We start from the raw sequence: 57671 nt of genomic DNA, 5'->3' as shown, positions 1-57671 counted from the left end.
GGCGCACTGTGGCGAGGACGTGTGGATCGCCTGGCAAGCCCTGCAGCGCGGTGACGCGCGCTGGCCATGCCGACATGGCCGAAGGCGGGTTCACATGCAGAATCCGCGACGCTGCACCGTCGATCATGCTCAACATGTTGTCGATGAAGGCAACCAGCCCGGCCTCCGCACCTACGACGATGACGGCGTCGGGACGAACCTGCTGAATGATTTCCTGCAGACTGACCAGGTCGGCAGGCGCCACACCGACCGGCTGGCCCAGCCATCTGACCTCGCGCTGCAAGGCGCATTCAGCGTATACCGATTGCAAATGGGCTTGCGCACCCTCGTCGAAATGCAGGGCCAGCTGCCCGGACCGAACCTGTTCGGTGATACCCAGGTGCATCGGCAACAGTGTGCGCTGCCGCACGCCGGTGGCGAATTCCGATGGCATGCGGCCGCGAAAGCTCAGGCGGGAACGGTGCACGCCGGCAAAGTCTTCGCCGCGAAGCGCGCGATAGGCGTTGGCATACGCGCGCACGCGTGAATCCTTCTCGGCGTCGTCCACATTGGTGGTGGTGCCGCCATGGAACTGGTGGAAGCTTGCTTCACCCAGCAGCGAAACCAGCGGGCCGTTGGTGGCATCACTGGCGCGTCGCCACAGATCGAGGTTGGCGAAGCCACCACCGGCCTGGTCGAATGCCTCGTCGAAGCCACCGATGCGATCGTAGAGCGCGGTCGGCAGCATCAGGCAATTGCTTTCGCTGAGACCGTCGAACCAGGGTTCGGGATTTTCGCCAATCGGAGCACCGATGCGGAACAGCTCGTAGCCGTTGGCCGGCCAGCGGATCCGCTCGAATAGCCGGTCCTCCTGCTCGCGGGTGTAGCCGGCCATGGCCAGCCAGCGCTGGTCGCCACCGATGAACCAGTGCCGTACGGCGACCACCGCGTCAGGATGTTCCTGCCATGCGCGCCGTGCTTCGTGGAACACGCCGGGGGTGAGCAGGTGGGCGCCGTCGATCATCAGCGCCAGATACTTGCCGCGTGCTTGCAGCGCCGCCTCATTCAGCGCGGCGCATGGCGAGGTCAGCTGACGGCTGGGGCGCACCAGCCGGAACTGGGGGCCGAAGCTGGCGATCCAGCCCGGGTCCAGCGGCGGATTGGAGCCGTTGTCGATGCACAGCACCTCGTAACTGAGATCACCAGCATCGTGCTGATAATCCCGACTGAGTGAGGTCAGTGTGCGTTCCGCCTCGCGCCGCATATTGTAGAAGTTGACGATTACCGAAAGGTCCACCGTGTCGGCCACCGCTTTACGCTGCAACGGCGAGACACCACGTGTTCGCGGTGCAGTGAGTGCTGCTGCCCCGCGGATACGGAACGGGGATTGCAGCACTGCCACACCGCTATCTGCCATGCGAAGCTCCAGCACATGCAGCAGACCGTCGCCGAGTGCTTCCGGCAACGGCAGGTCGAACCCACAGCAACCGTCATCCTGCTGCAGTTCGGCGATGTCGGCACGCCATTGATTGGCTTCGAAGCGCAGCAGCTCGCGATCACCTTCATGCAGGGACAGGGTCGGTGACCGACCGGTCCCATCGAGCCAGCGGACCCATCCGCGGATACGAGTGGGTCCGCATTGATCCAGTGAGCCATGCAGGCGCGGGGTGCCAATCGGCAAGGGCAGGACATCGGTGACCTGGTCTGCGCAACCCGGCACCAGCGGTGCGGGAACCGTGAACGGACTGCCCGTGAGTTCCCGTCCCATGCCTCCGCCGGCGGCGGCAACCGTGAGGACGGTGCCCGGTGCAGGCAGTGGGTCGAGTGCGATGGCGAAGGCACAGTGGCCGTTACGTTTGCCGGCCATGGCCAGGTCGGCGCGGAATATTGCCGCGTCAGTGCTTCCAAGCAGCACGCCATCTGCACGAACCTCGATCCGCAAATGCGGCTGCTCCGCTCGGGTATCCCATGCCCAGCCGTGCAGTTGGTTGCCCCTCAAACCGTCCACGACACCTTCTATTGCGGTGGATGGTATGGGATTGCGCTGGGTAGGGCTCATGAACATATCTCGCTGGTCGACAGCCGGGCTGACAGAGTGCCGTGGGCATGTCGCGCGCACTGCGGGAAGCGCTAAAGATCGCGTTTTCGGATGTGATGTGCAATACGCCAGCGCATGTACGGGGTAGATCGCGCGGCGCGATGTGTGCGAAATGCTGCAGTTTCAGGCCTGAAGGGTGTGCCTGAATGAATGGATGCACTGGCCGCGGTTCAGCAAAGGCATGCATGGCTAGTAAGATAGGCGCTTTGCCCCCGCGCCCCCTTTCACCGGATGCCATGACAGCCATGAAAAACCGCAGCAAGCCTGATGCACTCGGTCTGGGCACCCGCGCCATCCACGCCGGCCAGCACCCTGACCCCAGCACTGGCGCGATCATGACGCCGATCTATGCCACCTCGACCTATGTGCAGGAGAGTCCGGGCAAGCACAAGGGTTATGAGTACTCACGCACGCAGAATCCCACCCGGATGGCATATGAACGCTGCGTGGCGGATCTGGAGGGAGGTGCAGCCGGTTTTGCGTTTGCCTCCGGCCTGGCCGCCGCCGCGACCGTGCTGGATCTGCTTGATTCGGGTAGCCACGTGATCGCGATGGACGACCTGTATGGCGGCACCTATCGCCTGTTCGAAAAGGTGCGCCGGCGTTCGGCAGGGCTCGACTTCAGCTTCATCGACTTGAACGATGGTGCAGCGCTCAAGGCGGCATTGAAGCCGAACACGCGGATGATCTGGGCGGAGACGCCAACCAACCCCATGCTCAAGCTGGTCGATCTGGCCAAGGTCGCGGCGTTCGCCAAGAAACATGGCCTGATCCTGGTGGTCGACAACACGTTCTGCTCGCCGATGATCCAGCGCCCGCTGGAATACGGTGCGGATCTGGTACTGCATTCGGCGACCAAGTACCTCAACGGCCATTCCGACATGGTCGGTGGCATCGTGGTTGCCGGTGGCAAGGAGCTCGCCGAGCAGATGGGTTTCCTGCAGAACTCGGTCGGCGCGGTGGCGGGTCCGTTCGATTCGTTCCTCGCCATGCGTGGCCTGAAGACCCTGCATCTGCGCATGAAAGCGCATTGCGAGAGCGCGTTGGAACTGGCGAAATGGCTGGAGAAGCATGCGGCCGTGGAACGTGTGATCTACCCGGGCCTCAAGAGCCATCCACAACATGCGCTGGCCAGGCGTCAGATGGACGGTTTCGGCGGCATCATCACCATCGAGGTGAAAGGCGGTCTGAAAAAGGCCCGACGCATGCTGGAGCGCTGCGAGCTGTTCGCGCTGGCCGAGTCGCTCGGTGGTGTCGAGAGCCTGATCGAGCACCCGGCGATCATGACCCATGCCTCGGTGCCGGCGGCCAATCGCAAGCGACTGGGCATCAGCGACGGTTTGATCCGGCTGTCAGTAGGCGTGGAAGATGTGGCTGATCTGCGCAGCGAACTGGCCGAGGCACTGCACTGAGGGAGTTCCAGTAGCGTTGCTTTTGTCGTTCGTCAAAAAAGGTCACCCTGTTCGGGTGCCAGCCCCAACGCGATGTTGCCCGGGGTAATTAATTGCAAAAAATGTTGGAGCAATCATGATTTCAGCCTATCGGCTTGCTGATCCCTTGGTGCCTTATCGGGCATTGCGGCGTCATTTCGCGCTGATCCAGCAAATGACGCGTCGGGATGTCGTTGGCCGCTATCGGGGGTCGTTCATCGGCTTGCTATGGTCGTTCTTCAACCCGTTGCTGATGTTGGCCATCTACACATTTGTTTTCGGCGTGATTTTCAAATCACACTGGACCGGCCAAGGTGCGGAGCATGTGAGCTTTGCGGTGATCATGTTTGCCGGTCTTAATATCAACTCGATGTTCAGCGAATGTGCCAATCGGGCGCCCGCATTGATCATCGACAACACGAACTTTGTGAAAAAGGTCGTATTCCCGCTGGAGACCTTGTCGTGGAGCACGCTTGGATCCGCACTGTTTCATCTGCTGGTCTCGACCGTCGTGTTGCTGGTATTCGCGCTGATCGTACAAAAAAGCATACCGTGGACAGTTGTGTTGTTCCCAGTTGTCGTCGCCGTGTTTCTTCCATTCGTGGCAGGTACGGTTTGGCTGCTGGCCTCGCTCGGAGTATTTCTGCGCGATCTCAAGCAAGTCATCGGCGTGATTACCGTGGCGCTGATGTTCCTGGCGCCCATCTTCTATCCGTTGGAGCAGATTCCGATGCCATATCGTGATCTGCTTTACCTCAATCCACTTACGGTGATCGTCGAAGAGTCACGGAATGTGCTCGTCTGGGGGCTAATGCCAAACTGGCTGGCTCTGGGCGCGTATGCGCTGGCGTCATGTCTGTTTGCATGGTTCGCCTTCGTCTGGTTTGAGCGCTCACGCAAGGGATTTGCCGATGTCCTCTGAGCATGACGAATTGTCGAGCGATGTCGCCATTGCTGTAGAGGGCCTGACGAAGCGCTATGAAATCTATGCGCAGCCGCAGGATCGCCTGAAACAAATGTTTCTGCCGAAGCTGCGGAGCCTCATTGGCGACAAGTCTGCCCGTTACTACAGGGATTTCTGGGCGCTGCGCGATGTCACTTTCAGTGTGAAACGTGGCGAAGCTGTCGGAATCATTGGCCGTAACGGGTCAGGAAAATCGACGCTGTTGCAAATGATTTGCGGCATTTTGACGCCAACGACGGGGAGTGTGCGATCGCCTGGGCGTATCGCCGCATTGCTCGAGCTGGGCGCCGGGTTCAATCCGGAGTTCACGGGCAAGGAAAATATCTTCCTCAGTGGATTGGTCTATGGCATTCCTGAGGACGTATTGAAAAGCCGTTATCAGGATATCGTTGATTTTGCTGAAATAGGCGATCACATTGATCAGCCTGTCAAGACCTACTCAAGCGGCATGTATGTGCGACTGGCATTTGCCGTCGCCTCATTCAGCGACCCTGAAATACTGGTGGTCGACGAAGCCTTGTCGGTTGGGGATGTCTATTTTCAGCGCAAATGCTTTCGCCGGATTGATGAATTGCGTGAGTCGGGTTGCACGCTTCTGTTTGTAACTCACTCTTCCGATACCCTGCTCCAGCTTTGTGACCGTGGCATTGTGCTGGACGCGGGCAGGCTGGTATTCGATGGGCCGACCAAGCCGGCAGTGGCAGAATATCTGCGACGCGTTTTCGGTACGCGCATCAATATCATCGACGATTCGGCGCCGAGTGGGGCAGGCATCCATCGGGTCGAGGGTGCGGCGGAGGAGGATGATCATTTGCATCTCGCTGCCGGTGGGCGGCAGGAGCTATTCGCTTCACGCCCCGGTTACAACCGAGGTGAGGTGCGACTTGGAGATGGCACCGCCACGGTGCTTGATTTTCTCGTCAAGGGCCAGCGGGGTGATTCGCCAATCGTAAATTCGGGCGATAAATTCTGCTTGATGATGAAATACGTATTCAACAGGCCGGCAGAGCGCGTTATCTTTGGAATTCAGATACGCACGCGCGAGGGCCTGGTCGTCTACAGCGCGAATACCTTCACCGTCGAAAACAAGCTGTATGGCTATGCGGCTGGAGACGTCGTTATCAGCGAGTTCAATATGAGGAATTCGCTGCTTCCGGGACAATATTTCATCACCGTAGGCGTCTCCCAATTCGATGAAAGCGGGGTAGATATCGGTGCGTTCGATCGACGGGTTGATTCGATCATCATGACAGTCATTGGGGATATGCGGCACACCAACGGCTTGGCGGATATGGAAATGGATTCGAAAATCACCTTGGAAACTGACGTTGTTTCGGGTAACTAATTCAAGTGAATATATTGCCTGATCAGCTGCTCGTTTCCTCGCCCAACAAGGGCGGCCTGTTCGCGTTTGCTGATGGCAGGTTGATTCAACTTTCGTTTTCGGACGGTACCGGCCTTGTGCAGGCCTCGGGCAAGGTCTTACGCGCGCTGCAGGCGGATGGCGCCAGTTCCATTGGCATATTTGGCGAGCATGGCTTCGACCGTATCCAATTGGCCATTGAGTCGTTGGACATTCATGACCTTCTGTACCTGGATGGAAAGATTTTTGTCGCCTGCACGGAGTTGAACGGCGTCATTGAACTGGATGACGACTTCAACGAGACAAATCGCTGGATCTTTCCTGGCGAACCAGACTCTATTCATCTGAACTGTCTGTGCATCTACAAGGGGAGGCTGCTCGCTTCGACGTTCGGAGACTTCTCCGTTCATCGCGGCTACAAGGGTAATTCAGCCGGGCGTGGCGAAGTGCGTGATGTCATCACGGGACAGGTGATCATTTCCGGATTGTCGCAGCCGCATACGTTATGCGTCGTTGGCGATGACCTGATGCTGTGCAATTCCGCGTCCGGTGAAGTCCTCGTCTACAGAGATGCCGTCTGTATCCGTCGCATTGAAATCGGCGGATATGTTCGGGGCTTGGCGATTGGTAGGGATCATTTCTACGTGGGAGTCAGTATCTCGCGCAATGTCGATGCGGGAGCCGGTGACGGCGTTGAAGCTGCAGAGGTTGTTGTAGTTGATAGAGATAGCGGCCGCATTGCGGCGCGCTATCCTGTGCCTGCCAGGGAAATTTACGATATCCGTATCCTTGGTGCAGATTTCCGGCACGGACTGCTTGCCACAGCGTTTTGTGAGGAAATGGCGATCGCGGCGAAGTCGCTCGATACCGAGCTGACTGAGCGCAATCTCGCATTGGCCTCGTTGCAGCGTGAGCATGGAGAGGTGGCTGCCTGGGGGAAATCGCTAGACGGTGAGTTGACCGAGCGTAATGACATGCTGGGTTCGTTGCAGCGGGAACACGAGGAAGTGGCCACGTGGGCAAGATCGCTGGAATGCGAATTGGCCGACCGCAATACCCTGCTGGCGTCATTGCAGAAGGAGCAGGCGAAGCTCGGCGCGCGCGTGGAAATGCTGAATAGAGAGCTCGCGACGCTGCGCGATCAGCATGAACAGGTATTGAGCTCGAGCTCCTGGAAACTGACGCGACCATTGCGTGCAATGAAACTGTTTCTGCGCGGTGATCTGGATGCGATGCGCGCGATGGCTCCTGCGCGTGGAAGGCGAACAGTCACCCCATTGCCACAACCTGGCGCGGCTTCGGATATCTCATCGCGTCCGCTCGTCGACCGTTCGTCGGGGCCGTCTGCATCGGCTTTGCAAAGCATTGCTGAATTGACTCTCCCGTCCTACCACGAGCCAGTGGTCAGCATCTTGATTGCGGCCTATGGCAATCTCGATATCACCTTGGCGTGCCTGTGCTCGATCGCTGCCCACCCGCCTAAAGTACCCTTTGAAGTGCTTGTGGCTGAGGATGCTTCAGGCGATGCCGATATTCATCTGCTGGCAGGTGTGTCCGGTCTGCGTTTTGTGGTCAATCCGCAGAACCTCGGCTTTCTGAAATCGTGCAATCAAGTCGCCGCCTTGGCCCGCGGGCAATATCTGTATTTTCTCAACAACGATACCGAGGTTACCGAAGGCTGGCTGGACGCCATGCTGGAAATATTCGAACGGTTTCCCGATTGCGGCATGGTCGGCTCCAAACTGGTCTATCCGGACGGCCGTCTGCAAGAAGCCGGCGGTATCCTGTGGAAGGACGGCAGTGCCTGGAACTACGGGCGTATGGACGATCCTTCGCGGAGCATCTACAACTATGTGCGCGAGACCGATTACTGTTCCGGTGCCTCGCTGCTGATTTCCACCGAGCTGTTTGAGCGCCTAGGCCGTTTCGATGAACGCTATGTACCTGCCTACTGCGAGGACTCGGATCTTGCCTTCAAGGTTCGCGAGGCCGGCTTGAAGGTGTACTACCAGCCGCGCTCGGTTGTGATCCACCACGAAGGTATCTCGCACGGCACCGATGTGAATGCCGGTATCAAGGCCTACCAGGTCGAGAATCAGCGACACTTTTTCGAGCGCTGGCGCGACGTGCTGGAGCGTGAACACTTCTCCAACGGCGAGAACGTGTTTCGTGCACGGGGCCGGACCGGCTCGGCGAAGACGCTGCTCATCATCGACCATTACGTTCCCCAACCCGACCGCGACGCGGGTTCGCGTACGATGTGGCAATTCATCCGCATGTTCGTGCACCGCGGCTTCTCGGTGAAATTCTGGTCGGACAACCTGCATAACGATCCCGTCTATGCGCCGTTGCTGCAGCAGTTCGGTGTCGAGGTCATCTACGGCGTCGAGTATCACAAGGGTTTCGAGAAGTGGGTGCGACAACACGGGATAGATCTCGACTGCGTGCTGTTGAGTCGGCCGCATATCTCCATTGGCTTCATCGATGCACTGCGCAAGTACACGCAGGCGCCTTTGCTTTACTACGGTCATGATGTGCACTATTTGCGCCTTGAGGACCAGCTGCGCCTGCAGCCGACGGACAAGACGTTGCGTGCATCATGCGAGATGCAAAGAAAGCTAGAGCACAAAATATGGAAGCTCGTGGATGCGGTGTATTACCCGTCTGAAAGCGAGACCCGGCATGTGCGCGAATGGCTCGATCGATACGCCCCGACGGTCAGGTCATATACCGTGCCGGCCTACGCCTACGAAGAATTCCCGCAACATCCCGACGAAAATCTGTTCGGGCGACATGACCTGATCTTCGTCGCAGGCTTTGCCCACTCACCGAATGCAGACGCGGCGGCGTGGTTTGTGCATGATGTGTTCCCGCTGATCCGCGAGCGATATCCGCATATCCATCTCGATCTGGTGGGTTCCAGTCCGTCCGACGCAGTCAAGGCGTTGCACGGTGGCAGCGTCACCGTCACGGGCTTCGTCACCGATGAAGAACTGGCCGTACGTTACGCGACTGCCCGGGTTGTCGTTGCGCCATTGCGCTACGGTGCTGGCGTGAAAGGCAAGGTGATAGAGGCGATGTACTTCGGCGTACCCTGCGTGACGACATCTGCCGGTGCGCAGGGGCTCGCACAGATCGATGAATTTCTCGCCACGGCGGATGATCCAGCAACGTTTGCTGAACACGTGCTTGCTTATCTCGATGATGATGCCGCTTGGCGCAAAGTGTCCGCTGCCGGCCAGGCCTATGTACGTGCCCATTTCACCGAGGAGGCGCAATGGCGTGCATTCATGCCCGAGGTTGATGCGTCGAACAAGGTCGGCGGCTTGGAGCACAGGTCATGATCGTGCGCGCGCGCGCGCCGCTGAGGCTCGGTCTAGCCGGCGGCGGCACTGACGTATCACCCTATTGCGACGTCTATGGCGGCCATGTCATGAACGTCACCATCGATCGCTATGCGTATGCGATCGTCGGACCAGGCGAAGGGCGGGAATCCTGCTTTCATGCGCTTGACGTTGGCCACAAGGAAAGCCATTCGTGTAATGCCGCTGTTGATTGCAGCGGCCCGCTGCAATTGCTCAAGGGCGTATATGCGCGGGTGTCGCGCGATTTTCTTGATGGCGCGAGTCCGGCGCTTACGGTAAAAACCTTTTCCGATGCGCCGCCGGGTTCAGGTCTGGGTTCGTCCTCGGCGATGGTCGTGGCACTGGTGCAGGCGTTCGTCGAATATTTCTCGCTGCCGCTGGGCGAGTACGAAGTGGCCCAGCTTGCCTATGACATCGAGCGCAAGGATTTGAAGCTGGCCGGTGGCAAGCAGGACCAGTACGCCGCGACCTTTGGCGGCTTCAACTTCATGGAGTTCTATGCGGATGATCGCGTGATCGTCAATCCGCTGCGTATCAAGGACTGGGTGTGGGCCGAACTGGAGGCCTCGCTGGTGTTGTATTTCACGGGGGTATCACGTGCTTCGGCAGATATCATCGACCAGCAGTCGCGCAATATCGGCGACAAGAATCAGGCTTCCATCGATGCCATGCACCAGTTGCGGCAGGAAGCGGTTCAGATGAAGGAATGCATCCTCAAGGGTGATCTTCGTGGGCTCGAGTCGACGCTGCAGGCTGGCTGGGAGGCAAAGAAGAAAACCGCCACCAGTATCAGTAATCCGCTGATCGAGCAGGTTGAACGGACGGCATTCGCTCATGGCGCGCGCGCGGCCAAGGTGTCAGGTGCAGGTGGCGGCGGCTTCATGATGTTTCTCTGCAGTCCAGAAGACCGCATCGGCCTGATTCGTGCATTGCTTGAAAACGGCGGAAGCATCCTGGATTTTCATTTTACCCAACAAGGAGCGACCTCATGGCGCATCACCTGACGTCGTACATGGACAGCGAATTCGACAAGTCCATCAAGCTACTCAACACCATGTCGGTAGACGTGGCGCTGCGCGAATTGACCCTGCGCGCGGTGGCGTTGTCGGTAGATGCATTGAAGCGCGGCAACAAACTGCTATTCGCCGGCAATGGCGGCAGCGCCGCAGACGCACAGCACTGGGCAGGCGAGCTGGTCAGTCGCTTCAACTTTGACCGCCCGGGTTTGGCGGGCATTGCCTTGACCACGGATACCAGCATCCTCACCGCCATCGGCAACGACTATGGCTATGACTACGTCTTCGCGCGTCAGGTCGAAGCGCTTGGCCGCAAGGGAGATGTGCTGTTTGCCATATCCACATCCGGCAATTCAAAGAACATTGTGCGTGCGATTCACGCCGCGCGTGACAGCGGTATCGGCGTTATTGGCTTCACCGGACAGACCGGTGGCGCGATGGCCGAGCTATGCGATATCTGTCTGAATATGCCCACCACCGAAACGCCGAAGGTTCAGGAGGGGCATGAGTTCCTTGGCCATCTCATCTGTGGTCTGATCGAACGAGAGATGTTTGAGTCCCCGAGCGGCCGGTAAGCTCATGGATGGCGCGGTCGTCATGGCGGCCGGGATATAGCGCTTGCTTGGCTTGTCTACCGGACAAGTCGTGAACTGCATCTCGGCTCCGTCAGTAGATGACGGTTTTAATGAAGAATTCTTCAGCGAGTGACAAAGTGGACATGACCTGCCCGGTATGTGTGCTCGGCGAATCGTCGTTCTTCGCGAAAATCGACGGTTACGACTATATGCAATGCAGCACATGCGGCTCTTTGCATATCGACCGCCCTATCCTGGATGAAATCGATGCTGGCAAGAGTCCCCGGCTTTACGACGAGGCCTATTGGCGCGAAGAGCTGCGCTCGGCTGCCGACCGCTCCGGCGGCGAATCGCTGGTGCGTTCCGGCGAGGCAATTTTCTACGCAAGGCGGCCGGTACGGCGCTTTCTGGACATTGGAACAGGCCCGGGCTATCTGCTAGACCAACTTGCGAAGCAGTTTCCTCGGCACGCAGACATGTTTCATGGTGTCGAATTGTTTCCACCCGGTGAGCATAGCCAGCACCCCAATTACCATGTGGGTGAAATCAGTGATCTGCAGGATCTTTTTGATGCTGGTGTATGCATCGAAGTGGTGGAGCATCTCACTCCGCGCATGTTGAATGGGTTGGCGCGTGGTCTGGCGAAGGTAAGTGCGCCAGGGGCATTATGGCTGTTCAATACCGGCATGCCTGATTTGGTCCTCAATCAGGATCCTGGCTATCTCGATCCATTGCATCGTGGCCATATCGTTTCTTATGGGCTAAAAGGCCTGGTACATATTTTCGAACCGCATGGTTTTCGAATCTCCGCAGTGCCCGGTAAAAATTATGCTTTCGTTGCGGAGTTTCAACCGACCGACGATGCGCCGGACTTCGAGTACCGCATTTATCATCCACTGCCCGAAAACAAGGCGCTGCTGGATGAGTCGGGATTGATGTACCAGGCCGCCGCCGAATCGGCGCGTGCATCCTTCTTCTATGAACAGTATTTGGCCAGAACCCGTTGGGCACTGGAATTGCAGCGTGAACGCGAGTCGATGTTCAAGCAGTGGTTCAGGAAATTGCCACCGTCAGCGCAGGCAGCAGCACGCCGTCTGCGTCACAGTTGGCAGGCACTTCAGACGGATAGAAAGAGACCCGCACCCAATGGCAAACATTGACGAAGCCATTATTCTGGCAGGTGGCTTTGGCACGCGACTCAAGAGCCTTGTTAGCGATGTGCCCAAGCCGCTGGCTCCCGTCGGTAATCGCCCTTTCCTCGCCTGGCTGCTCGATTCGCTGGCCGATCAGGGTATGCGCCGGACGATCCTTGCTACTGGCTACATGGGAGAAAAGGTGGCCGGCGTGCTGGGTACACATTGGCGCGGCATGAGCCTGGAGTATTCGCGGGAAGAACAGCCACTGGGAACGGGCGGAGCAATCGTGCAGGCTGCCCAACGACTGCAGGGCGATGCGTTCTTCGCTCTCAATGGGGATACCTGGCTCGCTCTCGACTACTCGGCATTTGACAGACAAGTGTGCGCTCTCGGTGCTCGCCTTGGCATGGCGCTGGCGAGCGTACCCGATGTGTCGCGTTACGGCGCTGTACGCGTTGAACAAGATCGCCGGATCGTCGGGTTCATCGAGAAGGGGCACGTGGGGCCCGGATACATAAATGCCGGTGTCTATCGAGTGGATCGTACGCTCCTGGCGGAATTTCCCGCAGCGTCCAATTTTTCATTCGAAACGGAAGTACTTGTTCCCTTGGTGGCGCATGAGCCAGTGTCCGCTTATACGCATACCAAGGCGTTTATCGATATTGGCGTTCCGCAGGACTACCTGCGCGCACAGGTAGAATTCGCTGCCAGGCAAGGTCCGGCGTAATGTTGATGCGCAAAGCACTTTTTCTCGACCGGGATGGAGTGATCAATGTCGACCACGGCTACGTTTGCACGCCTGAGCGCACTGATTTCATCGATGGGATCTTCGACCTTTGTCGCGCGGCCAAGCAGCGCGGCTATCTGATTGTCGTGGTTACAAACCAGGCGGGTATTGCGCGCGGTTACTATAGTGAGCAGGATTTCATTGCCTATATGGACTGGATGCGCGGTGTCTTCGTGGAGCAGGGGGCGCCGCTGGATGCCGTGTATTACTGCCCGCATCACCCGACCGATGGCATCGGTGACTATCTGCAGTTCTGCGAATGCAGAAAGCCGGAGCCGGGCATGATCCGCTTGGCGCAGCGCGACCTCGACCTCGATCTGGAGTGCTGCTTGCTCGTCGGGGACAAGTCATCCGACATCGAAGCGGGGCAGGCTGTTGGGGTTGGTAGCTGTTTCATGGTTACGGCCACCAGACTTGCGGATTCAGGGCATGTGGCATTCGACGAACATGTCATGAATCGTCTGTTGAGTGCACTGGACGGTATCGAAAACTGAATTCATGGGCGAACCTGGTGGGCGCCGAACTCCGGCTGGAAGAGTCGGCGGCCTGACATCCCCCACGAGCTACGATGCTATAGAAGAACATAGAGCCGGCCAGGCAGCTTCTCTAAGTCGCGTGCGCAACGCGCCGGCGGTCTTGGCTTCAGGTGCCGTCATGCCACAGAGGCTGCTGCGCATAGGTGGTAGCTCGCCCCAGAGAAGCTGTGTTGCCTGAGCAGCTTTTTCGCCGCCGAGCCCGCGGATCTTCCCGCAGGAAGCCAATGTCTGTTCTTCCGAAAGCCACCTCTTTACGCTCCGTTTCTTCAATTCACGGCAAGGCTTGTGCTATTCAGGTTTGGGGTGGCGTCGAAGTCTCTGAAGGCACTTAGAGTGGCTACAATAATGCATTGACTTGTATGTCAGTGATCGATCGGTCGACAACTCCAAGGTGATGAACTCAGTGGCGTTAATACAACAAAACGATCGTCGCTTGGCGACGTTGTCGTCAGCACAGTACGTCGCCCGGGCGCTGGCGTGGCTGGTGGCCGCTGTGACTATGCTCAATGCCCTCTATTTTGTACTGCGGGTTTCCTCCCCGGTGATTCAAGCGGACGCCTGGTACTTTCTTGACGTATTCCTGCGCAAGGCGATCAACGGTGGCCTCAGTTTGGGCGACTTTTTCATCAAGCGTGTGGGTGCCGATCACGCGCAGCCGTTGTTCAAGCTAGAGATGCTTCTGGAATGGCGTTATTTCGATCTTGATTTCGTGGTCGGGGCTGTCATAGGCGTGATCGCAGCCGCGGCTTGTGCTGTCATTTTCTATCGGATCAGCGTCGCGGAGCGACATCAGGATCGTGGTGATATCGCCCGTTGCCTCGCCTGGGCCAGTATTTGTGCGGTGCTCTTTTCGCTGAATGGAACAGGGGCAACCTGGACGTGGCCGTTGGTTGCCCTCGAAAACGTCACCACCCTGATCATTCTCGTGTTTATGTTGGTGGTATGGCATGCCCATCGAAGTAAGCGCTATTTGGCGCTGGCGATGGCTACCTTGTTGCTGGGTATCACGTGTGACGATAGCGCCTTGGTTGCTGTAATAGCCGTGGTATTTGCCTTGCTGCTGGCGCAGCTCTGCGATCCGGCACAGCGACACCCGTCCACGTGGAAGATACTTGCCGTGATTGGCGTGTGCATGGTGTTCGTGCGGATTGGATATGCCTATGCCCCGATTTTTGGTGGGCAGCGGTCAACGCCGATTTCATCCAATTGGGGGCCATTGCTTGATCGTTTTCGGGAGAATGGATGGTGGAAGTGGATAGTGTTGCCACTGGTAATCCCGGTGTCCTACCAAATCCCGCTTCGGTTCACTCAAGCAGAAATCTGGATGGTTCTTCAGATAATCATCGCTACGCTTCTGCTTGTTGCACACTTCTTGTTTTGGCGGAAGGCGTTCCGCAGCAAATACAATCTGGCAATCTTCGTTGCCATAAGTCTGATGGTAGTTTCGTACGGATGGGTGGCCGGTATTATCCTTGGACGCGTCGCCACTTTTGGCAACGATTATGTGAATCAGCCGCGCTACATATTGCTGTATGCAGGACACTTGATTGCACTGTTGCTCATGTGGGCCGAGCCTCCACAAGCGACGCTCCAACCCTCGAAATGGCGATACGTGATGGGCATATGGGTGCCGGCGTCGGCGTGTCTGATTCTGCTGCTGGTGCAAATACCCCTGTCAATCGATGCCTGGCACAAACAGCCTTACCAGTGGGCTTACGATGCTTTGATGGCCAGGCAGATCGACCAAATTGTCAGAGATCCTTCCCAAGTAACCGATTGCCTTCCAGAAGAACATAGTATCTGCAACTTGGCGCCAGGCAAACGTCTACAATTGATTCAATTGTTGAGTGTGAACCGTCTCAACATTTTCTCGCCGCAAGTGCAGCGACGACATCATTACCTGCCGCCGTTGTCTCCAATACCTGCCGAATCGATGAACACGCAAGCACAGTGAATTGAGATGCAGGTGCGCTGCGGGTTGACTTGAGGCTTCTTGTACTGATCGGCGCTACTTGTTTCATCGACAAACCATAAGATATGCGGAAACCGGCATGAGCAATTCGGAAAAACCTGAGTTTGATCGTTACGCGGACAAATACACCGAGCTGCATCAGGCCAGCATTGTTGCAAGCGGAGAAGAGCCCTCTTTTTTCTCGGCCTACAAGGCAAAGTACATGGCTGCCCGGGTTCTTCCGAATCCTTCGGGGCAACCGCTATCGATCCTGGATTTCGGTTGCGGCATAGGAAACTCCATACCGCATCTGCGCCAGGCTTTTCCAGAGGCCGAGCTGTTTGGCGCGGATCCTTCAGGTGAAAGTATCAAGCTTGCGCAGGAAACCCTGTCCCGCGAAGCGTCGTTCCAGGTCGTCCCGGAATCGGGGTTACCCTATGCGAGCGATAGCTTCGATGCCGTGCTTGTTGCATGTGTTTTTCACCACATCCCACCCGACGTCAGGTTGTACTGGATGGGCGAGCTTCGGCGTGTCATGAAGCCTGGTGCGCAGATTTTCGTGTTCGAACACAATGTACTGAATCCGCTGACGGTAAAAGCCGTCAACGAATGTCCATTTGATGAAGACGCAATTCTCCTGCCCAGAGCTGAACTGCTAAAACTCGCTCGCGATACCGGATTCGGTGACATCCGCGTGCGTTATGTGGTGTTTTTCCCTCACGCGTTGGCCGCATTGCGTCCGCTGGAATCCTTCATGGGGTGGCTCCCACTCGGCGCCCAATACGTTCTTCAAGCCTCGTCTTGAGGCTGGCCTGCACCCTGCAACGAAAGAACTTCGACGGCACGCGTCGGGCCACCTCCACTACGGCGATCACTGCGCTCGCACGATGATTCGCGAGAGAAGGAAAGTCATTGGTATCGTGAGCACACTCACCAGCAATGGCGCCAGCCATGCCGAGACATGCACTACGCCAATCAGCACTTTCAGCATGAGCAGGCCCAGCAGGAACTGTGCGAGATAAACCAGCGGGTAATACAACGCGGAGCGTGCCCGAAGTGGTTGGCGGAACACGAACATCGCATTGAACACGTAGGACACGGCGATGCTGACGATATAGGCGATGGCGTACGCTATCTCGTAGCGCAACCAGTGAAATAGCAACAGGTACACACTGTAGCCCACGACAGTGTTAAGTACCCCTCCTATCAGGAAGCGAAAAACCTCTCCAGTCCAGGCCGGAGCCATCGAGCCAAGCCGCGAGCCCGCTCCTATTATTCTGGATAGTCGAAGTCGCATCTCAAGTTACTGTCATGGTGGGCTGAGGGAGGTCGTCGTGCCGGCCACTTGTCCTCCGACCTGGTTTTCAACCAGATAAACCGGTCGACGAAAGGTGGCGCCCATCAATCTCCCGATGTATTCGCCAACCACGCCAAGAATCAGCAGCTGGATGCCGCAGGCGCACAACACCACGGACATGAGCGATGCATAACCCGGATCGGTAATGCTTCCGGTCAACCTTCCACAGACTACGTAGATAAGATAGAAGAAGCTGACAGCCGCCAGCGCGGCACCACCGTAGGTGGCAAGGCGCAGCGGCAAATGGGAGAACGTGATGAAGATATTGGCCGCGTGAGATAAAAGCTTGCGCAAGGTATAGGTGCTTTTTCCGTGTTGCCGCTGCCCGTGCGGCACCCGCACTGTACGGGCCGATGACGTCATCCATGACAACATCCCATCGATGTAGGGACGGTTCAAGCCGAAGCGATCGAGCTGCTTGGCCAGTGGTGAATGGATCGCGCGAAAGGAGCAATAGTCTTCATTGAGGTCAGGAAATGCACGCTTGAGCATGCGCCGCATCAATTCGGAGCTCAAATTGCGATATGCGGCGTGAGTACGCTTTTCGAAGATGCCATAAACCAGTGGATGATTGTCGTCACCGGCTGCGAGCATGGACGGGATCGCTTCCGGTGGGTGCTCCAGGTCATCATCCATGGTGACAATCCATTTACCGCGCGCGTTGGCAATTCCGCAGATGGTTGCCGCGTGCTGACCAAAATTCCTTCCCAGACGCAGTCCCACGACGTCCGTGTGACCCCCGGCAATCGAACCAATGACCCCCCATGCATCCGCTTGGCCTCGGTCATCGACCAAGATCACCTCATGGCTGAGCCCTGCCGATTGCATGGTTGCGGCTACTCGACTGCAGAGCTCTGGAAGAGCAGAGCTGCCGCCGTAAACCGGAACAACAATCGTGACATCCACGAGATAATCAGCAGCAGTATTTGGCATATGGCTCTCACTCATGTTGGTGCTGTGCATTCGACGCCTAAAAGCCGCGAGAAATCGTCGCCGACTTGAGAGCTATCGCTTTGGCGCGTAGTACTTCCTGATGACACGTTCGATGTAGCCAGCACCGAGGTCGATGCCCAAATGAGCGCCGATTTCAGCCGCCTTTTTGGTATCGATTTTCAGTGGGTCACCTTTTTCCACGATGGAATAATTGGCGGTTTTCCCATGCACGCGCTCGAATATTTTCACGATTTCGGTCATGAGCATGGATTTCCGGGCTGCAATGGAGACCACGGAGGCACTGCGATCATCCATTTCCGTGATCAGGATTGTTCCGATAGCCACTAGGTCGTCGATGTCGATCAAATTGCGTTCGGCATGCGCCCATACGGTGAAGTGTTCACCAGATACGATCCTGTCATGGATAAAGTTGCTCAGCGTATTTGGATTTCCCATTGCCCCCACCACTTGAGGCAAACGGAGAACCAAGCCACCAGCGGATGAGAGCACCAGCGATTCCATCAGTTTCTTGTGCTTCATGTAGGGCGTTAGCTCACCCTCTTCAACGGTGACGCCGCAGCTACCGAAATATACAAGCCGCTTCGTTGCATCAGCTTGCAACTGGCGCAAAAGTGAATGCTCCCGTGCAAACTCGCTGCCGCGCGTCTCGAGAGAATTGGACACACCGGAGGCGAATATGATCGTTTCGGGATCTTTGCCGAAATGTGGTTCGAAGGCACGGGCCAAAAGTCCCTTTCCAATGATCACGGCCAATTTCCAGCGAAGGTACGGAGCACCATGGCGACTATTACAGGGCGACCCCGACTTGATGATTTTGCGTCGTTGAATCTATTGCCAAAAATCATGACCAGCGTTTTATCCATGTGGCGAATCGATTTGGTCGGCGCACCGTTTGAGTGTATGGAAACAGCCTGGCACGCGCCTGGCGTCGCGCAAGCTTCATGGTTGAAGTCGGAACCACGAGGAAGCATCCGGTATTTGCCGGTCAGAGTGCCTGTTCCAACTCTGGTATCAGCTTGAACAGGTCGCCTACCAGGCCGAGATCGGCAATCTCGAAGATCGGTGCTTCGCCGTCCTTGTTGATCGCGACGATGGTGCCGGCGTCCTTGATGCCGGTGAGGTGCTGGATCGCGCCGGAGATGCCGATCGCCATGTACAGCTCCGGGGCGATGATCTTGCCGGTCTGGCCGACCTGCATCTCGCTGGGCACGTAACCAGCGTCGACCGCGGCGCGCGAGGCACCCACGGCGGCACCGATCCGGTCGGCGAATTTATAGATGATGTCGAAGTTTTCCTTCGAGCCGACGCCGCGACCGCCGGAGACGACCTTGCTCGCGCTCTGCAGGTCCGGGCGATCGCTGCTGCCCTGCTTGAGTTCGACGAAGCGGGTATGCGTGGGCAGTGCCGCGTCGATGGTCAGTGCTTCGATCGGCGCGCTATCGGCGCCATTGCCCGCGGCGGCCCACGAGGCGGAGCGGATCGTGGCGACCACGGGGTGATTGGCGTCAGCCTCGACGGTGATGATCGCGTTGCCGGCGTAGATCGGGCGCTTGAAGGTGTGTGCGGCTTCCACGCTCATCACGTCGCTGACCTGGGCCACGCCGAGCAGGGCGGCGACACGCGGGGCGACGTCCTTGCCGAACGTGGTGGACGGCACGAACAGGTGGCTGTAGCCGGCGGCGGCCTTTGCGATCTGCGGTGCGAGCACGGCGGCCAGTGGATGCGCGTTTTCGGGCCTGGCGACGGTGAGTACGCGGCTCACGCCGTCGATCTTCGCTGCTTCGGCGGCGATCGCGTCGGGAGCGTCGGACAGGACCAGCACGTCGATGGCTTCGGCTTTGACGGCAGCGGCCGCGCTCACGGCGCGCGCAGTGGAAGAGTTGAGTTTGCCGCCCAGATGTTCGGCGATGACCAGAATCTTGCTCATGTGAAATCTCCAGGATTTCTGATTAATGTCAGGGCTGCTTAGAGCAGGCCTTTCTGCTTCAGCGCTGCGACCAGTTCGGCGGCATCCTTCACCATCACGCCCTTGCTGCGCTTGGCCGGTGCTGCGTAGTGCGTGGTCTTGAGATGATCGTGCGCCTCGACGCCGAGCGAGCCGAATTCGATCGTATCGATCGGTTTGGCCTTGGCCTTCATGATGTCTGGCAGCTTGATGAAGCGTGGCTCGTTGAGGCGGAGGTCGGTGGTGATCACCGCCGGCAGTTCCGCCTCGATCACCTCCAGGCCGGCGTCGACTTCACGGGTCACCTTGGCCTTGCCGTCGGCGATCTCGACTTGGCTGGCAAACGTGGCCTGCGGGCGATCCCACAGCGCGGCCAGCATCTGGCCGGTTTGGTTGGCGTCATCGTCGATGGCCTGCTTGCCGAGGATCACCAGGCCGGGCTGTTCCTTCTCGATCAGCTTGAGGAACACGCGCGCCGCGGTCAGCGGCTGCACGGCTTCCGCGGTAACGACGTGGATCGCGCGGTTGGCGCCCATCGCCAGACCGTTACGCAGGTGCGCGGTGAGATCGGCCGGACCGATAGCGACCACGATGACTTCCGTGGCGACGCCTTTCTCGCGCAGACGCAGCGCCTCTTCCAGCGCGATATCGTCGAACGGGTTGGCGGACAGCTTGACGCCATCGGTGACCACGCCTGTGCCGTCGGGTTTGACCTGGATGCGCACGTTGTAATCCACCACGCGCTTGTAGCCGACCAGAATTTTCATCAGGGATTCCTTCTACGGGCGCCCGTGGGGCGCATGCGGGAATGAAACAATGGACTATTCTAACCCGAGCCGGCGTCACGGCTCGGGGATGGCCCGGATTCTTTGCCGGGGATGCAGTAGCGGGCTGGCGCGGCGGTCATTTCGGTATGATGCGCAGTCATCTGGCATGGAGTGGGGCATGAGGGTTCACTCCATGAACCGGATCACGGCAGTCGCCGGCAGCGGTCGGCATGTTTCGATATCGGGGGCGTCCCCGCAATGGCCGGGTTTTGGCATTGTCAGCCGCGGCAACGAGCGACCATGACGCAATCCCGTCTTTCCATCGTGATCTGCACCTTCAATGGGGCCGCCTACCTGCAGCCACAGCTGGACAGCCTGTTGGCGCAGACCCGCCTGCCCGACGAGATCGTGATCGGCGATGACGGCTCGACCGACGCCACGCTGGACATTCTTCAGGTGTTTGCCGAGCAGGCGCTGCGCGCCGGCATCGAGGTGCGACTTCGACGCAACCCGGTCAATCTTGGCTACGTCGGGAATTTTTCCGCGGGGCTGCGCCAGGCTAGCGGAGAGGTGTTGTTCCTGTGTGACCAGGACGATGTGTGGCGCCCCGACAAGCTGGCCAGGATCGAGGCTCGCTTCAACGATGATCCGCAGTTGCTGTTGCTGCATAGTGACGCGCGGCTGGTGGATGCCGCCGGCGAGTCCCTGCAGTGTTCGCTGTTCGATGCGTTGCAGATGACGCCACAGGAGAAGCAGGCTATCCATGCGGGCCGCGCATTCGAGGTGGTTCTGCGTCGCAGTTTTGTCACTGGGGCCACGGCTGCGCTGCGGCGTGACCTGGTCGAACTGGCGTTGCCGGTGGCGCCGGACTGGATTCACGACGAATGGCTGGCTGCAGTTGCGGCGGCGGCTGGCCGGATCGATTTCATCGACGAACCGCTGATCGATTACCGCCAGCATGGCGCCAATCAGATCGGCATGCGCCGGCGCACATTGGCGATGAAGTGGCAGGATCTGCTGCTTCCGCGTAGCAGTCTTCTGGCTGACGAGGCGGGGCGGTTGCAGCATCTGGAGGATTTTTTCATGCAGGCGGAGTTCCTCGGTGGCGCTGACCGCGCTGCACAGATCCGGCACAAACGCACCCATTTCGAGCGACGTGTGGCGATCGGCCGGTTGCCACGCTGGCGGCGTTTGCTGCCGATCCTGCATGAGGCTCGCGAGGGTTGTTATCGGCGGTACGGTACAGGTGGGCGGTCGATGCTGCGGGATCTGCTGCGGCATGACTGAGTTTCCCCCAACCGATGTCTGCGCGGTGATCGTGAGTTATCACCCTGAGCCGGCCGCGATCCTGGGTCTGGCCGACGGGATGGCGCGGCAGGTCGGTGCCGTGGTGCTCGTCGACAACGCCAGCGGTGGCGACTGGCAGCTCGTGCTGGCTGAGACATTGTCGGCCCGAGGCGGGGCGCTGCTGGGCCAGCCGCACAACCTTGGCTTGGCCGCCGCACAGAACATCGGGATCGAGTGGGCGCGAGCAAATGGGTACCGCTATGTACTGCTGCTGGATCAGGACAGCGAACCGGGCGAAGGCATGGTGGCGTCACTCCTCCAGGCACTGCAAACGCTTGTGCTTACGAACCGGATGGCCGCAGTGGGGCCGCGTTTCCATGACGTGCGTGAAGATCGTGATGCGCCGTTCGTGCGCGTCGGCTTTCCGTTGAATCGCAAGCTCTGGTGCGCGACCGACACGCAGCACATCGCCTGCGATTTCCTGATCAGCTCGGGCGCACTGATTCCGCTGGCCGTGCTCGATCAGGTTGGCCCGATGGACGCGGGGTTGTTCATCGACAACGTCGATCTGGAATGGGGTTTCCGGGCACGGGCACAGGGCTACGCACTGTACGGGGTGTGCGCGGCGACGATGCATCACCGGCTGGGCGATGCCCGTCGTGCGCTGCCTTTGGGTGGACAGGTCGTAGTGCATGGGTCACTGCGGCTGTATTACATGATGCGCAACCGGGTCTTGCTGTACCGGATGCCGCACACGCCGCCGGTGTGGATTGCCCAGGACCTGCCGCGCGTGCTGGCCAAGCTGCTCCTGTTTGGCGTGCTGATCGGGCCGCGGCCGCGCAACCTGCGCTGCATGCTGCGTGGCCTGTGGGATGGCCTGCGTGGCCGCCGCGGTGCATGCCCGGCCGAGCTGTTGCCGAAACGCGAGCCCGGATGAGCGGGCATCGAATACCTACAGGTTCTGGTAATTCGGACCCGATCCGCCTTCCGGTGTGACCCAGGTGATGATTTCGTAGGGATCCTTGATGTCGCAGGTCTTGCAGTGCACGCAGTTGGCGGCATTGATCTGCAGCCGCTTCCCAGCCTCGTCGTCGACGATTTCGTAGACATTAGCCGGGCAGAAGCGGGTGCACGGATTGCCGTATTCCTCGGCACACTTAGTCACGCATATCGAGGTGTCGGCCACGTGCAGGTGGATCGGCTGATCCTCATCGTGTTCGGTGGCGGCGAAGTAGACGCCGGCGAGGCGATCGCGTGGAGCAAGCGTGCGCTGCACGTAGTCGCGCTTCGGCTCTTCCTGCGCACCGAGCTTGTGCAGCGATGACCAGTCGGCCTTGTTCTTCAGTGTCCACGGTGAGGCACCGCCGGTGACGGTTTCCCATGCGGCATTGAGCATGCCAAACCACAGGCCCTTCTTGAACGCGGGCTTGATGTTGCGGACTTTCTTCAACTCCGCCATCACGTCAGAACCGCGCAGCTTCGCGTCGAAGCCCGCAGATGTCAGCTCGTTCGCGACCAGATGTTCGGCAGCAAGCATGCCGCTTTTGATCGCCTGATGCGTACCCTTTACCTTTGGCACGTTGAGCAGGCCGGCGGTATCGCCGATCAGCAACGCACCGGGCATTTCCACTTTGGGCAGCGACTGATAGCCGCCGGTGACGATGGCGCGTGCGCCGGCGGAAAGGATCGTGCCGCCGTCCAGCAACGACTTCATCATCGGGTGGTTCTTCCACTGCTGGAAGGCCTCCCACGGCTGGTAGTTCGGATCGCTGTAGTCGAGCCCGCTGACATAGCCGAGCGCCACGCGATCCTTGTCAAGGTGATACAGGAAGCTGCCGCCATAGGTGTGGCTGTCCGCCGGCCAGCCGAAGCTGTGCACGATCTTGCCCGGCGTCACGCGCCCAACTGGCAGCTGCCACAGTTCCTTGATGCCGATCGAGTAACCCTGCGGATCGCTGTCCTGGTCCAGCTTGAAGCGTTTGATCAGCTGCTTGGTCAGGCTGCCGCGCGCGCCTTCGGCGAGGACGGTGACCTTGGCCTTGATGTCGATGCCTTCGGTATAGCCGGGCTTGTGCGTGCCGTCCTTCGCCACGCCCATGTCACCGATGCGCACACCGGCGACCGAGCCATCCTCGTTATATATGGTGTCGGCGGCGGCAAAGCCGGGGAATACGTCCACCCCCAGTGCTTCGGCCTGCGGCGCCAGCCACGCGCACATCGCGCCGAGCGAGACAATGAAATTGCCGTGATTCTTCATCCCTGGCGGTACGGGTAGCTTGCGGCCGCTGTCTTTGCTGAGCAGCCAGAATTCGTCCTCGCCGGCCGGTACGCAGATCGGCGGCGGGTTGTCGCGCCAGCCCGGCAGCAGTGAATCCAGCGGCTGCGGTTCGATCACCGCGCCGGACAGGATCTGTGCGCCGATGGTCGAGGCCTTCTCGATCACGCACACGCTGACCTCGGGCTTCAGCTGCTTGAGGCGGATCGCGAACGACAGGCCGGCCGGGCCGGCGCCGACGACGACAACGTCGTATTCCATGGTTTCGCGTTCGCTCATGGCGGACTCCGTGGTGCTGTGGGCAGATGCAGGTGTGCGCCGTGCGTGGCGGTATGGTTCAGGCCGCCATTGTCCGGTTTCGCGTGTCATGCGGCAACGCGTGCTGCGCCACCGCTTGCAATAGTTTTACCTGAGGCGGTGATAATCGCCGGAACTTGCAAGGAGCTTCCATGAATTCGATGCCGCCGATCGCCGATCTCGACCTGCGTCGCGCCTCGCTGTGCCAGCTGCTGCACTGGCTGGCGGTGGGGCGGGTGCAGCCGCAGGCGCTGGCTGACGTCTATCAGCACGCGATCGAACGGCTCAATCCTGAACTCAATGCTTATGTGGACCAGCGCTCTGGCTTGCTACAGGAGCAGGCGCATATGGCCGATCGCCGCCGCCGTGACGGCGTGATCGGACGGCTCGACGGGATCCCGCTGGCGTTGAAGGATAATTTCGACATGGCCGGTTGGCCGACCCGTGCCGGCCTGCCGGGTCGCGAGCGCCCGGTGCAGGACGACGCGCATGTGGTGGCGCGGCTGCGTGCCTCCGGCGCGGTGCTGGTCGGCAAGACCAATATGGACGAGGGTGCGCTGGGCGCGTCGACCGACAACCCGCACTTTGGCGCCACTCACAATCCGCATCGGCACGGCTACAGCGCCGGTGGCTCTTCCGGCGGTGCGGCGGCAGCGGTGGCAGCGGGTCTGGCAGTGGCGGCGGTCGGTTCGGACAGTCTCGGCTCGATCCGCATTCCGGCCAGTTATTGCGGTGTCTATGCATTGAAGCCTACGCATGGCGAGATCTCCGCGCGTGGCCTGGTGCCGGCAGCGCGACGACTCGATGCCGTCGGTCTGCTGGCGCGCAGCGCGGACGACCTCACCGTGTTGCTGCAGGTGCTGGCTGGCTACGACGCCGACGACGCGCGTTCGCGTCGGCGCCGGGTAGCGTTTGCGTTGCCGGACTGGGAGCCGGGCAATCTGCGCACCGGCCTGTTGCCGGATCTGGCGGTAATCGGTGTGCAGCCGGAAGTGATCGAGGTGTTCGAGGCGGCGCTGGCCAAGTTGCCGCATGCGTTGGGCGATCGGCGTACGGTGGATTTTGCCGACTGGGATTTTGCGCGTACCCGGCGCGCCGGCCTGCTGTTGATGGAGGCCGAGATGCTTGGCACTTTCGCCGCCGATCTGGCCAACACCGAACGCCCAGTGTCTGCACGCTTCCGCCAGTTGCTGGGTTTTGCGGCGAGCAAGACGGCCGCCGACTACGCCGTGGCCGATCAGGTACTCGATGCGGCCACCCTGAAGATGCGCCGGCTGTTCGCCCAGGTCGACGTGCTGGTGTTGCCGACCACACCACAGGGTGCGTTTGCTCTGGATGGTCCGGCGCCCGATTCGCAGGCCGACCTGACCAGCTTCGCCAGCCTGGCCGGCTGTCCGGCGGTCAGTCTGCCGATGGGCACGCTACCGAATGGCTTGCCGATCGGCCTGCAGCTGGTGGGTGCACGTGGCTCCGATCTGCGCCTGCTCGAACTGGCATCGGTATGTGCCGCGACGCTGGATGTCGAGCCGACCTATCCGGTGCTTGCCTGATCGGAGGGTATACCTCGCGCGGCCGGTATCGCTTGGATTGCCTCGGGCCGGCGGCGATAATGCACGTCTTTCCCCGCAAGGCAGTCCCGCGATGACCGAGAAGACCGTACTCAATGCCACCCATCGCGCGCTCGGCGCGCGCATGGTGGACTTCGGCGGCTGGGACATGCCGATCAATTACGGCTCGCAGATCGAGGAACATCATGCGGTGCGCCGCGGTGCCGGCATGTTCGACGTCTCGCACATGACGGTGATCGACCTGCACGGTGCACGCACGCGCGACTTCCTGCGCCACCTGCTGGCCAACAGCATCGACAAGCTGAAGGTGATCGGCAAGGCGTTGTACTCCTGCATGTTGAACGAGCAGGGCGGCGTGATCGATGACCTGATTGTGTACTACCTGGGCGAGGAACATTTTCGGCTGGTGGTCAACGCCGGTACCCGCGCCAAGGATCTGGCCTGGATCGAACAGCAGGCTGCCGCGTTCGGCGTGCAGGTCAAGGAGCGCCCGGAATTCGCGATGATCGCGGTGCAGGGTCCGCATGCGCGCGCGAAGGTGCTGGGCCTGCTGCATGAGGTCGATCGCCCACGCATCGAGAAGCTTGGCAAGTTCGCCGCCGCCGCGGCGCAGGGGCCGCACGGGATGCCACTGTTCGTGGCACGCACCGGTTATACCGGTGAGGACGGGTTCGAGATCATCGTGCCGGCCGAACACGCCATCGCGCTGTGGGAAGCACTGGCTGCCGCCGGCGTCGCGCCGGCTGGCCTCGGCGCGCGCGACACGTTGCGGCTGGAGGCGGGCATGAATCTGTACGGCCAGGATATGGACGAGACCGTTTCTCCCTGGGAGGCGAACCTGGGCTGGACCATCGCGCTGGACGAAGGCCGTGCGTTCATCGGCCGTGCCGCACTGGAACAGCAGAAGGCTGCCGGGGTGCCACGCGTGATGGTTGGGCTGGTGCTGGACGACAAGGGCGTGCTGCGGCATGGCCAGAAGGTGCTCACCGCGAACGGCGATGGCGAGATCCTCTCCGGCAGCTTTGCACCAACCCTCGACAAGGCGGTGGCGTTCGCACGCATTCCGGCGGGCACGACTGGTGACATGCGGGTCGACATCCGTGGCCGCGAAGTGCCGGTGCGGCTGGTCAAGTACCCGTTCGTGCGCGACGGCAAGCCCTGCGAAGGGATCTGAACGCCCCGACCGGCAGTGGCACGTTTTCTACACGGTGAATGTGGCTAGAATCGCCGCTTGCACCCTTACCTGAACACAACGACTGGACCCGATCATGAGCGAGATTCCTGGCGATCTGAAATTCCTGAAGTCCCACGAGTGGGCCCGTGCCGAAGACGACGGCCTGGTTCGCGTGGGTATTTCCGACCATGCACAAGGCCAGCTCGGAGACTTGGTCTATGTCGAGCTGCCGGAAATCGGCTCGGCCGTGAAAGCGGGCACCGGCGCCGCCGTGGTGGAGTCGGTGAAGGCCGCCTCGGACATCTACGCGCCGATTTCCGGCGAAGTGGTCGAGGTCAACGAGCTGCTCAACGACAAGCCGGAAACCATCAACGAAGATGCCTACGGCGCCGGCTGGATATTCCTGGTGCGTCCGAGTGATCGCGCGGAGCTCGACGAGTTGCTCGACGCAAACGAATACGAAGAGCTGGTCGAGAGCGACGACCACTAAGCCTTCAGCTACTGCCCAGCAACATCACCGGCCGCTCACTGCGGCCGGTGTCGTTTTTGGGGTGCGCATCGTCATTCATGCAGCTGGCAGTCGCTTTGATTCGATGCGTATTCCGAAGTCGCCTGCGTCGCGATCAGGGTCGATCGATTTTGCGTGTGATGACAGTCGTCACACGTGACAGCACTGATGTTTTCACGCAGCACTCGCGTCGTCATTGAGGCATCCGCGAAGAAAATATTCGCGTCATTTTTCCTTCGAACGAGATGCCCTGGTCCTGGAAGTCTTCTTCGCCAGCGTACCGATATGCAGCCTTCCTCTCCGGCGAACGGCAGTTTTCGCCGGTCCCCGGACATGCAAATAAATCGGTCCCAGTCGCCTGCCGTTCATCTGGCGAATGCGGTTTTTAAGGTGTGTTAATTGTCTCGATCGAACAGCATGCATCGCGAGAATATTTTCGTGTGGATATATATCGAATCTATCGAAATCGTTGGTACACAAGGGTTTGCGAGCATTGATGGTTTTTATACAGATTTACATTTAGACGTATAGACATCTATATAAAATATGCATCAACCGCCCGAAAGCGTTGCTGTGACGGGGTTCGGGATGGTCCGGGGGTGGATGGGTCTGGTCGATTCCATGATTGAAATCAATTGACAGTTGAAATCTTCAGGGATAGCTTTCGCAGCAGATCACTTGGAACGCGCGTTATGGCAACAGCAAAATTCATCAAGCCTTACGTCGAGCACGGTGAAAAGGCCAATGCAGTTCGCAAGATCACCGTCTCGATTCCGCTGCATGTTTTGCGGCGGCTTTCCGATTTGCGCACCCACCGTCAAGTGAACAATCTTCGGCACGCCACCAACAGCGATTTGTTGGTTGAGGCGTTCCTGCACGCTTTTACTGGGCAACCACTGCCAACTGATGAGGAGCTGAGACGAACTATGGCCACTGCCAAGAAATCCGCTGCAAAGAAACCGGCCGCCAAGAAGGCCGCCAAGAAATCCACCGTGAAGAAGGTTGCCGCCAAGAAGCCGGCCGCCAAGAAAGCTGCCGTGAAGAAGGTTGCCAAGAAGCCGGCAGCCAAGAAAGCTGCCAAGAAGCCGGCGGCTGCCAAGAAAGCTGCTGTGAAGAAGGTTGCCAAGAAGCCGGCAGCCAAGAAAGCTGCTGCCAAGAAGCCGGCGGCCGCCAAGGTGGTGAAAGCCACCAAGACCTCCAAAGCGAAGAAGTAAGCAACAAGCAAGACGCAATACCCAACAAGAAAAGTAATCGACTTCTCTCCCCGCGGTGCCCAGCGCGGGGAGAGTCCTTCGAGAAGCCTTCGTCCCGGCCTGGCCGGGACGCTTCGTTTCCGGGGTCACAAAATCCTGTCGCCAGCATGGCGTGCCACTCCAGGGCCGGCTTTGTTGATCGTCCGCGCCGGTTTCAGTCCGGCGTGCCCTGTCGAGGCCTGTGGCAATTTCCAGCGCTTTGCCGTGAAATGACGCACGATTTGCCGTGCTGCGTCATTGGGGTTACCTTTTGCACATCCGCGCCGCGGTGAGTCCGGGGGACTCATCGCTCCTACAGGGGGAAAAAGCGCGGGTATCTATCGACACTCAGTGAGAGACCATGGATACCCGATACATACTTGATACGCGCCGGCATGCGCGCGGGGCCATCAGGCCCTTGGTCATTGCCATCATTGCCGTCATCGCGCTGCTTGCCGTGGGTGCCTGGTTCCTGATCATCAAGCCGCATCAGGATCTGGTCATGGCGGACGCGGGTGGTCATCCGTCCACACCGGTGTCTGCTTCAACGCGAGCGGCGCCGCCGCCACCGGCGAACGTCGCAGCGATGGACGTCAACCAGCTGCTGGCCGAAGCGCGCACAGCGATGAACGAGCAGCGCTACCTGGCACCGGCCGGCAACAATGCCTTCGAGTTCTATCTGCGGGTGCTGGAGAAGGATCCCGGCAACAAGGTGGCCTCCGACGCGTTGCGCGAGACGTTCCCGTTCGCAGCGCCCTCGGCCGAGCAGGCGATCAACTCGCGTGACTTCAACGAAGCGCAGCGCCAGATCGATCTTCTGGCCAAGGCTGACCCGACCAATTTCACCTTGACCATCCTGCGCTCCAAGCTGGATGCCCAGCGCAAGACGCTGGACAAGCAGCAGCAGGATGCGCTTGATCAGCAGAAGGCGCAGCAGCTGGCAGCGCAGAAGGTGGCGACGGAGAAGCAGGCGGCGGATCAACTGGCCGAGCAGCAGAAGGCCCAGCTGACCGAACAGCAAAAGGTGAAACAGTCGCACACCGCCGAGCAGCCGAAGCCTGTGGCCCAGCCCGCAGCGACTGAAGCGACAGCCAATGCAGGTGCTGCCACCGGTGGCGAGACCAGCGATGCGGTACTCCTGAAGAGCGCTGCCCCGACTTACCCATCGACAGCGCTGCGCTCGCAGCAGAGTGGCTGGGTGGTGGTGGCGTACTCGGTCGGGACGGACGGCCGAACCGCCGACGTGCATGTGGTCGATGCACAGCCCAAGCACGTGTTTGATCGTGCAGCTATAGAAGCTGTAAACCGTTACCTTTACAAACCGGCGATGAAGGATGGCGTTGCAGTGTCCACCACGCGGCAGCTGAAGGTCGAGTTCAATCTCTGATCCGAGAGCCAAATAACAATGGCTAAAAAGAAACGGCGCATTTATGCGCCGTTTCTTTTCACGGGATCGCTGATGATGTCGCGCCCGATTAAAGCGCTTCAGTTCTGGTTATCTGTCTGACGGCGTGTTTTGCCCTTGCGCTTCTTCTTCGGGGCAACCGTGCGAGGCGGGGCATCGCTTTCGATGCCGGCCCAGTCCACATGGGGCAGGCCAAGCATGCCGTCGAACACCATCGGCATCAGTCCACTCGGGGTCGGGCCCGTCGAGTTCCACAAGGTGACCACGCCGACGTGGTACTTCGGGAAGAAGCCGATCATGGTGCGGTAGCCGGCCACGGCGCCCGCGTGAAAGATCAGGGTTTCGCCGCCGTATTCATACACCCGCCAGCCCAGCGCATAGTGCGCGTCGGTCAGCCTTGCCCGGCGCCATGGTGTGGCGTGCAGTTCGCTGGGCGTGGTGATGCCCGGTGCATGCAGCACATCCAGCAGTGAAGTTGGCAGCACGTCCGGGCGTCCGCCCATCTGCGCGATCAGCCATTTTTCCATGTCGTGCAGGCTGGCGTTGACGCCGGCTGCCGGGGCCACCCGGTAATAGGTCTCGCTCGGCTCGAATGGCACCCAGCCATGACTGGACGCCGAATGCGGACGTGCCCAGCTTTGGCTCGACTCGAGTGCTGCGCGGCCGTAGCTCGCGGTGGTCATGCCCAGCGGATAGAAAATCCGCTTGTCGACCAGGCGGTAGAAGAAGTCGCCGGTACGGGCGAGAACCACGTCGCCGATCATGCCGAATGCGACATTCTGGTAGCCATAACACTGGCCGACGCCACAGACCAGGTCGACCTCGTCCAGCTTGCGCACCAGTTCCTCGTAGGGAATGTCGCCTTCGAGCATGTTGTCGTAGGTGTTGGGTGGCAGGCCCAGGCGTTGCCCCAGGATGTCGCTCACCGTGGCTTCCGAAGCGGACTGCATGTCCTTGAGCTTGAAGTACGGCAGCACATCGACCAGCTTGGTGTCCCAGCTGAGTTTTCCATCATCCACCAGCAGGCCGGTGATCGCAGTGGCAAAGGCCTTGGACAGCGAGGCGAGTCGGAACACGGTGTCCGGGGTGACAGCTTCTCCGGACGCTGCATCGGCGTAACCGACGGTGCGTTCGAAGACCACCTTGTTGTCGATCACCACGGCCGTCGCCAGGCCGGCAACGGCATTGCGCTCGGCCAACCGGTCCAGCCAGTGCTGATAGTCGGCTAGGGTGCTCTGGACGCGCGCCGGTGGCAGTAGCTGCGTCGCATCGTGAACGTTGACTGCTGCCTGGGGCGTTGCGTCGACGACGCTCGCCCAGACCGGCGTGCAAGTCAGCCCCAGCGCACCCGCGATCAGAAGGAAAAACTTGTGACACTGCATGGTAATCTGGCGTGATTCCGGCGTGGGGATGCGCCGCAGGGTGGAGAATGTACCGATGGGGCTGATCATTGTTCTGATTGTTGTCATTTTGATTGTCTTGTACTTCGTGTCGATCTACAACGGACTGGTCACTTCGCGGAATGGTTACAAGAACGCTTTCGCACAGATCGATGTGCAGCTGACCCGCCGGCATGACCTGATTCCCAACCTGGTGGAAACCGCCAAGGGTTACCTCGCGCATGAACGCGGCACCCTCGAGGAAGTCATACAGGCCCGCAACGCGGCAGTCAGCGGCCTGGCAGGTGCCAAGGCCAACCCCGGCGATCCGGGCGCCATGCAGCAGCTTGCCGGCAGCGAAAATGCTTTGACCCAGAGTCTGGGGCGTTTGTTCGCGCTCAGCGAGGCCTATCCGGATCTGAAGGCCAACCAGACCATGATGCAGCTCTCCGAGGAACTGACCTCGACCGAGAACCGGGTCGCGTTCGCACGACAGGCCTATAACGACTCCGTGCTGACCTACAACAACAGTCGCGAAGTGTTTCCGGCGTCGTTCGTGGCGAACAGCTATGGCTTCGCCGCCGCGGAGCCGTTGAAGGTCGAGGATCCGGCCGTACGCGACGTGCCGAAGGTTTCCTTCAGCTGATCACCCGCATCATCACGATGTAGGTTGTGCGGTCTCCAGGGGGAGATTCGATGGATTTTTTTGCCCAACAGGCGCACGTGCGCCGCAGTACCCGGTTTCTGGTGCTGTTGTTCGTGCTGGCGGTGCTCTTTATCGTCGCAGCGACTGATGTGCTCGTGGTGATGACATGGTTCATCTGGGGGCATCAACATCATTTGGGTCCGTCGGTCTGGGTCATCAGCAGCATCGTGGTCGTGGGCTTCATCGCGCTGTGCTCGATGTACCGCATCCAGAGCCTGTCAGATGGAGGCAGGTCGGTGGCCGAAAGCGTCGGTGCCGTGCCGGTATCCCCGGATACCAGCGATCCGCAGCTGCGCCAGTTGCGCAACGTGATCGAGGAAGTGGCGATTGCCTCCGGCCTGCCGGTGCCGGATATCTACCTGATGCAAGACGAGCGTGGCATCAATGCATTCGCTGCGGGGTATTCACCGTCCGACGCAGCGATATGCGTGACCCAGGGCTGCATCGACCAGCTGAATCGTGACGAGCTGCAGGGGGTGATCGCGCACGAATTCAGCCACGTGCTGAATGGCGACATGCGGCTCAATATCCGTCTGATGGGCTTGCTGTTTGGCATCATGGTGCTGGCGATCATCGGCCGCCAGATGATGTGGGTCGGTGGTAGTCGCAGTGGCCGCCTGAGCGGCGGTGACGGCAGGCAGGGGCTGATCGCACTGGCGCTGCTCGGGATCGGTTACACCGGCTTCTTCTTCGGGCGGCTGATCCAGGCGGGCGTGGCGCGTTCACGCGAATCGCTGGCCGATGCTTCGGCAGTACAGTTCACCCGCCAGACCGCAGGCATTGCTGGTGCGCTGAAAAAAATCGCGGTTCTCGACGATGGCTCCGCACTGCAGGTGGGCAACCGGCACGAAGTGGCGCACATGCTGTTCGGCGAGGCCGATGACCTGTACGACCCGTGGTATGCCACCCATCCGCCGGTGCGTGAGCGCATCCTGATATTGGAGCCCGGTTTCCAGAATGAGGAACTGGTGCAGTTGGCGGAGTCCCTGAGAAACGTGCCAGCAGCTCGCGAGGCCGTGAGTACCGACACCCGCGTCGCGCCGATGCCGGCCACGTCCGGAGCAGCTCTGCTTCAGCCAGCCAGCGCGATCGGCACACCGGCCGCATCAGTGCAGCCGAGTCAGGCCGCTGCGGGGAGTTTCGAGCATGCGGCTGCCTTGCAGCAGAGCATCCCGGCCACGCTGACGAGCGCGGCGCAGCAGCCGGAGTCCGCCTTGCCGCTGGTGCTCGCGCTGGCCATGTCGGCACATGATGATCTGCAGGCACCACAACGGCGAATCATTGCCAATGCGTTCGGCGACGATCTGCAATACGCCGTGACGGCCCTTGCCGGCCAAGTGGAGGCGCTGTCGCCCGTCGTGCGTATGCCGCTGGTCGCACTTTCCTTTCCAGCACTCAAGCAGCTGTCGGAAGGGCGTCAACAGACCCTGTTGGGCACACTCGAACAGCTGGTCGGCTTGGACAGCAAGGTCGACCTGGACGAGTACTGTCTTGCCCGCTTGCTGCGCGTGCAGTTGCTGGAGGCGATGCGGCCACGTCGGGCACCGGTGGACGGTCAGAAGAAGTTGCCCGCCTGCCGCGACAGCGTCATGTTGGTCTGCGGCGTGGTTGCCGCGTACGGCAGCGCTGATGATGCCGCCGCAAGGCGCGCATGGCTGCTGGCGATGGATCAGGCTTTTCCAGGCGTGGCGCCCACCTGGCAAACGTTATCGCTGGATTGGCAGCAGCCATTTGAGCGAGCGCTGGATGATCTCGATGGCTTGATGCCTGCCGCAAAAGAGATCGTGATACTTAGCCTGCTCAGTGCGATCCGGGCCGATGGCGTGATCAACGCCGCAGAAATCGAGTTGCTGCGGGTGATCTGCGCCAGCCTGCACTGCCCGCTGCCGCCGCAGTTCGGCATTCAGGATAACTAGAACTAAAGCGTGGCCAAGGATCAGTGCGCCGGATCGTTCGGCGGCATGATGGCCAGCGCGTGGGAGTCATAGCTGTTCGGGGAATTCCCGACTTGGGGGGATGCATCGCGTACGCATGCTAGTCTTGCCGCGCCCCACGCCGGACGTGCCCGTGAGTTTGCCCCGCCAGACTGTTGTGGAACAAGCCGCCGCGCCGATGCAGTCCGCGTTGGCGTTCTTTTTCGTGATGGCCTCGTACTACATCGTGCGGCCAGTCAGGGATCAACTGAGCGGTGCGGTCGGCTCGGAGTATTTGCCGTTGTTCTACGGTGCGGTCTTCGCAGTGATGTTGCTGCTGACGCCGGTATTCGGCCTGCTTGTGGCGCGTTTCCCACGCAAGCGGCTGCTCGGCTGGAGCTACAGCTTCTTCATCCTGTGCCTGCTCGCGTTCGTGCCGGCGTTTGTGGAGCAGGATCGCATCGGCGCTCGCTCGCTCGGTGTGGTGTTTTTTGTCTGGGTCAGCGTGTTCAATCTGTTCGTGGTGTCGCTGTTCTGGAGTTTCATGGCGGACATCTTCTCGAGCAGCGAGGCCCGGCGGGTATTTTCGTTGATCGCACTGGGTGGCATGGCCGGGGCGATCTTCGGTCCGCTGGTGACCAAGTTGCTGGTGCAGCTGATCGGCGTGGCACCGCTGTTGCTGGTTTCGGCGTCGTCGCTGTCGCTGTCGCTGGTCCTGCTCCTGCGGCTCTCCGCGCAGCATGACCGGCGACCGGACAGCCGTGGCGACGAAGCGATTGGTGGTTCGCTGTGGGCGGGCGTCAAGGAGTTGTGGTCGCGCCCGTTCCTGCGCTACATGGCACTGCTGATGTTGTTCGGCGATGGCATCGGCACGCTGGCGTATGCCTTGGTGGCCGATTACGCCAAGGCGCATTTCGCCAGCACGGTCGCGCGCACTTCGTTCTACAACGACCTGGATCTCGCTACCAACCTGCTCGGCGCAGCGCTGCAGCTGAGCGTGACGCCGTGGTTGCTGGTGCGTCGCGGCGCCGGCTGGGGGCTGGTCGTGCCATCGCTGGTGAATCTGGCCTTGCTGGCCATGGTGGCGTTGATCGGCGGTGGCAACGTCCTGTTCTTCGGCTACAGCGTGCCGCTGCTGCTGGCGGTGATGCTGGTGATTACACGCGGCTTCGCCTATGGCATGACCAAACCTGCGGTGGATGCGCTGTATACGCGGGTGCCGCGCGAGACGCGTTACAAGGGCAAGAATTTCGTTGAGACCGCGGTGTGGCGCTTCGGCGATGTGGTGGTGACCAGCGCGGTCAGCGGCCTGCGCATGCTGGGTTGGGGCATTGGCGGACTGGCCTTGCTGGGGGCTGGCGTGGCAGCGTTGGCCACCGTGGTGGCCCGCCGTGCCGGATGGTCGCCCGACCTGGCGCCGGACGAACATACACGGGTCGGTGAAGATGGCGCATCGTCAGCCTGAACCGCTCGACACCACTTCCCGACGGCCTAAGGAAGGCTGCTTGCGAGGCCCCAGCTCAGCTCGTGATGTAACGCTGCAGATGTTCGATCTGTTCGGCCTGTGCATCGATCACCGCCTTGACCAGATCGCCGATCGAAATGACCCCGATGACTTTGTCACCTTGCACCACCGGAAGGTGACGTATGCGGCTGTCGGTACACAGGCGCATGCAGTCGAATACATCGGTATCCGGGCCGACGGTGAGCGGTTCACTGCTCATGATGTCGGACACTGCGGTCTGTGCCGAAGATCGGCCTTGCAGGATCACCTTGCGCGCGTAATCGCGCTCCGATAACACCCCCACCAGCTTCTCGCCACGCATCACCAGCAACGCGCCGACGCGGTGCTCAGCCATATGCTTGATCGCTTCGAGTACCGGGGCATCCGGCGTGATGCTGAAGATCTTGCTGCCCTTGCTTTCCAGCAGATGCTTGACCTGGCTCATGCTTGGGTCTCCCACGGGCCACGGACGGGCCTTATGCGGCGAGTTTAACGCCGGCACCGGCCAGACGTGTAGTGGAGTCGTGAAGCCTGCACAGCGGGCCGGTTGATCAACGCAGGTCGTGCGGCAACCGTAGTTCGTCGATGAAATACAGCGGCCGCTGTTTGCTCTCGGCATAGTTGCGGCCGAGGTATTCGCCGATTACGCCAAGCGCCAGCAGCTGCACGCCGCCGAGAAACAGGATCACCAGCATCAGCGTTGGATAACCGCGCACTGGGTCGCCATAGAACAGCGATTTGACCAGTACCAGCATCCCGTAAACGAAGGCTAGTCCGGCCGAGGCCAGTCCCACCCAGGTGGCCAGTCGCAGTGGTGCGGTGGAGAATGAAGTGATGCCTTCGATCGCCAGTTGCGCTAGACGCCAGTAGTTCCACTTGGTGGTGCCGGCTTGGCGTGGCTCGCGCAGGTAGTGCACGGAAGTCTGCCGGTAGCCGATCCAGCTGAACAGGCCTTTCATGAAGCGCTGGCGTTCACGCAGCTGCCCCAGTGCATCCAGTGCGCGTCGCGAGAGCAATCGGAAATCGCCGGTGTCGCGTGGGATCGCCGTATCGGACAGTCGCTCCATGCTGCGGTAGAACGCCGCTGCGGTGAACCGCTTGAAGCTGCTTTCGCCATCGCGTGCGCTGCGCGTGGCGTACACCACGTCGTAGCCAGCCTGCCATTGCTCGACCAGGGCGGGAATCAGTTCGGGCGGATCCTGCAGGTCGGCATCGATTACCACAGCCGCACCGGTAATGACGGCATCCAGGCCGGCTGTCAGCGCCGCTTCCTTGCCAAAGTTGCGCGAGAGTTTGAGTGCTCCGGTGCGTGAGTCGCTGGCGATCAGCGATTCGATGATCGACCAGGTGTCATCGCGGCTACCGTCGTCGACGTAGAGCACACTGGATTCCAGCGGCAAACCGTCCAGCATTTTGCTCAGTCGCTGATGGAACAGGACCAGCACGGCTGATTCGTTGTAAGCAGGAACGACGATGGTGAGTTGCGGCATGGGCGGGGCCAGCGGAAGAGAGGTTCATGCTAACCAACTGGTGGCGCTCGGGCGAGCGAGTTTCGCTCAATGTGCGGGGTGTGCTGGCGCGTGGCCTTCGATATAGGCTGGGCCGCCGAGTTGATCCATCTGCTGCCGGATCCAGCCGGCGCGACGCAGCACATAAGCACTCGGTCGATCCACATGCAGGCGGCGCGGGCTGGGCAGTACCGCGGCGAGTTGTGCGGCTTGCGCTGCGCTGAGTCGTGCCGGCGCCATGTGGAAGTACGTGTCGCTGGCGGCTCCCACGCCATAGATGCCATTGCCCAGCTCGGCGATGTTCATGTACACCTCGAGGATGCGCTGTTTCGGCCAAGTGAGCTCGATCAGTACGGTGAAATACGCCTCCAGTCCCTTGCGCACGAAGCTGCGCCCGTTCCACAGGAACAGATTCTTGGCTGTCTGCTGGCTGATGGTGCTGGCACCGCGCAGGCGCCTGCCATCGTCGGCCGCGTCGATCGCGTTGTGGATGGAATCGAGGTCGAAGCCGTGATGGTACGGAAATTTCTGATCCTCGCCGGCCACCATCGCCAGTGGCACCCAGGGCGAGACCTGATTCCACGGTACCCAGTGCCGGCGCAGCTGGAAATCCTGTTCGCCATGTACCCACGCACCAAGCTGACGTTCCAGCATCACTGCCGAAGTCCATGGTGGTACGAAGCGCAGCACCAGCACCAGCAACCAGCTCAGCGCCAGCCATGCCAGCACGAGCAGCGCCAGTGAGCGCAGCAGGCGGATCAGCAGGGGGCGGCGGAACACAGGAGGCATGGCGGCGCGAGCAGGAAGATGGGGCAGTATAAGGGGCGTTGTCCCGACGCTGCGCCGCCCCCATCTGTGGCGCTTGACCTACGAAGAGAGCACGAGTTGTGGAAAACCTGCCTGTCGACGATGTGCTGCATCGATTTCTGCTGGAACATGCTGGTGTGCGCGGGGTGCTGGTGCGGCTGGGGCCGGCCTGGCGTGAGGTTGCCGGTCGTGCTGACTATCCGCCGGCGCTGCATGCGATGCTGGGCGAGGCACTGGCAGCCAGTGCGCTGCTGACCGGCAACATCAAGCTGGATGGAGCGCTGTCGGTCGAGCTGAAGAGCAGCGGTGCGCTACGCATGCTGTTTGCCGAATGCACTGACCATGGCCGCTTGCGTGGTCTGGCGCGCTGGAATGAGCCGTTGCCCGAGCCGCTGGCGCTGAATGCGTTGCCCGACGCGAGCATGGCAATCACCATCGGCAACGTGGAACGCGGCCAGCGTTACCAGGGGCTGGTCGAACTGCAGCATGCGAGTGTGGCCGAGTCGCTGGAGAACTACTTCATCCAGTCCGAACAGCTGCCGGCGCGCATCCTGCTGGCGGCCAACGACCAGCACGCGGTCGGGCTGATGTTGCAGAAGATGCCGGACGAGGGCGGTCACCATGCCGCGCAGGATGATGATGCGTGGAGCCGCATCGTGCACATTACAGCCACCCTGGGAGCGGCGGAGTTGCTGGATACCGCACCGGAGCAACTGCTGTACCGGCTTTACCACGAGGAGTCGGTGCGTCTGTTCGAGCCGCGCTCGCTGGCCTTCGGCTGCAGCTGCAGCCGTGAACGGGTGACCGGGATGCTGCGCTCGCTCGGGCGCGATGAAGTCGAGGCGGCACTCACCGCACGGGGTGACGAGATCGAGGTGATCTGCGAATTCTGCGCGCAGCGTTATCACTTCGATCGCATCGACGCGGAAGTTCTGCTCAACAGCAGCGTGGCGCCTGCTGCGCCGGATACCCCGCAATGAATCCGGGCGGCTCCGGGTGACGGGATTCGCCGCCCTCAGGCCGTTATTGACGGTTTGTTCGCACTCAGCCAGGTTTTGGCCGGCTGTGGCATGGCGAACAGGAAGCCCTGGCCATAGCGGCAGCCGACCCTGATCAGGGCCTGCCGCTGCGACTCTTCCTCGATGCCTTCGGCAATCACTTTCATCTGCAGCGAATCGGCCAGCACCTGGATAGCGCGTACCAGCGCCAGACCCTGGCTCTCTTCGTCGCCGCGCGGCAGCTCGGTGATGAAGGAGCGATCAATCTTCAACGTCTCGAACGGATATTGGTGCAGGTAGCTGAGCGAGGAGTAGCCGGTGCCGAAATCGTCAAGCGCGATGCCGACGCCACGGCTGCGCAGGTTCTTCAGCATCTGCTTGACCTGGGTCGGATTCTCCAGCAGCGCGTGCTCGGTGACCTCGATCCGGATGCAGCGGGTCGGCACGGCATACTGCTCGAACAGCGCAAGCAGCCGCTGGTCGAGGTCGGCGGAGCGGAAATGCCGACCGGAAACGTTGATGCTGATGAAGCCTTCGGTGCCGATCAGGCGTACGGCCTGGGTGCAGACCTGTTCGAAGATCTGCCAGTCGATCGCCTCCGCACAGCCGCACTCCTCGGCGATCAACAGAAAATCATGCGGTGCCAGCAGGCCACGCTCGGGATGATGCCAGCGCAGCAGTGCCTCGTAACCGATAACGCGACCATCGGCGAGCTCTACGATCGGCTGGTAGAACGGCTCGAATTCGTTGCGGCTGAGCGCATGGCGCAGGTCGCTCTCCATGTCCAGCAGTGACAGTGCTTCGCGGCGCAGGCGGTCGTCGAACAGCGCAGCGCGATGGCGCCCGCCATCCTTCGCGTTGTACATCGCCGCGTCGGCGTCGCGTAACAGTTCCTCCGGCTGCCGGTAGTGCGGGCTGGACAGCGCAATGCCGATCGAGGCGGAAGTGAAGATCTCCTTGGTGCCGAGTCGGAAGGGCGTATGCAGCTCGCTGATGATGCGTTCGGCAATCAGCGAAGCCTTGCCGGTGTCGCTGATGCCCTCCAACAGTACCGCAAACTCGTCGCCACCCAGGCGCGCGACGACGTCGCGGGTTTTCAGGCAGGCGCGGATACGGCCGCCGACCTGGAACAGCAGGTCGTCACCGACCAGGTGGCCGACCGAATCGTTGATCACCTTGAAGCGATCCAAGTCGATGAAGAGTACGGCGAACTGCTCGTTCGGATTTGCGGCGCAGCGCTGCATCGATTGTTCCAGCCGCTGCAACAGCAAGGTACGGTTGGGCAGCCCGGTCAGTGAATCGTGCAGCGTTTCGTATTTGAGGCGGCGCTCGACCCGTTCGCGCTCGGCAATCTGTTCGCGCAGGTCGCGGTTGGCCAGCGCCAGTGCGCGGGTACGCTCGGTGACGCGGCGTTCCAGCCCGGCATAGGCCTGCTTCAGCGATGCCGCCGCCTGCTTGCGTTGCAGCGCGTTCGCAATGTGGTAGCTGACGAAGGTCAGCAACTCCTGGTCGCGTTCGTTGTAAGTGTGTTCGGACGAGTAGCTTTGCAGTGCAAGCACGCCCATCGCCTTGCCGCCCCATACCAGTGGAACGCCGAGCCAGCATATCGAGCGCGAACCGAAGTGGCTGATTTCGCCAATCGAAACGAGGCGTTCGATTTCCCGCATGTCGGCCAGCAGTGGCTTGGCATGGCGCAGCACATATTCGGTGACGCCGCGACCATGCGCGCGCGGTGGCCGCACATTGTCGACCTCGTCTACCGAGTAGGGAAAGGTCAGGTGCCCGTTCTCCTCATCGATCAGTGCGATGTAGAAGTTGCGCGCATACAGCAGGCCGCTGATCACCTGGTGCATGGCCGCGTAGAATTTTTCCAGGCTCTCCGAAGTGTTGGCCAGTTCGGCGATGCGGAACAGTGCAGCCTGCAGGCGTTCGCCGCGCTGACGTTGCAGCACCTGCTGGCGCAGCACACGGTTGGCCTCGCGCAACGCGGCGGTGCGATCGGTCACCCGGCGGCCCAGCTCGATATGCGCTTCGCGCCGTTCCAGCGCCGTCTGCACATGCTGGGCCACATAGCTCAGCAGCTCCAGATCATTTTGCGAATAATGGGTGTCGGCGCGATAGCTCTGCATCACGATGCCGCCCACCACATGACCGCCGCGCAGCAACGGGACGCCCAGCAAGTGTTCGCAACTTGGGCCGACCACGACAAAGCGGTCGCCCAGCTGTTGCCTCAGCTCATCGACCGAACCCATCAACGGGCGCCCTTCCTGCAGCAGGTTCCAGGTCAGGCTGTGCAGCATGTCATGCAGTGGCAGGTCCTGATCGGGCGGGGGCGGGTCGGTGTCGGCAATGTCGACGTAATAAGGAAAACGGACGGTATCGCTGGCGACGTCATACAGCACGATGTAGAAATTTTCCGCGTACATCAGGCTGCTGACGATGGAGTGCAGCGAGCGCATCATCTCGGGCATCTCCTGCCCGGCGCCGGCCTGTTCGGCGATCGCGTAGAGTGCGCGCTGCAGCCGCTCGGCCAGCGCCAAGCGCGAAATGGCCTCATACAGACGACTGGTTTCGGCCAGCTGGTGCAGCCGGGTATCCGCCAGCCGCCCCAGCCAGGACAGTGAGTCACGCACATCCTCGGGTAACGGCAGATCGCTCGCTTCGAGCGTGAGTATTCGCGAACCCTGCGGGTCCTCTGCCAAGTCGAGTTGACCCGTCGGCAGCTGATGCGGCTGCTCGTCCATGCGGCGCCAGCGAAGCCGCCCATCGATGCCGAAATTGCCCAGTATGAGCTCGCAGATTTCCATCACGCTGGCAGCGTCGGCTGCCTCGAACAAGCGTTCGACTGCCTCGTGCAAAGCCGCAAGATCCTGCGCCACGGAGAGCGGTCGGGATGAACGGATCGTGGGCGTGGCACTCATTAGATGTGTTCGGTTCCGGGACGATCCGGTGGGATCTACGTCGAACGCCTTTATATCGTGTAACTTGGCCTTGTCGCCAGCATTCCTGCGCCGGGAACCTGCGTACGGCCTAGCTAGTCGAAGAATGGCACAGGCTACGCCGTTTTTTGTGCGCAGGGGCCGGTTTAGGGGTGTTAGTAAAATGTAAAACAAGATATGCTTTGCCGCGTATTCCGTATACTTACGAGTGCTTTGCTCAAGCCATGCGTCGCCTGTCTGCCCTGTTGTTGGTCTTCCTGCTGCCGCTCACCGCGGCCGGGCAGTCTGTGAGTGGCGATAGCACCCAGGCCGAGCATTTGCTGGCGCAGCCGCCCGCCCAGATGACGGAAGTCCAGCCCGGTGTAATGGTGCCCTTGTGGCGCGGCACCGATGGTCGTCTGCTGGCACTCAAGGCGGATAGCAGCAACGGCATTGATGCGTTGCGCCAGAATGCACTGCCGGCGCTACATGTGGTTGATGCGACCAACCTGATGACGACTGGCCTGCAATATGGAATGGGGCCCAACCTGCAGGCGCATGCAGACGTAAGTCAGCAGTCGTGGGTCAACCAGCCGTTGCGGGTCATCGGCAGCGAAGTGGGGGCTACCTACGCGAGCGGGCGCTACAGTCTCGGTTTGAGCGTCGGCGCCAACAGCGTGCCCGATAACAGCAACACGTTATTGCCACGAGTGCTGCCGGGCACTGCTCCGGGCATCGACGGTCTGTCCAGTTTTGACAGCAGTGCGCAGTTCAATGCGCGCGGCCGACTTGCACTGGGTAGCCAGAGCGGTATCGATCTGGGTGCCAGCGTAGGACGTATCTACCTGTTGCCGGGCAATCTGCTCGGGGTCAACACATTGCAGCAGAAGGCGCTGAGCTTTGGCATCGATCACGGTTCGTTGAGCGGCGTCCTGATTGGTCGCAGCATGGAGCCAGATGCGGGCATTCCGGGTGGAATGAGTCCGGATCGGCGCTGGAACAGCATTGACCTGGGTGTGACCTGGCGCCTGCCGTGGCGCGGCTCGCTGAGTGTCGGCGCACAGAACCTGTGGTCTTCCGGTACCCCTGCGAATACGCCGGCAGGCCCGGAGCCGGATCAGTCGCGTACGCCGTACGTGCAGTATCACCAAGATCTCTGAGTCGTACGTTATCTATTGCGAAAACGCCGTCGCTCATGCGCCGGCGTTTTTGTTTGCAATGGCGGAGACCTGCGCCTAATTCTGCTTGCGGACGCGCAGATCGCCACTGAAGGTTTCGACGTTGATCGTGCCCTGGCCATCGCCGAGCTTGGCATCCAGGCTGCTGCCGGGGCCGTGTTCGGGTTTTTGCGGCGTGCCGAAATCGCTGCGCAGATCGCCGCTGAAGCTGCTGGCGTGCAATGTGCCGGACGTGTTCGCGGGCAGTTGCAGCTGTACATTGCCGCTCATGCTGTCGATGCCGAGCTTGCCGCCGGAAGCCAGCGCCCCGCCCAGCTGCACGTCGCCGGATACCGTGCTGAGTGTCAGCTTCTTCCATGGGCCGCCATCGGCCTGGATGCGGCCGGAGATGGTCTGCAGCTTCACGTCGCTGCCGAGCGCGGGGGCAAGGATGTCGCCACTCACGGTTTGCAGGTCGGCCTGTTCGGCATGCCCGGCCAGCTCGATGCCACCGCTTACGCTTTCCACTTTCAGCATCGGCGTGCGCGCATTGATGCGCGCCCTGCCGCTGACCGTGTTGACCGCGATGTTGCCGCCGTCGATGCCGTCGATCACCAGCGGCGCGCTGACCACGCCGATGTCTAGCGAGGCAGCCTTGGGCACGTGCAGTTCCAGCGTGGTGGACGACATCCTGTTGGCGCTGTTCCAGTTGAACCAACCGCCAGAGCCACCTTGCGGCTCCACCTTGATTACCAGGTCGCTGCTGTTGCCGGTGATGGCCAGTGGCTTGGCGCCTTCGCCAAGCTGCCCGCTGACCTGCACCTCGTTGCGATCCCACGCGGTCACAGTCACCGTGCCTGAAATGTTGCTGATGCTGATATGGGTCGTTGGCGTGGCGTCGTGGCTCAGCTGGATCGGTGTGCTGGCCAAGGCGTGGCCAACGCACAGACAGAGCAGCAGGGGAACGTAGCGGGTGGTTCTCATGATCATTCCTGGGTTCTCAACCGGCCTGGCCGGCCAGCTGGTGCAATTGGGTTTGCTGATGTTCGGTACGATTGAGCAGGCGCTGCAGTACAGGCGAATCGGGTGATTGCTGGAGCGCCATCTGCAACTCCATGCGTGCGGCATCCAGTTCGATCGCGGCGCCGGCCAGACGCGGGTCGGCCGGTTTCCAAGGTGGCGTTGCGGTGCTGGCCAGTGTTGTCGTGGCCGGCGCATGTTGCAGGTTCCAGCCGATGCCACAGGCCAGCAGCACCGATGCGGCAAGGGCGGCGGCGACCAGCCAGCGTCGCCGGTGCGCTGGCGGTTGGGCGAGCGCTGCCTGGGCCGTGGGCGCGCGAGTGAGCTCGACGTCGTCCAGCGCAGCGTCGATCGAGGCCCACAGATCACGTGGCGGTGTGCGTGGCTGACGCAGGTCGCGCATTTGCCGACGCCATTCGAATTCGTTCATGATCTTTCTCCCAATACCTTGCGCAGCAGACCGCGCGCGCGATGCAGTTGCGCTTTCGACGTGCCGACTGCCATGCCCAGCTCGTTGCCAATCTCCTCGTGCCGCCAGCCTTCGATGTCGTGCAGGACCAGCACTGCACGGGCGCGTGGCGGCAACCGGCTGATCGCGTGCTCCAGCTCCTTGCGTTCGGCGGCACAGAACGGCGTTTCGCCGGTGTCCGGCAAATGGTCGTCGTCCAGCATGCTGACCGGGTCGGCGCCGCGGGCGCGAATATCCATCAGTGCCACGTTCACGGCGAGGCGGTACAGCCAGGTACCAAACGCGCTCTCATGCCGGAACCCGGGCAGCTTCTGCCAGGCGCGGATGAAGGCGTCCTGGGTCAGATCCTCGGCGCGGGCGTGGTCGTAACCGGCGAGCCGGTAGACCGCACCGTGCACGCGGCCTACGTGTAGCTGGTACAGCCGCTGGAACGCATGACGGTCGCCGGCAGCCGCGGCGCGCACGTCATCGGTGTCGTTGGCTCCCGCGGGGGCAGTCGACATGGAACTTCCAATGGCAGGGCAGGCGGCGATCATCTTGCCAGCTTGGATGCGTCGTCGCGCGAAAGGGTTTGTACCGCTGCTGCTGCAAAGTCGAGTCATGCCCGGGCGGCCGCCGCCCGGGCATGACTTCGATCAGGATGCAGCGGCTTCGCGATGCGGCTGGCCCATGGCTTCGTCGAGTGCCTTGGCCACACGCTGTTGCTCGTTGTGCAGGGTTTTCGGCAGACGTGGTACGAAGGTCTGCAGGTACTCGCCAATGGCGGCGAGTTCGCGTTGCCAGCCGGCGTTGTCCACATCGAGCAGTTCATCGAGCTGGGCGCGGTCGAGCTTGAGTCCGTCCAGCTTGAGCTCACCCTCACCCGGCAGGATGCCGATTGGGGTTTCGACACCGTCGACGCGATCCTCGACGCGGTTGATCATCCACTCCAGCACGCGCAGGTTGTCGCCAAAGCCGGGCCACAGGAACTTGCCATCGTCGCCCTTGCGGAACCAGTTGACGTGGAAGATTTTCGGCAGCTTCGCGCCGGGCTGGTCGAACGACAGCCAGTGCGCGAAGTAGTCGCCGGAGTGATAGCCGCAGAACGGCTTCATCGCCATCGAATCCCGGCGTAGCACGCCGACCGCGCCAGTGGCGGCAGCGGTGGTTTCAGAACCCATCGCTGCACCCATCAGCACGCCATGCTTCCAGTCGCGTGCTTCCATCACCAGGGGCAGCAGCGACGGGCGACGGCCGCCGAACACGATCGCGCTGATCGGTACGCCCTGCGGCGCCTCGGCCTGTTCCGACCAGGTCGGGCATTGCCTGGCACTTACCGTGAAGCGTGAGTTCGGGTGTGCAGCTGGCCCGTTGGCGGGGTCGTACGGGCGTCCTTGCCAGTCAGTGACCGGTGTGCCCGGCAAGCCGTCCCACCATGGCTGGTTGTCGGCGGTAACGGCGACGTTGGTGAAGATGGTGTCGCGCGCGATGCTCTTGAGGGCGTTGGGATTGGTCGCATCGCTGGTGCCGGGTGCGACGCCGAAGAAACCCGCCTCTGGATTGATCGCATACAGACGTCCATCCGCGCCCGGGCGCATCCAGCAGATGTCGTCGCCCACCGTCCACACCTTCCAGCCATCCTGGCGATAGCCTTCCGGCGGGATCAGCATGGCGAGGTTGGTCTTGCCGCAGGCCGACGGGAACGCAGCGGCGACGTAGTGAGTTTCGCCCTGCGGGTTCTCGATGCCCACGATCAGCATGTGTTCGGCCAGCCAGCCTTCGCTGCGGGCCTGTTGGCTGGCGATGCGCAGCGCGTGGCACTTCTTGCCGAGCAGCGCGTTGCCGCCGTAACCGGAGCCGTAGGATTTGATCGAGAGCTCGGCCGGGAAATGCATGATGAAACGGCGCTCCGGATCGAGTTCGCCGGTGCAATGCAGGCCCTTGACGAAATGTCCCTCGCGCTCGATGCGCACCTGCGCCGCAGTGCCCATGCGGGTCATGATCTTCATGTTGGCGACCACGTACGGACTGTCGGTGATCTCCACGCCGCAGCGGGCCAGCGGCGAGTCGATCGGCCCCATGCAGTACGGGATCACATACATGGTGCGGCCTTGCATGCTGCCTTCGAACAGCGCATCGATCTTCGCGTGCGCCTCGGCCGGGTCCATCCAGTGGTTGTTCGGGCCGGCGTCTTCCTCGTGCGGATGGCAGACCAGGGTGAGGTGCTCGACGCGTGCCACATCGGTGGGGTGGGATCGGTGCAAATAGCAGCCCGGGTGGGTCTGCTGGTTGAGTTCGATCAGGGTGCCGTCGGCCAGCATGTGCCGCACGAGCGACTGGTATTCGGCCTCGGAGCCATCGCACCAATGGATCTTGGCCGGGCGCGTCAGCGCGGCCACCTCGTTCACCCACTGCTCGAGTGCTTCCAGCTTGCTCGCCATCGTGTCTCTCTTCTCTAAGGTCTTGGGGAAAAATGGAACTGGAACGGTAGTTTGCAGCAACTGGTATTGCAAGGATACATGCAGCAAAAACGGCGCCAGATGGCGCCGAGCGGGCGAGCGGGCGGGTGTTCTCAGGCCGGAATCAGGGTCGCGATCATGTGTTCGACGTAGGCGTCGAATTCCTCATGATTGATTCGCGGCAAGCCCAGAGTGAAGTTCAGTTGCAGGAAGCCGACATAGGCGGCGTAGGTCAGCCGCGCGCGATTCAGCGCCTGCGGCGCCGGCAGGCCGGCCTCGCGGTAGGCGGTGGTCAGGAACTCCATCCGTCGCTGCGATACCCGTGCCATCACCGGCACCACCTGCGGATGATCCAGCGCCTTCAGCAGTGCGGCGTAGACGCGGTGCGGCTGCAGCTCGTGTGCGACCCGGCGGAACAATTCGGGCAGGCGTTTGCGCGGATCGGCGATCTGTTCGATCTGGCCGAGTACTTCGCGCTCGCCGTATTGCTCCCAGCGTTCCAGCGCGGCATTCAGCAACGCTTCGCGGGTACGGAAATGCCAGTAGAAACTGCCCTTGGTCACGCCCAGTTGGCGTGCCAAGGCCTCCACGGCCAGGGCGCCGACGCCTTGTTCGGCGATCAGGTGCAGGGCGGCGAGTTCCCAATCTTCGGCAGACAGGCGGGTGCGTTCTGGCTTGCTACTGACATTCATGTGCGTATGGTAGCGATACCCCGCAGCTTTGTAATCTGCGGGGTGCAAGGTCGTTGAAATACTTGGCTATCTGCCGCTGCCGCGGTGATGACGGTGGCCATGTATTGACGGCGCTTGCCGAGGCGATCCATACTCATCCGTATGGTATCCGAGATTGACACTCAGGCTGAACCCAGCCGATTCCCCGTCGCCGACCTGGCGCTGGTGGTGGAGACGCGTCATCCGGCCGGCAGTCCGACGCTGTTGTTCGCGCACGGCTTTGGCCAGACCCGTGGCGCCTGGAACGGTGCGGCGGCGGCGCTGGCCGAAGCGGGTTGTCGTTGCGTGACGTTTGACAGTCGCGGCCACGGCGAGAGTGATCGCGTGGCCGGTGGTGCGGATTCTGGTGGTGGTTACCACATGGATCAATTCGCCGACGATCTGCTGCGGCTTGCTGCGGCCCAGCCGCAGCCGCCGATCCTGGTAGGTGCCTCGATGGGTGGTCTGCTCGGGATCGTGATTGCCGGTGAGATGCATCCGTCGCCGTTCCGCGCGCTGGTGCTGGTCGATATCACGCCGCGCTGGGAAACCGCCGGGGTCGAGCGCATCCTCGCCTTCATGCAGGCACACCCGGACGGCTTTGCCGATTACGCCGAGGCATCCGAGCAGATCGCCGGCTATCTGCCGCAGCGACGCGAGCGCAAGAGCGAGGAACAACTGCGCCCGCTGCTGCGCGAAGGCGCCGACGGCCGGCTGCGCTGGCACTGGGATCCGGCCTTGCTGGCCGGCAGCCTGGTGCAGGAAAGCGAGCGTTACCAGCCCCGCCTGCAGGCTGCCGCGGCGAAGATCGATATACCCGTGTTGCTACTGTCGGGTGCACGCAGCGATGTGGTGTCGCGCACCACCGTCGATGAATTCCTGCAACTGGTACCGCATGCGCAGCATGTGGAACTGTCGCATGCCACGCATATGGTGGCGGGTGACGCGAACGATGCGTTCACGCGCGAAGTGGTGCGCTTCGTGCAGAGTCTTGATCCATCAGCTGACCGGCGGCGCGCCGGCACTGTTCAACCGTGATGAGGTGCTGAGATGTCTGTGATACTGACCCTGCTGGCGGCGTTGATTGCCTCCGGCGCCTGTGCCTACCACCGCAGCAGCCTGCGCACCTGGGCGATCGCCACGCTGGCCACCACGCTGGTGGTCGGCCTTATCGTGCATGCGCCGTGGACGATGGTGATCCTGTTGATCATCGAGGCGGCGATCGCCGTGCCGCTGCTGCTGGTGGATTTCCGTCGTCTCCAGATCAGCGCGCCACTGCTGAAGCTGTTCGCGAAAGTCACGCCGAAACTGTCCGAGACCGAGCAGACAGCGCTGGAAGCGGGCACGGTCGGTTTCGAAGGCGAGCTGTTCTCCGGCAAGCCGGACTGGCACGAACTGCTGAAGCAGCCCAAGCCCGAACTGAGCGTGGAGGAGCAAGCTTTCCTCGATGGCCCGGTGGAAGAACTGTGCGGGATGATCGACGACTGGCAGATCACCCACGAGCTGGCCGACCTGCCGCCGAACGTGTGGGAGTTCATCAAGAAGAACCGCTTCTTCGGCATGATCATCCCGAAGCAGTACGGCGGGCTGCAGTTCTCCGCGTTGGCGCACTCGGCGGTGTTGCAGAAGCTGGCGACGATGTCGGCCACCGTGGCCTCGACCGTCGCGGTGCCGAACTCGCTCGGGCCGGCCGAGCTGCTGCTGCATTACGGCAGCGACGAACAGAAGAATCATTACCTGCCGCGCCTGGCTGTGGGTGACGAGATCCCGTGCTTCGCGCTGACCGGCCCGTATGCCGGCTCCGATGCCACCTCGATTCCCGACTTCGGCATTGTCTGCAAGCAGACCGTCGACGGCGTCGAGACGATCGGCATCAAGCTCACCTTCGACAAGCGCTATATCACGCTGGCGCCGGTCGCCACCGTGGTGGGTCTGGCGTTCCGCATGTATGACCCCGAGCATCTGCTCGGCGAGAAGGAAGATCTCGGCATCACGCTGGCATTGCTGCCGCGTGCCACCCCGGGCCTGCAGATTGGTCGCCGGCACCTCCCGTTGAACGTGCCGTTCCAGAACGGCCCGATCCACGGCAAGGACATGTTCGTGCCGCTGTCCACCCTGATCGGTGGCCCGCACATGGCCGGCCACGGCTGGCGCATGCTGGTCGAGTGCCTGTCGGTCGGCCGCGCGATTTCGCTGCCGTCCAACGCCACCGGTGCGCTGCGCGGTGCCGTGGCATCGGTCGGCGCCTATGCGCGCATGCGCAAGCAGTTCGGCTTGGCCATCGCCCGCTTCGAAGGTGTCGAGGAGGCCTTGGCACGCATCGGTGGCCTGACTTACGCCACCGCCGCTCTGTCGCGTGCCACTGCCGCTGCAGTCGATCGTGGCGAGAAACCCGCGGTGCCGTCGGCTATCGCGAAATACCATGCCACCGAATGGGGTCGGCAGTGCGCCGGTGACGCGATGGATGTGCTGGGCGGCAAAGGCGTACAGCTCGGCCCGAACAACTATGCCGGTCGTGCGTGGCAGGGCGTGCCGATCGCGATCACGGTGGAAGGCGCCAACATCATGACGCGCAGCCTGATGATCTTCGGTCAGGGCGCGATCCGTTGCCATCCGTATGTGCTGAAGGAAATGCAGACGCTGTCGATCACCGATCGCGGCGAGCAGCTGAAGACCTTCGACCGGCTGCTGTTCGGCCACATCGGTTTTGGCATATCCAACGCGGTGCGCAGCTTCGCGATGGGCCTCACCGGCTCGCGTTTGGGCGAAACGGCGGGTGATGCGTATACGCGTCGCTACTACCGCAAGCTCGATCGCTACTCTGCGGCACTGGCGCTGTGCGCCGATGTGTTCATGGGCGTGCTCGGCGGCAAGCTGAAGTTCAAGGAAAAGCTGTCGGCACGCCTCGGCGATGTGCTGAGCTATCTGTACATCGCCAGCAGCATGCTCAAGCGCTACGAGGACACCGGTCGGCCGGAAGCGGATCGTCCGTTGCTCGCATGGGCGTTCCATCAGTGCGTGTGGAACATGCAGATGGCGCTGGATGGCGCGATCCGCAATTTCCCGGTGCGCCCGGTGTCGTGGCTGCTGCGCGTGCTGGTGTTCCCGTTTGGTCGCCGTGAAGTGCCGCCGTCCGATCGTCTGGGTCGTCGCGTCGCCGCCTTGATCACCGCACCCAGCGAGGCGCGCGATCGCCTGATGGAATGGGTGTACCTGACGCCGACGGCGAACAACACGGTGGGCCGCATGAATGCGCTGCTGCCGGACGTGATCGCCGCCGAGCCGGTCGATCGCAAATTTGGCAAGGCGCTGAAAACCGGCCAGTTCAAGGCGCACGATTACCTCGGCCAGCTGGCTGAGGCCGAGCTGGCCGGTGTGATCAATGCCAGCGAAGCAGCGCTGCTCAAGCGCGTGCGCGAGGGCGTGTTCGAGTTCATCTCGGTCGACGATTTCGAGCCGGATGAGCTGCGTGCGTTCAAGACGCGTGCTGGCGAGAAGAAGCTGGCCAACGCCGCGTAGTTCTGACCATGTGCCCAGCCCGCGCCGAATGTCTTTCGCACGACATCCGACGCGGGCTGATTACTTTCTATTGGGAGAATGGTCGATGAGTGCGTCCGTGCTGTCGCTGTACCGCCGCATCACGCGCTGGCCGGCGGGTCACTGGCTATTTTCGCGCCTGGTCTGTCTAAAGGCACCTTACTTCGCCACGATCGCACCGCGGTTCGTGGCGCTGGAGCCGGGGCGCTGCGAAGTGCGTATCCGCGACCGGCGGCGCGTGCATAACCACATCGGCACCGTGCATGCGATCGCGCTATGCAATCTGGCCGAACTCAGCGCCGGGGTTATGACTGATGCGACCATCCCGGCGGATATGCGCTGGATTCCCAAGGGCATGACCGTCGAGTACCTGAAAAAGGCAGTGGGGACTTTGCATGGGGTCGCAACGCCTGAGCTTGCGGCCCCCGCGTCAGATGAGGGCTATGAATGGCCGGTTGGTGTGCAGGTCACCGATGCCGCCGGCGGGGCGGTTTTTCGCGCACGCGTGATGATGTGGGTATCGCCGCGCAAACACGCTTGAGCTTGCCCCTGTCTGATGCTGGCGCGAGCGCTCAGCTCGCCAGCACGCAGCGATTCTTGCCGCCGCGTTTGGCTTCGTACATCGCGCGGTCGGCCGCCTGAACCAGTTGCTCGTCGGCGTCGTGGCGATCACTCGGCAGATAGGGCGCGATACCGATGCTCGCGCCAATGCGCACATCGATCGAGCAGCCATTGACGCGCAGCGTATAAGGCTCACGCAGTGCCGCGCACAACTTCTGGCATAGCTGCAGCGCCAGCTGCGGATCCTCGAGGTCTTCCAGGATCAAGGCGAATTCGTCGCCGCCAAGCCGTGCCACGGTGTCGTTGCCGCGCAGGTGCGTCGACAGACGTGCTGCGATCTCCTGCAGCAGGGCGTCGCCAGCGGCATGGCCATGGGTGTCGTTGACGTTCTTGAAGCCGTCGATGTCGATACAGGCCAGTGCGAAGTGGCCGTGATGGCGCTGTGTGCGCTGGATCGCGACATGCAGGCGATCCTGGAACAGCATCCGATTGGGCAGCCCGGTCAGCATGTCATGGCTGGCCTGGTGGCGAACCATCGCCTCGATCAGCTCGCGCTCGGCAATCTCCTGGGTCAACTGCTGGTTGCGTAGGGCCAGCTCGGCCATGGTCTGCTGCAGTTCGGCGCGTGCCGCGTAAAGCTCCAAGAAAATGCGTACCTTGGACTGCAGGATCACGTCGTTGATCGGCTTGGCGATATAGTCGACTGCGCCGGAGTGGTAACCCTTGAGCCGGTTCAGGTCATCGGCATAGGCTGCAGTAACGAAGATGATCGGCGTCTCGCGCAGCTGCTCGGCTTCGCCAAGCAGGGCCGCCACCTCGAAGCCATCCATGTCGGGCATGTTGACGTCGAGCAGGATCAGCGCGAACTGGTGATCCAGGCACAGCGCCAGCGCTTCGTTGCCGCTGCGCGCCTCGAGGATCTGCGCGCCGCTTTGCGCGAGCAAGCGGCGCATCGCGACCAGGTTGGCGTGCGTATCGTCGACGACCAGGATTTTCGGCAGCGTGGCATTCATGTCAGGCATAGACGGTTGATTAGCGCGGCAATCTGTTCCAGTGGCAGGCAATAATCGGCGCCGGCGATATCCAGCGCGGCCTGCGGCATTGCAGCCGCTTCGGCGCTGTCAGGTGTCTGCACCACGGCAATGCCGCCGTGAGCGCGGATTTGTGCCAAGCCTTCGGCACCATCGCCATTGGCACCAGTTAACACTACGCCGATCAATGCAGCGTGATAGACATCCGCGGCAGAACCGAACAGCACATCGATGGACGGCCGCGAAAAACACACCTGTTCGTCTACAGACAACGCAAAATGTCGATCGTGCTCCAGCAGCAGGTGATAGCCACCGGGTGCCACATGCACGGTACCGGCACGGGCCGGTTGCCGCTCACCCGCTTCGATGACTGGCAGTGTTGAATGACTGGCGAGCAGGCTGGCGAGTACATCGGTACCGCCGCCGGTATGACAGCACACCAGCAGCGTTTGCTGCAGGCGTGGATCGAGCGCACCCAGCAGGAGCTTGAGCGCATTGAAGCCGCCCTTCGAACAACCGATGGCAATCGCTTCAAGCTTGTTCATTACGCTCTCGCGAGGCCGGCTGGCTGGTTCGCCGGTACAGCCGCAGGCTCGCATCCACGGCAGTGAAATCGGTGGCTACCGGAGCGAAATCCAGCGACTCACGCAGTCCCAGACAGAGGTGGCCGCCGCGTACCAGACTGTCGCGGAAAAGCTCCAGCGTGCGGTTCTGCAGGGGATTGGAAAAATAGATCAGCACGTTGCGGCACAGCACCAGGTGCGCCTCGCAGAACATCTTGTCGGCCACCAGGTTGTGGTTGGCAAACGTAATGTGGCGGCGCAGCTTCTGGTCCAGCTTGATGAAGTCGTAGCGTGCGCTGTAGTAGCTGGCCAGCGAGTAGGCGCCACCGGCTTCCAGATAATTGCGTGACCACAACTGCGCATCCCTGGCCGGATAGATGCCTTCCTGCGCCCGCAGCAATGCATCGGAATTGAAGTCGGTCGCGAAGATATGGCTGCGCTCGTACAGTCCGGCCTCCTGCAGCAGGATCGCCAGCGAGTAGACCTCCTGCCCATGCGCGCAGCCCGCCTGCCAGATGGTGATCTGCGGATATGAGGCCAGCACCGGCAATACACGCTCGCGCAAGGCGCGAAACACCGGCGGGTCCCGGAACATTTCCGACACGGGTACCGATAGTCCCCGGATCACCTTGGTCACGAAATCCGCTTCATGCAGCAGGCGCGCAGTGAGTGTGCTGATGCTGCCGCAGTGATGCGTATGCACCAGCTGGCGCACGCGCCGGGTCAGCGAGGCTGGCGCGTACTGGCTGAAGTCGTAGCCGTAGCGGCGCCTGAGTGCCTGCACGAACAGGTCCAGCTCGATCTGCTCCAGCTCGGTGTCTGGTGGCGATGCGGGCATGGTGCTCAGCGTTGCAGCCAGACGCGGATCATCGACGCCAGCTTGTCGATGTCGATCGGTTTGGACAGGTAATCGCTGGCGCCCATCTCCAGGCATTTCTCGCGGTCGCCGCGCATCGCCTTGGCGGTCAGCGCGATGATCGGCAGCGTCGCGAAACCCGGCTGCGCGCGGATAGCACGGATCGTCTCGTAGCCATCCATCATCGGCATCATGATGTCCATCAGGATCACTTCAGGCGTGTCGTCATCCGCGAGTGCCTTGAGCGCCTTCTGACCGTCCTGCGCCAGGTTCACCACCAGGCCCCAGCCGCGCAGCACTTTCGACAGAGCAAACAGGTTGCGCATGTCGTCGTCCACCAGCAGCACCTTGCGGCCAGCCAGTTCGGAAGCGGATGACAGCTTGCCGGCATCGGCGCGTCGCGTCGCATGCTGGATGCTGTGCAGGAACAGGCTGACTTCGTCGAGCAGGCGTTCCGGCGAGCGAGCACCCTTGACCACGATGGAGTCGGTGTAATGGCGCAGTAGCAGGTTTTCCTCGCGACTCAGGTCGCGACCGGAATACACCACCACCGGCGGCACGCCGCCAGGCTCCTTCGAGAGTTTTTCAAGCAGCTCCAAACCGGACATGCCGGGCAGGCCGAGGTCGAGCACGATGCAGTCGTAGCGGGTGTGTGCGGTTTTCTCGAGCGCCTCCTCGGCGGTAGCGACCTCATCAATCAGCACGCCATCGGCGCTCAGCATGCTGCGCACGGCGGTGCGCGAATCGGCTTCGTCGTCGACGATCAAAAGGTGCCGCTGATGTCCTTCGGCGAAATGCAGCAGGCGCTTGAACGCGGTATCAATGGCTGCGCGGCTGACCGGCTTGGTCAGGAAGCCGACTGCACCGCGTTCAAGCCCGCGTGTGGCATCGTCGGTCGCGGAAATGAAGTGCACCGGGATCGCCCGTGTGGTGTCGTCGGCCTTGAGCTGGTCGATCACCGCCCAGCCGTCCATCGCCGGCAGCATCACGTCCAGCAGGATGCCGGTGGGATGATGTTCGCGGGCCAATTGCAAGCCCGCTACGCCATCGGTCGCTGCCAGCGCGCGGTAGCCCTTGCGGTGGATCATGTCGACCAGGATGCGCGCAAATGCCGGATCGTCCTCGATCACCAGGATCGTGGTCTGGCCGGGCTGCAATGAACGGCGGTCGTCGTCGATGGCGTCTGGCAACAGGTAGGGGGACGCTGGCAGAGCAAGTGGCGGTGCCTTGGCGGGCACGGCGCCTTCGGCCGCCTCGCGCCGTTGCTCCGGCGGTGTTTCGGGCAGTAGCACGGTAAAGCTGCTTCCATGGCCGCTTTCGCTGCGCAGGGCAATGTCACCGCCCAGCAGCATGGCTATCTGGCGCGAAATCGCCAGGCCCAGGCCGGTGCCGCCGAACTGCCGGCTGGTGCCCGCGTCCACCTGCTCGAACGCGTTGAAGATGCGCTGGAACTTGTCGGCCGGAATGCCGATGCCGGTATCACTTACGGTGATCGCGATCAGGGGCTTTTCTCGCAGTGCCTCAGGAATGGTGATCTCGCTGCCGGGACGACCGATGCGTACGGCGACGGCGCCGTGCGCGGTGAACTTGAAGGCATTGCTGAGCAGATTGTTGGTAATCTGCTCGAGCTTGGCGCCGTCGGTGCGCAGGATCGTCGGCAGTCCGGGCTCGATCTCCAGCGTGAAGCCAAGGCCCTTTTCCTCGGCAACGTGCGCAAAAGTGCGTCGGAGCCGCTGCTCCAGGTCGGCCAGCGGCAACTTGTCGATCACCAGATCCATCTTGCCCGCCTCGATCTTGGACAGGTCGAGGATGTCGTTGATCAGATACAGCAGGCTGTTGCCGGCGTCGTGGATGATTCGCGCCGACTCGATCTGTTCCTCGTCGAGATTGCCGCTGTCGTTGTCGGCCAGACTGCGCGAGAGGATCAGCAGGCTGTTCAGCGGCGTGCGCAGTTCGTGCGACATGTTGGCGAGGAACTCGGATTTGTATTGGCTGGCCTGTGCCAATTCGTCGGCCTTTTCCGCGGTCTCCTGTTGCAACTCCACCAAAACGCGTTTCTGCCGATTCAGGCTGTCGGTCTTTTCGCGCAACTCCTCGTTGGAGGCCTGCAGCTCCTCGGCCTGCAGGCGCAGCTCCTCCTCGGAGGCGACCAGCCGCTCGGACTGTTCTTCAAGTTCGCTTGTCTTGGCCTGTAACGCCTCGTTGTTGTCGCGCAGCACCTCTTTTTGCTGCCGCATCACCAGCTCGGATACGCGCAGCTCGTCGGCCTGTTCCTGTGTCTGCAGCAGCAGGTCATTCGTGCTGACGGCGCGGTTGAGGTTTTCCAGCGCTAGCGCGACGATCGGCAGCAATTCCTCCAGTAGTTGCAGCTGCAGTGGCGTCAGTGCGGAGAAGCTGGCCAGCTCCAGCACCCCGATCAGCGTGTCGCGATACAGCACCGGCAGGATTGCAAGGTGCCGGGGCAGGGCCTCGCCACTGCCGGAGTCGATGTGCAGGTAATTTTCCGGTACGTCATCGAGCATGATCGGCTTGCGTTCGATCGCGCACTGGCCCACCAGTCCTTCGCCGGGAAGGTAGTGATCGGCAGTCCGGTTGTTCAGGCGCAAGCCGTAGCTGCCCAGCAGGTCGAGCCGGCGGCGCGCATCGTCGAACGAATAGAAAAGGCCGAGGCCGGCTCCGAACAGGGGCGCCAGCTCGCTGGTCAGCCACTGCGCGAACTCCTTGTGGGTAGTGGCCTGCAGCAGCACGTGGGAGATGCCCGATACCTGGGTCTTGATCCAGGTTCGTGCCTCGGTGTCGATCACCATCCGCTTGAATACCTGCAGGGCGCGGGCAATTTCACCGATCTCGTCGCGACGGCCGAGCTGGTCGACCTCGAAATCATGGTCGTGATTGGCCAGCCGGGCCATCAGGTCGGCCTTGCGTCGCAGTGGTCGGGTGACCAGCCGTGAAGTCAGGCCAATCACTGCAATCCCGAGCAGGATGCTGAGCAAAGCCGCGACGGAGTTGATTACCTGGGTCCGGCTCAGCGTGCTGTCAAGTTTCTGGCTGCGCACGGTCAGTAACTGATTTTCTTCGCCGATCATCTGGCCGACGGCATTGTTCAGGTCCTCGATGCGAACCGTACGATGCTCCAGATAGTTCGACTGGATATGCTGGAGTTCCAGCGCCATCGCCCCGGGATCAGCCGTTTTCAGATGAGCAACCGCGTCCAGCGCATTCGCCGTGACTTCGCGCCGCCATTGCGCGGCCATGGTCTCCAGGTTATCGATGCGCGACTGCTGCAGCGCGTTGTCACTGGTCAGCCGGCGCAACTGGACGATGCAGTCACGCAGGTCGCTTGCACCTTTCTCGAACATGGCGCGCTGGTCGGCGTGCTGGGTCAGCATGTAGCCGCGCGCACCAATCTGGCTGCTCTGCAATGCGTGTTGCACCTGATCCAGCTCGAGCAGCACCTGGTAGGTATGGATCGTCCAGAAGCGATTGCTTTCCTGCTGGCGCAGCGAGTGCAAGGTCACCAGGCTGGACAACAGGAACAGACTCAGCAGCAGGACGACCGCGAACAGGATCTTGCGCTGCAGCGGCTGATTAGCCAACCAGGAGAAATTTGATTGAGTCGGATGCATG

The 57671-nt window shown here is 61.3% G+C and carries 46 protein-coding genes and 1 pseudogene (1 of these 47 only partly in view); 26 read left to right on the top strand and 21 right to left on the bottom strand.

From position 1 onward, the window contains the following. A protein-coding gene (locus GSQ75_RS00735) for a CmcI family methyltransferase (protein ID WP_158752638.1) crosses the window boundary here: on the bottom strand, positions 1-2038 show its 5' portion. It extends 368 nt beyond the left edge of the window; 2038 of the gene's 2406 nt are visible here — the first part of the coding sequence; the start codon lies at positions 2036-2038; the stop codon falls past the left edge of the window. Positions 2039-2322: 284 nt separating this feature from the next. Here GSQ75_RS00735 and GSQ75_RS00730 point away from each other — a divergent pair, with 284 nt between their 5' ends. The 11 genes from GSQ75_RS00730 (at position 2323) to GSQ75_RS00680 (ending at position 16005) form a co-directional block, all read left to right on the top strand. Then, positions 2323-3489 carry a PLP-dependent aspartate aminotransferase family protein gene (locus GSQ75_RS00730; protein WP_158752637.1) on the top strand — a complete coding sequence of 389 codons (1167 nt, stop codon included), beginning with the start codon at positions 2323-2325 and terminating at the stop codon, positions 3487-3489. A gap of 115 nt (positions 3490-3604) precedes the next feature. After that, the gene (locus GSQ75_RS00725; RefSeq protein WP_254058390.1) at positions 3605-4429 is read left to right on the top strand and encodes an ABC transporter permease; all 825 of its coding nucleotides are present in this window, start codon (positions 3605-3607) and stop codon (positions 4427-4429) included. After that, a complete protein-coding gene (locus GSQ75_RS00720; RefSeq protein WP_158752636.1) occupies positions 4419-5816 on the top strand; it encodes an ABC transporter ATP-binding protein in 1398 nt (465 codons plus the stop codon). The genes GSQ75_RS00725 and GSQ75_RS00720 overlap by 11 nt, the downstream gene beginning before the upstream one ends. A gap of 5 nt (positions 5817-5821) precedes the next feature. Further along, entirely contained in the window at positions 5822-9178 is a 3357-nt protein-coding gene (locus tag GSQ75_RS00715) for a glycosyltransferase (protein ID WP_158752635.1), read from the top strand. Continuing rightward, complete coding sequence (locus GSQ75_RS00710; RefSeq protein WP_158752634.1) at positions 9175-10203, top strand: dehydrogenase; 1029 nt, start codon at positions 9175-9177, stop codon at positions 10201-10203. The genes GSQ75_RS00715 and GSQ75_RS00710 overlap by 4 nt, the downstream gene beginning before the upstream one ends. A gap of 8 nt (positions 10204-10211) precedes the next feature. Then, the gene (locus GSQ75_RS00705; RefSeq protein ID WP_158752633.1) at positions 10212-10790 is read left to right on the top strand and encodes a D-sedoheptulose 7-phosphate isomerase; all 579 of its coding nucleotides are present in this window, start codon (positions 10212-10214) and stop codon (positions 10788-10790) included. Between the two features lie 110 nt (positions 10791-10900). Then, positions 10901-11950: a class I SAM-dependent methyltransferase gene (locus GSQ75_RS00700; protein ID WP_158752632.1), complete on the top strand. Its 1050-nt coding sequence runs from the start codon at positions 10901-10903 to the stop codon at positions 11948-11950. Then, entirely contained in the window at positions 11937-12653 is a 717-nt protein-coding gene (locus tag GSQ75_RS00695) for a nucleotidyltransferase family protein (RefSeq protein WP_158752631.1), read from the top strand. The genes GSQ75_RS00700 and GSQ75_RS00695 overlap by 14 nt, the downstream gene beginning before the upstream one ends. After that, positions 12653-13207, top strand: coding sequence for a D-glycero-beta-D-manno-heptose 1,7-bisphosphate 7-phosphatase (gmhB, locus tag GSQ75_RS00690; RefSeq protein ID WP_305791081.1), 555 nt, complete (start codon positions 12653-12655; stop codon positions 13205-13207). Before GSQ75_RS00695 ends, gmhB begins: the two co-directional genes overlap by 1 nt. A 475-nt stretch (positions 13208-13682) precedes the next feature. After that, positions 13683-15203, top strand: coding sequence for a hypothetical protein (locus GSQ75_RS00685; RefSeq protein WP_158752630.1), 1521 nt, complete (start codon positions 13683-13685; stop codon positions 15201-15203). A 97-nt stretch (positions 15204-15300) separates the two neighbouring features. Continuing rightward, positions 15301-16005 carry a class I SAM-dependent methyltransferase gene (locus GSQ75_RS00680; RefSeq protein ID WP_158752629.1) on the top strand — a complete coding sequence of 235 codons (705 nt, stop codon included), beginning with the start codon at positions 15301-15303 and terminating at the stop codon, positions 16003-16005. A 66-nt stretch (positions 16006-16071) separates the two neighbouring features. On the opposite strand, the gene GSQ75_RS00675 is transcribed toward GSQ75_RS00680, so the two are convergent. The 5 genes from GSQ75_RS00675 to GSQ75_RS00655 all read right to left on the bottom strand — a co-directional run bounded on the left by GSQ75_RS00675 (position 16072) and on the right by GSQ75_RS00655 (position 20223). Next, entirely contained in the window at positions 16072-16446 is a 375-nt protein-coding gene (locus GSQ75_RS00675; protein WP_256369770.1) for a GtrA family protein, read from the bottom strand. A gap of 63 nt (positions 16447-16509) precedes the next feature. Beyond that, positions 16510-17520 carry a glycosyltransferase family 2 protein gene (locus GSQ75_RS00670; protein WP_158752627.1) on the bottom strand — a complete coding sequence of 337 codons (1011 nt, stop codon included), beginning with the start codon at positions 17518-17520 and terminating at the stop codon, positions 16510-16512. 42 nt (positions 17521-17562) lie between these two features. Next, entirely contained in the window at positions 17563-18258 is a 696-nt protein-coding gene (locus GSQ75_RS00665) for an NAD-dependent dehydratase (protein ID WP_158752626.1), read from the bottom strand. Between the two features lie 238 nt (positions 18259-18496). Beyond that, positions 18497-19438 (bottom strand): FAD-binding protein, encoded by a 942-nt coding sequence (locus GSQ75_RS00660; RefSeq protein ID WP_158752625.1) that lies wholly within the window; start codon positions 19436-19438, stop codon positions 18497-18499. A gap of 38 nt (positions 19439-19476) precedes the next feature. After that, the gene (locus GSQ75_RS00655) at positions 19477-20223 is read right to left on the bottom strand and encodes an electron transfer flavoprotein subunit beta/FixA family protein (RefSeq protein WP_158752624.1); all 747 of its coding nucleotides are present in this window, start codon (positions 20221-20223) and stop codon (positions 19477-19479) included. Between the two features lie 300 nt (positions 20224-20523). On the opposite strand from GSQ75_RS00655, the gene GSQ75_RS00650 reads away from it, so the two are divergent. Together GSQ75_RS00650 and GSQ75_RS00645 are read left to right on the top strand one after the other, a co-directional pair. After that, on the top strand, positions 20524-21510 hold the full coding sequence (locus GSQ75_RS00650) for a glycosyltransferase family 2 protein (protein WP_158752623.1): 987 nt from the start codon (positions 20524-20526) through the stop codon (positions 21508-21510). Beyond that, positions 21503-22447, top strand: coding sequence for a glycosyltransferase family 2 protein (locus GSQ75_RS00645; protein WP_158752622.1), 945 nt, complete (start codon positions 21503-21505; stop codon positions 22445-22447). Before GSQ75_RS00650 ends, GSQ75_RS00645 begins: the two co-directional genes overlap by 8 nt. A 15-nt stretch (positions 22448-22462) precedes the next feature. On the opposite strand, the gene GSQ75_RS00640 is transcribed toward GSQ75_RS00645, so the two are convergent. Next, a complete protein-coding gene (locus GSQ75_RS00640; RefSeq protein WP_158752621.1) occupies positions 22463-24064 on the bottom strand; it encodes an electron transfer flavoprotein-ubiquinone oxidoreductase in 1602 nt (533 codons plus the stop codon). Positions 24065-24234: 170 nt separating this feature from the next. Here GSQ75_RS00640 and GSQ75_RS00635 point away from each other — a divergent pair, with 170 nt between their 5' ends. The 5 genes and pseudogenes from GSQ75_RS00635 (at position 24235) to GSQ75_RS00615 (ending at position 29951) form a co-directional block, all read left to right on the top strand. Beyond that, on the top strand, positions 24235-25632 hold the full coding sequence (locus GSQ75_RS00635; protein ID WP_158752620.1) for an amidase: 1398 nt from the start codon (positions 24235-24237) through the stop codon (positions 25630-25632). A 91-nt stretch (positions 25633-25723) separates the two neighbouring features. Beyond that, positions 25724-26824 (top strand): glycine cleavage system aminomethyltransferase GcvT, encoded by a 1101-nt coding sequence (gene gcvT, locus GSQ75_RS00630; protein WP_158752619.1) that lies wholly within the window; start codon positions 25724-25726, stop codon positions 26822-26824. 94 nt (positions 26825-26918) lie between these two features. Beyond that, positions 26919-27314 carry a glycine cleavage system protein GcvH gene (gene gcvH / locus GSQ75_RS00625; RefSeq protein WP_158752618.1) on the top strand — a complete coding sequence of 132 codons (396 nt, stop codon included), beginning with the start codon at positions 26919-26921 and terminating at the stop codon, positions 27312-27314. 710 nt (positions 27315-28024) lie between these two features. Continuing rightward, positions 28025-28288, top strand: a pseudogene (gene metJ / locus GSQ75_RS19310) (met regulon transcriptional regulator MetJ); the annotation flags it as partial. A gap of 637 nt (positions 28289-28925) precedes the next feature. Beyond that, complete coding sequence (locus tag GSQ75_RS00615; RefSeq protein ID WP_158752616.1) at positions 28926-29951, top strand: energy transducer TonB; 1026 nt, start codon at positions 28926-28928, stop codon at positions 29949-29951. Between the two features lie 98 nt (positions 29952-30049). Here GSQ75_RS00615 and GSQ75_RS00610 read toward each other — a convergent pair whose 3' ends face one another. Beyond that, the gene (locus tag GSQ75_RS00610) at positions 30050-31351 is read right to left on the bottom strand and encodes a serine hydrolase domain-containing protein (protein WP_158753840.1); all 1302 of its coding nucleotides are present in this window, start codon (positions 31349-31351) and stop codon (positions 30050-30052) included. Positions 31352-31406: 55 nt separating this feature from the next. Between GSQ75_RS00610 and GSQ75_RS00605 the strand changes: the two genes are divergently transcribed. From GSQ75_RS00605 to GSQ75_RS00595, 3 genes are all read left to right on the top strand, one after another. Then, positions 31407-31994, top strand: a complete 588-nt coding sequence (locus GSQ75_RS00605) for a LemA family protein (RefSeq protein ID WP_158752615.1) — start codon at positions 31407-31409, stop codon at positions 31992-31994. A gap of 50 nt (positions 31995-32044) precedes the next feature. Continuing rightward, positions 32045-33970 carry a M48 family metallopeptidase gene (locus GSQ75_RS00600; protein WP_158752614.1) on the top strand — a complete coding sequence of 642 codons (1926 nt, stop codon included), beginning with the start codon at positions 32045-32047 and terminating at the stop codon, positions 33968-33970. 196 nt (positions 33971-34166) lie between these two features. Beyond that, on the top strand, positions 34167-35432 hold the full coding sequence (locus GSQ75_RS00595) for an MFS transporter (protein ID WP_158753839.1): 1266 nt from the start codon (positions 34167-34169) through the stop codon (positions 35430-35432). Between the two features lie 55 nt (positions 35433-35487). Here GSQ75_RS00595 and GSQ75_RS00590 read toward each other — a convergent pair whose 3' ends face one another. From GSQ75_RS00590 to mtgA, 3 genes are all read right to left on the bottom strand, one after another. Beyond that, positions 35488-35916 (bottom strand): CBS domain-containing protein, encoded by a 429-nt coding sequence (locus GSQ75_RS00590; protein WP_158752613.1) that lies wholly within the window; start codon positions 35914-35916, stop codon positions 35488-35490. A gap of 106 nt (positions 35917-36022) precedes the next feature. Next, positions 36023-36961: a glycosyltransferase family 2 protein gene (locus GSQ75_RS00585; protein WP_158752612.1), complete on the bottom strand. Its 939-nt coding sequence runs from the start codon at positions 36959-36961 to the stop codon at positions 36023-36025. A gap of 66 nt (positions 36962-37027) precedes the next feature. After that, on the bottom strand, positions 37028-37768 hold the full coding sequence (mtgA, locus tag GSQ75_RS00580) for a monofunctional biosynthetic peptidoglycan transglycosylase (RefSeq protein WP_158752611.1): 741 nt from the start codon (positions 37766-37768) through the stop codon (positions 37028-37030). Between the two features lie 98 nt (positions 37769-37866). On the opposite strand from mtgA, the gene GSQ75_RS00575 reads away from it, so the two are divergent. Further along, the gene (locus GSQ75_RS00575) at positions 37867-38766 is read left to right on the top strand and encodes an Hsp33 family molecular chaperone HslO (RefSeq protein WP_158752610.1); all 900 of its coding nucleotides are present in this window, start codon (positions 37867-37869) and stop codon (positions 38764-38766) included. A gap of 35 nt (positions 38767-38801) precedes the next feature. On the opposite strand, the gene GSQ75_RS00570 is transcribed toward GSQ75_RS00575, so the two are convergent. After that, the gene (locus GSQ75_RS00570) at positions 38802-41705 is read right to left on the bottom strand and encodes an EAL domain-containing protein (RefSeq protein WP_158752609.1); all 2904 of its coding nucleotides are present in this window, start codon (positions 41703-41705) and stop codon (positions 38802-38804) included. Between the two features lie 242 nt (positions 41706-41947). Here GSQ75_RS00570 and GSQ75_RS00565 point away from each other — a divergent pair, with 242 nt between their 5' ends. Continuing rightward, positions 41948-42862: a hypothetical protein gene (locus GSQ75_RS00565; RefSeq protein ID WP_158752608.1), complete on the top strand. Its 915-nt coding sequence runs from the start codon at positions 41948-41950 to the stop codon at positions 42860-42862. 75 nt (positions 42863-42937) lie between these two features. Here the strand turns inward: GSQ75_RS00565 and GSQ75_RS00560 are convergent, their stop codons facing one another. The 5 genes from GSQ75_RS00560 to GSQ75_RS00540 form a co-directional block, all read right to left on the bottom strand. Then, positions 42938-43843, bottom strand: coding sequence for a DUF4097 family beta strand repeat-containing protein (locus GSQ75_RS00560; protein ID WP_158752607.1), 906 nt, complete (start codon positions 43841-43843; stop codon positions 42938-42940). Positions 43844-43859: 16 nt separating this feature from the next. Further along, on the bottom strand, positions 43860-44309 hold the full coding sequence (locus tag GSQ75_RS00555) for a hypothetical protein (protein ID WP_158752606.1): 450 nt from the start codon (positions 44307-44309) through the stop codon (positions 43860-43862). Then, complete coding sequence (locus tag GSQ75_RS00550; RefSeq protein ID WP_158752605.1) at positions 44306-44851, bottom strand: sigma-70 family RNA polymerase sigma factor; 546 nt, start codon at positions 44849-44851, stop codon at positions 44306-44308. Before GSQ75_RS00550 ends, GSQ75_RS00555 begins: the two co-directional genes overlap by 4 nt. 132 nt (positions 44852-44983) lie before the next feature. After that, positions 44984-46768, bottom strand: coding sequence for a phosphoenolpyruvate carboxykinase (GTP) (locus GSQ75_RS00545; protein WP_158752604.1), 1785 nt, complete (start codon positions 46766-46768; stop codon positions 44984-44986). Positions 46769-46899: 131 nt separating this feature from the next. Continuing rightward, positions 46900-47478 (bottom strand): TetR/AcrR family transcriptional regulator, encoded by a 579-nt coding sequence (locus tag GSQ75_RS00540; protein ID WP_158752603.1) that lies wholly within the window; start codon positions 47476-47478, stop codon positions 46900-46902. Positions 47479-47619: 141 nt separating this feature from the next. Between GSQ75_RS00540 and GSQ75_RS00535 the strand changes: the two genes are divergently transcribed. The 3 genes from GSQ75_RS00535 (at position 47620) to GSQ75_RS00525 (ending at position 51574) form a co-directional block, all read left to right on the top strand. Next, positions 47620-48534 carry an alpha/beta hydrolase gene (locus GSQ75_RS00535; protein WP_158752602.1) on the top strand — a complete coding sequence of 305 codons (915 nt, stop codon included), beginning with the start codon at positions 47620-47622 and terminating at the stop codon, positions 48532-48534. Positions 48535-48546: 12 nt separating this feature from the next. Further along, the gene (locus GSQ75_RS00530; protein WP_158752601.1) at positions 48547-51015 is read left to right on the top strand and encodes an acyl-CoA dehydrogenase; all 2469 of its coding nucleotides are present in this window, start codon (positions 48547-48549) and stop codon (positions 51013-51015) included. 85 nt (positions 51016-51100) lie between these two features. After that, complete coding sequence (locus GSQ75_RS00525) at positions 51101-51574, top strand: hotdog fold domain-containing protein (protein WP_158752600.1); 474 nt, start codon at positions 51101-51103, stop codon at positions 51572-51574. A 31-nt stretch (positions 51575-51605) separates the two neighbouring features. Here the strand turns inward: GSQ75_RS00525 and GSQ75_RS00520 are convergent, their stop codons facing one another. From GSQ75_RS00520 to GSQ75_RS00505, 4 genes are read right to left on the bottom strand one after another with little or no spacing between them, the layout of a single operon-like run. Continuing rightward, a complete protein-coding gene (locus GSQ75_RS00520) occupies positions 51606-52607 on the bottom strand; it encodes a diguanylate cyclase (RefSeq protein ID WP_158753838.1) in 1002 nt (333 codons plus the stop codon). Next, positions 52604-53170 carry a chemotaxis protein CheB gene (locus GSQ75_RS00515; RefSeq protein WP_158752599.1) on the bottom strand — a complete coding sequence of 189 codons (567 nt, stop codon included), beginning with the start codon at positions 53168-53170 and terminating at the stop codon, positions 52604-52606. Before GSQ75_RS00515 ends, GSQ75_RS00520 begins: the two co-directional genes overlap by 4 nt. Next, complete coding sequence (locus GSQ75_RS00510) at positions 53157-54026, bottom strand: CheR family methyltransferase (RefSeq protein WP_158752598.1); 870 nt, start codon at positions 54024-54026, stop codon at positions 53157-53159. Before GSQ75_RS00510 ends, GSQ75_RS00515 begins: the two co-directional genes overlap by 14 nt. Positions 54027-54031: 5 nt before the next feature. Further along, on the bottom strand, positions 54032-57670 hold the full coding sequence (locus tag GSQ75_RS00505; RefSeq protein WP_158752597.1) for a response regulator: 3639 nt from the start codon (positions 57668-57670) through the stop codon (positions 54032-54034). Position 57671: the final 1 nt, after the last annotated feature.

This window comes from Dyella sp. S184, assembly GCF_009766065.1.
In the GTDB taxonomy this organism is placed as follows: Bacteria; Pseudomonadota; Gammaproteobacteria; order Xanthomonadales; family Rhodanobacteraceae; genus Rhodanobacter.
This window is presented reverse-complemented; position numbering and strand designations above follow the sequence as displayed.

What these genes read in the sequence shown, in the direction of transcription:
- GSQ75_RS00730 (WP_158752637.1), top strand. Translation starts at nt 2,323, where the DNA reads ATGAAAAACCGCAGCAAGCCTGATGCACTCGGTCTGGGCACCCGCGCC.
- GSQ75_RS00725 (WP_254058390.1), top strand. Translation starts at nt 3,605, where the DNA reads ATGATTTCAGCCTATCGGCTTGCTGATCCCTTGGTGCCTTATCGGGCA.
- GSQ75_RS00720 (WP_158752636.1), top strand. Translation starts at nt 4,419, where the DNA reads ATGTCCTCTGAGCATGACGAATTGTCGAGCGATGTCGCCATTGCTGTA.
- GSQ75_RS00710 (WP_158752634.1), top strand. Translation starts at nt 9,175, where the DNA reads ATGATCGTGCGCGCGCGCGCGCCGCTGAGGCTCGGTCTAGCCGGCGGC.
- GSQ75_RS00705 (WP_158752633.1), top strand. Translation starts at nt 10,212, where the DNA reads ATGGACAGCGAATTCGACAAGTCCATCAAGCTACTCAACACCATGTCG.
- GSQ75_RS00700 (WP_158752632.1), top strand. Translation starts at nt 10,901, where the DNA reads ATGAAGAATTCTTCAGCGAGTGACAAAGTGGACATGACCTGCCCGGTA.
- GSQ75_RS00695 (WP_158752631.1), top strand. Translation starts at nt 11,937, where the DNA reads ATGGCAAACATTGACGAAGCCATTATTCTGGCAGGTGGCTTTGGCACG.
- gmhB (WP_305791081.1), top strand. Translation starts at nt 12,653, where the DNA reads ATGTTGATGCGCAAAGCACTTTTTCTCGACCGGGATGGAGTGATCAAT.
- GSQ75_RS00680 (WP_158752629.1), top strand. Translation starts at nt 15,301, where the DNA reads ATGAGCAATTCGGAAAAACCTGAGTTTGATCGTTACGCGGACAAATAC.
- GSQ75_RS00675 (WP_256369770.1), bottom strand. Translation starts at nt 16,446, where the DNA reads ATGGCTCCGGCCTGGACTGGAGAGGTTTTTCGCTTCCTGATAGGAGGG.
- GSQ75_RS00670 (WP_158752627.1), bottom strand. Translation starts at nt 17,520, where the DNA reads ATGCACAGCACCAACATGAGTGAGAGCCATATGCCAAATACTGCTGCT.
- GSQ75_RS00660 (WP_158752625.1), bottom strand. Translation starts at nt 19,438, where the DNA reads ATGAGCAAGATTCTGGTCATCGCCGAACATCTGGGCGGCAAACTCAAC.
- GSQ75_RS00655 (WP_158752624.1), bottom strand. Translation starts at nt 20,223, where the DNA reads ATGAAAATTCTGGTCGGCTACAAGCGCGTGGTGGATTACAACGTGCGC.
- GSQ75_RS00650 (WP_158752623.1), top strand. Translation starts at nt 20,524, where the DNA reads ATGACGCAATCCCGTCTTTCCATCGTGATCTGCACCTTCAATGGGGCC.
- GSQ75_RS00645 (WP_158752622.1), top strand. Translation starts at nt 21,503, where the DNA reads ATGACTGAGTTTCCCCCAACCGATGTCTGCGCGGTGATCGTGAGTTAT.
- GSQ75_RS00640 (WP_158752621.1), bottom strand. Translation starts at nt 24,064, where the DNA reads ATGAGCGAACGCGAAACCATGGAATACGACGTTGTCGTCGTCGGCGCC.
- GSQ75_RS00635 (WP_158752620.1), top strand. Translation starts at nt 24,235, where the DNA reads ATGAATTCGATGCCGCCGATCGCCGATCTCGACCTGCGTCGCGCCTCG.
- gcvT (WP_158752619.1), top strand. Translation starts at nt 25,724, where the DNA reads ATGACCGAGAAGACCGTACTCAATGCCACCCATCGCGCGCTCGGCGCG.
- gcvH (WP_158752618.1), top strand. Translation starts at nt 26,919, where the DNA reads ATGAGCGAGATTCCTGGCGATCTGAAATTCCTGAAGTCCCACGAGTGG.
- GSQ75_RS00615 (WP_158752616.1), top strand. Translation starts at nt 28,926, where the DNA reads ATGGATACCCGATACATACTTGATACGCGCCGGCATGCGCGCGGGGCC.
- GSQ75_RS00610 (WP_158753840.1), bottom strand. Translation starts at nt 31,351, where the DNA reads ATGCAGTGTCACAAGTTTTTCCTTCTGATCGCGGGTGCGCTGGGGCTG.
- GSQ75_RS00605 (WP_158752615.1), top strand. Translation starts at nt 31,407, where the DNA reads ATGGGGCTGATCATTGTTCTGATTGTTGTCATTTTGATTGTCTTGTAC.
- GSQ75_RS00600 (WP_158752614.1), top strand. Translation starts at nt 32,045, where the DNA reads ATGGATTTTTTTGCCCAACAGGCGCACGTGCGCCGCAGTACCCGGTTT.
- GSQ75_RS00595 (WP_158753839.1), top strand. Translation starts at nt 34,167, where the DNA reads ATGCAGTCCGCGTTGGCGTTCTTTTTCGTGATGGCCTCGTACTACATC.
- GSQ75_RS00590 (WP_158752613.1), bottom strand. Translation starts at nt 35,916, where the DNA reads ATGAGCCAGGTCAAGCATCTGCTGGAAAGCAAGGGCAGCAAGATCTTC.
- GSQ75_RS00585 (WP_158752612.1), bottom strand. Translation starts at nt 36,961, where the DNA reads ATGCCGCAACTCACCATCGTCGTTCCTGCTTACAACGAATCAGCCGTG.
- mtgA (WP_158752611.1), bottom strand. Translation starts at nt 37,768, where the DNA reads ATGCCTCCTGTGTTCCGCCGCCCCCTGCTGATCCGCCTGCTGCGCTCA.
- GSQ75_RS00570 (WP_158752609.1), bottom strand. Translation starts at nt 41,705, where the DNA reads ATGAGTGCCACGCCCACGATCCGTTCATCCCGACCGCTCTCCGTGGCG.
- GSQ75_RS00565 (WP_158752608.1), top strand. Translation starts at nt 41,948, where the DNA reads ATGCGTCGCCTGTCTGCCCTGTTGTTGGTCTTCCTGCTGCCGCTCACC.
- GSQ75_RS00560 (WP_158752607.1), bottom strand. Translation starts at nt 43,843, where the DNA reads ATGAGAACCACCCGCTACGTTCCCCTGCTGCTCTGTCTGTGCGTTGGC.
- GSQ75_RS00555 (WP_158752606.1), bottom strand. Translation starts at nt 44,309, where the DNA reads ATGAACGAATTCGAATGGCGTCGGCAAATGCGCGACCTGCGTCAGCCA.
- GSQ75_RS00550 (WP_158752605.1), bottom strand. Translation starts at nt 44,851, where the DNA reads ATGTCGACTGCCCCCGCGGGAGCCAACGACACCGATGACGTGCGCGCC.
- GSQ75_RS00545 (WP_158752604.1), bottom strand. Translation starts at nt 46,768, where the DNA reads ATGGCGAGCAAGCTGGAAGCACTCGAGCAGTGGGTGAACGAGGTGGCC.
- GSQ75_RS00540 (WP_158752603.1), bottom strand. Translation starts at nt 47,478, where the DNA reads ATGAATGTCAGTAGCAAGCCAGAACGCACCCGCCTGTCTGCCGAAGAT.
- GSQ75_RS00535 (WP_158752602.1), top strand. Translation starts at nt 47,620, where the DNA reads ATGGTATCCGAGATTGACACTCAGGCTGAACCCAGCCGATTCCCCGTC.
- GSQ75_RS00530 (WP_158752601.1), top strand. Translation starts at nt 48,547, where the DNA reads ATGTCTGTGATACTGACCCTGCTGGCGGCGTTGATTGCCTCCGGCGCC.
- GSQ75_RS00525 (WP_158752600.1), top strand. Translation starts at nt 51,101, where the DNA reads ATGAGTGCGTCCGTGCTGTCGCTGTACCGCCGCATCACGCGCTGGCCG.
- GSQ75_RS00520 (WP_158753838.1), bottom strand. Translation starts at nt 52,607, where the DNA reads ATGAATGCCACGCTGCCGAAAATCCTGGTCGTCGACGATACGCACGCC.
- GSQ75_RS00515 (WP_158752599.1), bottom strand. Translation starts at nt 53,170, where the DNA reads ATGAACAAGCTTGAAGCGATTGCCATCGGTTGTTCGAAGGGCGGCTTC.
- GSQ75_RS00510 (WP_158752598.1), bottom strand. Translation starts at nt 54,026, where the DNA reads ATGCCCGCATCGCCACCAGACACCGAGCTGGAGCAGATCGAGCTGGAC.
- GSQ75_RS00505 (WP_158752597.1), bottom strand. Translation starts at nt 57,670, where the DNA reads ATGCATCCGACTCAATCAAATTTCTCCTGGTTGGCTAATCAGCCGCTG.